The organism is Streptomyces sp. NPDC093795 (assembly GCF_044764665.1).
Classification (GTDB): Bacteria; Actinomycetota; Actinomycetes; order Streptomycetales; family Streptomycetaceae; genus Streptomyces.
In genome coordinates, this window is the sequence record NZ_JBIWIO010000008.1 from 343,821 (window position 1) to 400,221 (window position 56,401).

Annotated in this window: 51 protein-coding genes and 1 pseudogene (2 of these 52 only partly in view); 25 read left to right on the plus strand and 27 right to left on the minus strand. The window is 72.5% G+C overall.

What is annotated here, in order from left to right:
* The 3 genes from ACIRB7_RS23030 to ACIRB7_RS23040 all read left to right on the plus strand — a co-directional run.
* A protein-coding gene (locus tag ACIRB7_RS23030) for a copper amine oxidase (protein WP_403601679.1) crosses the window boundary here: on the plus strand, positions 1-249 show its final stretch. It extends 1,101 nt beyond the left edge of the window; 249 of the gene's 1,350 nt are visible here — the last part of the coding sequence; its start codon lies beyond the left edge, outside the window; it ends in the stop codon at positions 247-249.
* Between the two features lie 110 nt (positions 250-359).
* Positions 360-1,643 (plus strand): SAV2148 family HEPN domain-containing protein, encoded by a 1,284-nt coding sequence (locus ACIRB7_RS23035; RefSeq protein WP_403601681.1) that lies wholly within the window; start codon positions 360-362, stop codon positions 1,641-1,643.
* A gap of 87 nt (positions 1,644-1,730) precedes the next feature.
* On the plus strand, positions 1,731-2,456 hold the full coding sequence (locus tag ACIRB7_RS23040) for a 3'-5' exonuclease (protein WP_403601684.1): 726 nt from the start codon (positions 1,731-1,733) through the stop codon (positions 2,454-2,456).
* 10 nt (positions 2,457-2,466) lie between these two features.
* Here the strand turns inward: ACIRB7_RS23040 and ACIRB7_RS23045 are convergent, their stop codons facing one another.
* A complete protein-coding gene (locus tag ACIRB7_RS23045) occupies positions 2,467-3,324 on the minus strand; it encodes a phosphotransferase enzyme family protein (RefSeq protein ID WP_403601687.1) in 858 nt (285 codons plus the stop codon).
* 145 nt (positions 3,325-3,469) lie between these two features.
* Here ACIRB7_RS23045 and ACIRB7_RS23050 point away from each other — a divergent pair, with 145 nt between their 5' ends.
* The 4 genes from ACIRB7_RS23050 to ACIRB7_RS23065 all read left to right on the plus strand — a co-directional run bounded on the left by ACIRB7_RS23050 (position 3,470) and on the right by ACIRB7_RS23065 (position 7,238).
* The gene (locus ACIRB7_RS23050; protein ID WP_403601689.1) at positions 3,470-4,414 is read left to right on the plus strand and encodes a carbohydrate ABC transporter permease; all 945 of its coding nucleotides are present in this window, start codon (positions 3,470-3,472) and stop codon (positions 4,412-4,414) included.
* Complete coding sequence (locus tag ACIRB7_RS23055; protein WP_403601692.1) at positions 4,411-5,253, plus strand: carbohydrate ABC transporter permease; 843 nt, start codon at positions 4,411-4,413, stop codon at positions 5,251-5,253. The genes ACIRB7_RS23050 and ACIRB7_RS23055 overlap by 4 nt, the downstream gene beginning before the upstream one ends.
* A complete protein-coding gene (locus tag ACIRB7_RS23060; RefSeq protein ID WP_403601694.1) occupies positions 5,250-6,542 on the plus strand; it encodes an ABC transporter substrate-binding protein in 1,293 nt (430 codons plus the stop codon). The genes ACIRB7_RS23055 and ACIRB7_RS23060 overlap by 4 nt, the downstream gene beginning before the upstream one ends.
* 141 nt (positions 6,543-6,683) lie before the next feature.
* On the plus strand, positions 6,684-7,238 hold the full coding sequence (locus ACIRB7_RS23065) for a DUF1697 domain-containing protein (RefSeq protein WP_403601697.1): 555 nt from the start codon (positions 6,684-6,686) through the stop codon (positions 7,236-7,238).
* A 48-nt stretch (positions 7,239-7,286) separates the two neighbouring features.
* On the opposite strand, the gene ACIRB7_RS23070 is transcribed toward ACIRB7_RS23065, so the two are convergent.
* The 16 genes from ACIRB7_RS23070 to ACIRB7_RS23145 form a co-directional block, all read right to left on the minus strand.
* A complete protein-coding gene (locus tag ACIRB7_RS23070) occupies positions 7,287-7,982 on the minus strand; it encodes a hypothetical protein (RefSeq protein ID WP_403601700.1) in 696 nt (231 codons plus the stop codon).
* A 14-nt stretch (positions 7,983-7,996) separates the two neighbouring features.
* The gene (locus ACIRB7_RS23075; RefSeq protein WP_403601703.1) at positions 7,997-12,574 is read right to left on the minus strand and encodes a CHAT domain-containing protein; all 4,578 of its coding nucleotides are present in this window, start codon (positions 12,572-12,574) and stop codon (positions 7,997-7,999) included.
* Positions 12,575-12,671: 97 nt separating this feature from the next.
* Positions 12,672-13,412, minus strand: a complete 741-nt coding sequence (locus ACIRB7_RS23080; RefSeq protein WP_403601706.1) for a sirohydrochlorin chelatase — start codon at positions 13,410-13,412, stop codon at positions 12,672-12,674.
* A gap of 7 nt (positions 13,413-13,419) precedes the next feature.
* A complete protein-coding gene (locus tag ACIRB7_RS23085) occupies positions 13,420-14,322 on the minus strand; it encodes an ABC transporter permease (protein WP_403601709.1) in 903 nt (300 codons plus the stop codon).
* On the minus strand, positions 14,309-15,103 hold the full coding sequence (locus ACIRB7_RS23090) for an ABC transporter ATP-binding protein (RefSeq protein ID WP_403601711.1): 795 nt from the start codon (positions 15,101-15,103) through the stop codon (positions 14,309-14,311). The genes ACIRB7_RS23085 and ACIRB7_RS23090 overlap by 14 nt, the downstream gene beginning before the upstream one ends.
* Before the next feature lie 33 nt (positions 15,104-15,136).
* Complete coding sequence (locus ACIRB7_RS23095) at positions 15,137-16,246, minus strand: ABC transporter substrate-binding protein (RefSeq protein WP_403601713.1); 1,110 nt, start codon at positions 16,244-16,246, stop codon at positions 15,137-15,139.
* Between the two features lie 203 nt (positions 16,247-16,449).
* Positions 16,450-17,790 carry a sulfate adenylyltransferase subunit 1 gene (locus ACIRB7_RS23100; protein WP_403601716.1) on the minus strand — a complete coding sequence of 447 codons (1,341 nt, stop codon included), beginning with the start codon at positions 17,788-17,790 and terminating at the stop codon, positions 16,450-16,452.
* A gap of 2 nt (positions 17,791-17,792) precedes the next feature.
* Positions 17,793-18,728, minus strand: coding sequence for a sulfate adenylyltransferase subunit CysD (gene cysD, locus ACIRB7_RS23105; protein ID WP_403601718.1), 936 nt, complete (start codon positions 18,726-18,728; stop codon positions 17,793-17,795).
* Complete coding sequence (cysC, locus tag ACIRB7_RS23110) at positions 18,725-19,333, minus strand: adenylyl-sulfate kinase (RefSeq protein WP_403601721.1); 609 nt, start codon at positions 19,331-19,333, stop codon at positions 18,725-18,727. The genes cysD and cysC overlap by 4 nt, the downstream gene beginning before the upstream one ends.
* A complete protein-coding gene (locus ACIRB7_RS23115; RefSeq protein ID WP_403601724.1) occupies positions 19,330-20,037 on the minus strand; it encodes a phosphoadenylyl-sulfate reductase in 708 nt (235 codons plus the stop codon). Before ACIRB7_RS23115 ends, cysC begins: the two co-directional genes overlap by 4 nt.
* The gene (locus ACIRB7_RS23120; RefSeq protein WP_403601726.1) at positions 20,034-20,213 is read right to left on the minus strand and encodes a hypothetical protein; all 180 of its coding nucleotides are present in this window, start codon (positions 20,211-20,213) and stop codon (positions 20,034-20,036) included. Before ACIRB7_RS23120 ends, ACIRB7_RS23115 begins: the two co-directional genes overlap by 4 nt.
* A complete protein-coding gene (locus tag ACIRB7_RS23125; protein WP_403601728.1) occupies positions 20,210-21,907 on the minus strand; it encodes a nitrite/sulfite reductase in 1,698 nt (565 codons plus the stop codon). The genes ACIRB7_RS23120 and ACIRB7_RS23125 overlap by 4 nt, the downstream gene beginning before the upstream one ends.
* Before the next feature lie 135 nt (positions 21,908-22,042).
* Entirely contained in the window at positions 22,043-22,126 is an 84-nt protein-coding gene (locus ACIRB7_RS23130) for a putative leader peptide (RefSeq protein ID WP_310591794.1), read from the minus strand.
* Between the two features lie 143 nt (positions 22,127-22,269).
* Positions 22,270-22,839 (minus strand): GNAT family N-acetyltransferase, encoded by a 570-nt coding sequence (locus ACIRB7_RS23135; protein WP_403601731.1) that lies wholly within the window; start codon positions 22,837-22,839, stop codon positions 22,270-22,272.
* Between the two features lie 131 nt (positions 22,840-22,970).
* The gene (locus ACIRB7_RS23140; protein WP_403601733.1) at positions 22,971-24,263 is read right to left on the minus strand and encodes a GAF domain-containing protein; all 1,293 of its coding nucleotides are present in this window, start codon (positions 24,261-24,263) and stop codon (positions 22,971-22,973) included.
* A gap of 379 nt (positions 24,264-24,642) precedes the next feature.
* On the minus strand, positions 24,643-26,280 hold the full coding sequence (locus ACIRB7_RS23145; RefSeq protein WP_403601734.1) for an acyl-CoA dehydrogenase family protein: 1,638 nt from the start codon (positions 26,278-26,280) through the stop codon (positions 24,643-24,645).
* A gap of 17 nt (positions 26,281-26,297) precedes the next feature.
* On the opposite strand from ACIRB7_RS23145, the gene ACIRB7_RS23150 reads away from it, so the two are divergent.
* Together ACIRB7_RS23150 and ACIRB7_RS23155 are read left to right on the plus strand one after the other, a co-directional pair.
* A complete protein-coding gene (locus tag ACIRB7_RS23150) occupies positions 26,298-27,422 on the plus strand; it encodes a YihY/virulence factor BrkB family protein (RefSeq protein WP_403601737.1) in 1,125 nt (374 codons plus the stop codon).
* A 27-nt stretch (positions 27,423-27,449) separates the two neighbouring features.
* On the plus strand, positions 27,450-28,196 hold the full coding sequence (locus ACIRB7_RS23155) for a DUF6597 domain-containing transcriptional factor (RefSeq protein ID WP_403601740.1): 747 nt from the start codon (positions 27,450-27,452) through the stop codon (positions 28,194-28,196).
* On the opposite strand, the gene ACIRB7_RS23160 is transcribed toward ACIRB7_RS23155, so the two are convergent.
* Both ACIRB7_RS23160 and ACIRB7_RS23165 read right to left on the minus strand, forming a co-directional pair.
* Positions 28,124-28,546, minus strand: a complete 423-nt coding sequence (locus ACIRB7_RS23160; protein WP_403601742.1) for a VOC family protein — start codon at positions 28,544-28,546, stop codon at positions 28,124-28,126. The two genes, ACIRB7_RS23155 and ACIRB7_RS23160, sit on opposite strands and share 73 nt — an antisense overlap.
* 101 nt (positions 28,547-28,647) lie before the next feature.
* Complete coding sequence (locus ACIRB7_RS23165; RefSeq protein WP_403601745.1) at positions 28,648-29,103, minus strand: SHOCT domain-containing protein; 456 nt, start codon at positions 29,101-29,103, stop codon at positions 28,648-28,650.
* 242 nt (positions 29,104-29,345) lie between these two features.
* Here ACIRB7_RS23165 and ACIRB7_RS23170 point away from each other — a divergent pair, with 242 nt between their 5' ends.
* The 7 genes from ACIRB7_RS23170 to ACIRB7_RS23200 all read left to right on the plus strand — a co-directional run bounded on the left by ACIRB7_RS23170 (position 29,346) and on the right by ACIRB7_RS23200 (position 34,282).
* Positions 29,346-30,065, plus strand: a complete 720-nt coding sequence (locus ACIRB7_RS23170; RefSeq protein WP_403601747.1) for a trehalase-like domain-containing protein — start codon at positions 29,346-29,348, stop codon at positions 30,063-30,065.
* 20 nt (positions 30,066-30,085) lie between these two features.
* On the plus strand, positions 30,086-30,463 hold the full coding sequence (locus ACIRB7_RS23175; RefSeq protein ID WP_403601750.1) for an amphi-Trp domain-containing protein: 378 nt from the start codon (positions 30,086-30,088) through the stop codon (positions 30,461-30,463).
* A gap of 131 nt (positions 30,464-30,594) precedes the next feature.
* Positions 30,595-31,047, plus strand: a complete 453-nt coding sequence (locus tag ACIRB7_RS23180) for a DUF6325 family protein (RefSeq protein WP_403601753.1) — start codon at positions 30,595-30,597, stop codon at positions 31,045-31,047.
* A 29-nt stretch (positions 31,048-31,076) separates the two neighbouring features.
* Positions 31,077-31,352: an SHOCT domain-containing protein gene (locus ACIRB7_RS23185; RefSeq protein ID WP_403601756.1), complete on the plus strand. Its 276-nt coding sequence runs from the start codon at positions 31,077-31,079 to the stop codon at positions 31,350-31,352.
* A 70-nt stretch (positions 31,353-31,422) separates the two neighbouring features.
* Positions 31,423-32,682 (plus strand): DUF2254 family protein, encoded by a 1,260-nt coding sequence (locus tag ACIRB7_RS23190; RefSeq protein ID WP_403601759.1) that lies wholly within the window; start codon positions 31,423-31,425, stop codon positions 32,680-32,682.
* Between the two features lie 94 nt (positions 32,683-32,776).
* On the plus strand, positions 32,777-33,610 hold the full coding sequence (locus tag ACIRB7_RS23195; protein WP_403601762.1) for a class II glutamine amidotransferase: 834 nt from the start codon (positions 32,777-32,779) through the stop codon (positions 33,608-33,610).
* 9 nt (positions 33,611-33,619) lie between these two features.
* A complete protein-coding gene (locus tag ACIRB7_RS23200; protein WP_403601765.1) occupies positions 33,620-34,282 on the plus strand; it encodes a GAP family protein in 663 nt (220 codons plus the stop codon).
* Here the strand turns inward: ACIRB7_RS23200 and ACIRB7_RS23205 are convergent, their stop codons facing one another.
* Positions 34,283-35,632: a chloride channel protein gene (locus ACIRB7_RS23205; protein ID WP_403601854.1), complete on the minus strand. Its 1,350-nt coding sequence runs from the start codon at positions 35,630-35,632 to the stop codon at positions 34,283-34,285.
* A 349-nt stretch (positions 35,633-35,981) separates the two neighbouring features.
* On the opposite strand from ACIRB7_RS23205, the gene rsgA reads away from it, so the two are divergent.
* Together rsgA and ACIRB7_RS23215 are read left to right on the plus strand one after the other, a co-directional pair.
* Positions 35,982-37,094, plus strand: a complete 1,113-nt coding sequence (gene rsgA / locus ACIRB7_RS23210) for a ribosome small subunit-dependent GTPase A (RefSeq protein ID WP_403601768.1) — start codon at positions 35,982-35,984, stop codon at positions 37,092-37,094.
* A 95-nt stretch (positions 37,095-37,189) separates the two neighbouring features.
* Positions 37,190-38,616, plus strand: a pseudogene (locus ACIRB7_RS23215) (DNA-3-methyladenine glycosylase 2 family protein); the annotation flags it as partial.
* On the opposite strand, the gene ACIRB7_RS23220 reads toward ACIRB7_RS23215, so the two are convergent.
* Entirely contained in the window at positions 38,547-39,029 is a 483-nt protein-coding gene (locus tag ACIRB7_RS23220; RefSeq protein WP_403601771.1) for a DUF456 domain-containing protein, read from the minus strand. The pseudogene ACIRB7_RS23215 and the gene ACIRB7_RS23220 overlap by 70 nt on opposite strands.
* 103 nt (positions 39,030-39,132) lie before the next feature.
* On the minus strand, positions 39,133-40,116 hold the full coding sequence (locus tag ACIRB7_RS23225) for a helix-turn-helix domain-containing protein (RefSeq protein ID WP_351220221.1): 984 nt from the start codon (positions 40,114-40,116) through the stop codon (positions 39,133-39,135).
* Positions 40,117-40,348: 232 nt separating this feature from the next.
* Here ACIRB7_RS23225 and ACIRB7_RS23230 point away from each other — a divergent pair, with 232 nt between their 5' ends.
* The 4 genes from ACIRB7_RS23230 to ACIRB7_RS23245 all read left to right on the plus strand — a co-directional run bounded on the left by ACIRB7_RS23230 (position 40,349) and on the right by ACIRB7_RS23245 (position 48,061).
* Entirely contained in the window at positions 40,349-44,110 is a 3,762-nt protein-coding gene (locus tag ACIRB7_RS23230) for a S8 family peptidase (RefSeq protein WP_403601774.1), read from the plus strand.
* 123 nt (positions 44,111-44,233) lie between these two features.
* A complete protein-coding gene (locus ACIRB7_RS23235; protein ID WP_403601776.1) occupies positions 44,234-45,787 on the plus strand; it encodes a protein phosphatase 2C domain-containing protein in 1,554 nt (517 codons plus the stop codon).
* A 55-nt stretch (positions 45,788-45,842) separates the two neighbouring features.
* Entirely contained in the window at positions 45,843-47,585 is a 1,743-nt protein-coding gene (locus ACIRB7_RS23240) for a pyruvate dehydrogenase (RefSeq protein ID WP_403601779.1), read from the plus strand.
* A 71-nt stretch (positions 47,586-47,656) separates the two neighbouring features.
* A complete protein-coding gene (locus ACIRB7_RS23245) occupies positions 47,657-48,061 on the plus strand; it encodes an ATP-binding protein (RefSeq protein ID WP_403601856.1) in 405 nt (134 codons plus the stop codon).
* 57 nt (positions 48,062-48,118) lie between these two features.
* On the opposite strand, the gene ACIRB7_RS23250 is transcribed toward ACIRB7_RS23245, so the two are convergent.
* Positions 48,119-49,249 (minus strand): DUF2637 domain-containing protein, encoded by a 1,131-nt coding sequence (locus tag ACIRB7_RS23250; RefSeq protein WP_403601782.1) that lies wholly within the window; start codon positions 49,247-49,249, stop codon positions 48,119-48,121.
* A gap of 204 nt (positions 49,250-49,453) precedes the next feature.
* Entirely contained in the window at positions 49,454-50,320 is an 867-nt protein-coding gene (locus ACIRB7_RS23255; protein WP_403601785.1) for a (2Fe-2S)-binding protein, read from the minus strand.
* Positions 50,321-50,514: 194 nt separating this feature from the next.
* On the opposite strand from ACIRB7_RS23255, the gene ACIRB7_RS23260 reads away from it, so the two are divergent.
* Complete coding sequence (locus ACIRB7_RS23260) at positions 50,515-51,468, plus strand: FCD domain-containing protein (protein ID WP_403601788.1); 954 nt, start codon at positions 50,515-50,517, stop codon at positions 51,466-51,468.
* A 24-nt stretch (positions 51,469-51,492) separates the two neighbouring features.
* Here ACIRB7_RS23260 and ACIRB7_RS23265 read toward each other — a convergent pair whose 3' ends face one another.
* Entirely contained in the window at positions 51,493-52,500 is a 1,008-nt protein-coding gene (locus tag ACIRB7_RS23265; RefSeq protein ID WP_403601791.1) for an ArsR family transcriptional regulator, read from the minus strand.
* A gap of 144 nt (positions 52,501-52,644) precedes the next feature.
* On the opposite strand from ACIRB7_RS23265, the gene ACIRB7_RS23270 reads away from it, so the two are divergent.
* Together ACIRB7_RS23270 and ACIRB7_RS23275 are read left to right on the plus strand one after the other, a co-directional pair.
* A complete protein-coding gene (locus tag ACIRB7_RS23270; protein ID WP_403601794.1) occupies positions 52,645-53,058 on the plus strand; it encodes a hypothetical protein in 414 nt (137 codons plus the stop codon).
* A gap of 289 nt (positions 53,059-53,347) precedes the next feature.
* Positions 53,348-55,015 (plus strand): WD40 repeat domain-containing protein, encoded by a 1,668-nt coding sequence (locus ACIRB7_RS23275; RefSeq protein WP_403601797.1) that lies wholly within the window; start codon positions 53,348-53,350, stop codon positions 55,013-55,015.
* A 33-nt stretch (positions 55,016-55,048) separates the two neighbouring features.
* Here the strand turns inward: ACIRB7_RS23275 and ACIRB7_RS23280 are convergent, their stop codons facing one another.
* Together ACIRB7_RS23280 and ACIRB7_RS23285 are read right to left on the minus strand one after the other, a co-directional pair.
* Complete coding sequence (locus tag ACIRB7_RS23280; protein ID WP_403601800.1) at positions 55,049-55,837, minus strand: hypothetical protein; 789 nt, start codon at positions 55,835-55,837, stop codon at positions 55,049-55,051.
* A gap of 311 nt (positions 55,838-56,148) precedes the next feature.
* Positions 56,149-56,401 carry the 3' end of a PucR family transcriptional regulator gene (locus ACIRB7_RS23285; protein WP_403601803.1) on the minus strand. 1,445 nt of this gene lie beyond the right edge of the window, so only the last 253 of its 1,698 coding nucleotides appear in the window; its start codon lies off the right edge, out of view; its stop codon occupies positions 56,149-56,151.

A 56,401-nucleotide genomic window follows, 5' to 3' on the forward strand; every position in this document is an offset into this window, starting at 1 on the left:
AACAACATCGGCAACTGCGCGCCGGGCGCGGGCGACAGTGTCGACAAGTGGGTCAACGGAGAGACGCTGACCAAGCCTTCCGTGTGGGTCAACATCGGGTTCCACCACATCGCCCGGGACGAGGACCAGCAGCCGATGCCGGTCCACTGGCAGGGCTTCCAGCTCGCACCCAGGGACGTAACCGCTATGAATCCGCTCACTCCGGCCGATCTCGCCTCCCAGAACGGGCAGCCCGATCTGGGGAGTTGAGCAAGCAGCCTGACGATCCTGCTGCACCGCCTCCCGCTCGCGGAGTACCCTTCCTTGATCGTTGTCGGACCGGTCGACACGGGCGTCCAGGAGCAGAAGGCGGTGCGCGGGTGAGCTCGGGAGGTCTTGAGCTGCCCCCAGGTGACGCGGGTCACGAGGGGGGCCCGGCCGACCCCGCTGAGGCGTCGCCCGGCGCGGTCGCGCCGCCGGGAGCCGTGCCGCCCGGCACGGTCACCGTCGCCCGGCCGGTGGAGATCGGGGCGGAGCTCGACTGGGGCGCCGAGGCGTGGAGCGAGGTACGCACCCGCGCCCAGCGCGCCGGGCGGGCGTACATCTGGCTGAATCTCGTCGAGCAGCGGCTCCGTGCCGTGGTCGCCGCCGTCCTGCGACCCGTGTACGAGCCGGTGCACGGCGAGGATTGGGTGGTGGCCGCGGCGGGCCCGGCGGGCCAGGAGTGGGTGCAGCGGGCCGTCGCCGTGCGCGAGGTGTCGCGGCGCAAGGGCTACCTCCTCGACCCGGCCGACGACAACGTGCTGAGCTTCCTCACGCTCCCGCAGCTACGGGAGCTGATGGTCCAGCACTGGCCCTGCTTCGAGCCCTACTTCGACGACCGGCGCGAGGTCGAACTCGCCCTCGACGAGCTGGAGGTCACGCGCAACGTGGTCTCCCGCAACCGGGCCCTCTCGCTGACCGTGCTCGCCCAGTCCGAGCGGGCCTCCGCCCGCATCCTGGAGATCCTCGGCAGCGGCGCCGGGGTGCCGTCCGCCGACCGGCTGCCCGTGGACGCGGTCGAGGACCTCGTCGGCGACCGGTACGCGGACGTGGTCTCCGTCCACCCCGACCGGGTGCGGCTCCAGCGGCAGCTGCCGGCCGAGGACCTCTTCGGCGGGGCCCGCCGCCTCGACGCGACCGGCATAGGTCTCAATCTGCTCGTGCAGAACTTCTCCGGCCGCCGCATGGTCCGGCTCGCCGAGTCCGGCTGCCGGACCCGGCTCCTCTTCCTCAACCCCGCGAGCAGCGCGGTCAAGCGGCGTGAGCGGGAACTCGGCCTCAAGAAGGGCGAGCTGAGCCGCTCCGTCGAGATGAACATCCTGCACATGCGCCGGGTCCGCTCCAAGCTCCGCGACCCGGGCGCCTTCCAGATCCACGTCTTCGACGAGACCCCCCGCTTCACCGCCTACCTGGTGGACGGCGACGGCCCGGACGGCGTCGGCGTCGTGCAGTCCTACCTCCGCCGGGCCCGGGGCATGGAGGCGCCGGTCCTCGTCCTGCGCGGCGGCGGGCGGAACGTGGTGCGCCACGGCCAGGGATTCCGTGACGGCGATCACGGACTTTTCGAGACATATCGGGAGGAGTTCGAGTCGGTCTGGCTCGACTCACGGCCCGTCTCCTGACACCCCGCCGGGGGACCCCGGGGGCGTTGTCAGTGGTGCGTGCGAGGGTGGTCAGCACCACGGGGGAGATCACGTAAGGAGGACCCGATGGCTTGGCATGGGGAACCGCTGGTCGGCTTCGACCTGGAGACGACCGGCACCGATCCACTGGAGGCCCGTATCGTCACGGCCTCGATCGTCGGCTACTACGGCGGACGGGTCAGCCGGCAGCGCGACTGGCTCGCCGACCCCGGCATCCGCATCCCCGAACAGGCCTCCGCGATCCACGGCATCAGCAGCGAGCGGGCCGCCGCCGAGGGCCGGCCGGTGCGCGAGGTCGCCCACGAGATCGCGGAGACCCTGACCGGGTACTGGAACCAGGGCGTGCCGATCGTCGCGTACAACGCCTCCTTCGACCTGACGCTCCTCTCCGCGGAGCTGCGCCGCCACGGACTGCCCTCGCTGAGCGAGCGCCTCGGCGGCACCGGCATCGGGCCCGTCATCGACCCGTACACCATCGACCGGGCCGTCGACCGCTACCGGCGCGGCAAACGGACCCTGGAAGCCGTCTGCGGGGAGTACGGCGTGGTGCTCGAAGCCGCCCACCAGGCCGCCGCCGACGCGCTCGCCGCCGTCCGGGTCGCCGTCGCGATAGCCGAGCGGCACCCCGAGGTCGCCGCGCTGAACCCGGCCGAACTGCACGAGCGGCAGATCGGCTGGTACCGCCTCTGGGCCGAGAACTTCCAGGCCTTCCTGCGCCGCAAGGGCGACACGGACGCGGTCGTCGACCCCACCTGGCCCCTGCGCGAGGCGGTCACGGCGGTCTCGTACTAGCGCCTCGACGTCAGAACGGGTACCAGCGCACCTCCGGGTCGCCGTCCCGCAGCGAGGCCACCCGCCGCTCGAACTCGGCAAGGGCCGCAGGGTTCGTCGGCGCGTGCTGCGCCACCCACGCGCAGCTCGCCGTCTCCCGCGCCCCCCGCAGCACCGCGCACCCCTCCCACTCCCGGACGTCCCAGCCGTACGCCTCCGTGAACGCCTCGTACGCCGCCGGATCGAGGCCGTACCGGTCCCGGGAGAGCGCGAGCACCACGAGGTCGTGCTCGCGCAGGTCGGAGGAGAAGGTCTCCAGGTCCATCAGGACCGGTCCTTCGGGGCCGACCAGCACGTTCCGGGGCAGGGCGTCACCGTGGATCGGACCAGGCGTCAGACGCGGGGTCAGGGCCGCGGCCGCCGGCGCGAAGGCGTCGCGCCGCTCCCGCAGGAAGGCCGCGTCCGCCGGGTCGATCGCGTCCCCCGCGAGCCGCAGCCACCGCTCCACCCCGCCGAGCAGATCGCGGCGCGGCAGCGTGAAGCCCACCGGCTCCGGCAGGGCGTGGACGGCCCGCAGCAGCGGCGCCAGATCACGGGGCTCCGCGGGCCGCACCGCCTCGGGCAGCCGATGCCACAAGGTCACCGGGTGCCCGTCGACCAGGAGCGGCTTCTCCTCGGCGGCCCGCGCCGCCGGGATCCCCGCCCCGGCGAGCCAGCCGGCGAGCGCCACCTCACGCTCGGCCCGCTCGAACACCTCCGCGTCCCGGCCCACCTTCACGGCGAGAGCGCCCACGGCGAAGACCGCGTTCTCACCGAGGGCGATGAGCCGCGCCTCCGCCACCGGCAGCCCCGCCGCCGCCAGGATCTCCCGCGCCCGCGCCTCGTCCATCGACCTCTCCCTCACCTGTGCGATTGCGCCAAAGTCTCGCATCCACGCAGCTCATCACGTAGATCGCCTTGACGGGCCCACGGTCCGTCAGGACCATGGCGGGGTTCCCACGGCGGCGAAAGCAGGCGGACGGGGGGTCCGATCGGTGAGCTCGGAGACCGCGACGAAGCGGCCGGGCGCGACGCGCACACCGCGCGCCGCCCACGGGACACGCCCGCGCGGACCCGACTTCGGCGCCTGGTTCCTGGTGCTCCCCGCGCTCCTGCCCATCCTGGTCCTCAGCGTCGGCCCGCTGCTCTACGGCATCGCGCTCGCCTTCACCGACGCGCAGTCCGGCCGCACCCAGGCCACCCGGTGGGTGGGCACCCTCAACTTCCAGGACCTGCTGCACGACACCCTCTTCTGGGACTCGTTCCGCATCGGCGTGATCTGGGCGGTCGGCGTCACCGTCCCGCAGTTCCTGCTCGCCCTCGGCCTCGCCCTCCTCCTCAACCAGAACCTCCGCTTCCGGTGGCTGGCACGGGCCCTCGCGATCGTCCCGTGGGCGATGCCGGAGGTCGTCGTCGGCATCATGTGGCGGCTCGTCTACAACCCCGATGCCGGCATCCTCAACGAGACCCTCCGCGGCCTCGGCCTCGGCGAGGGCCACGACTGGCTCTCCGGGCTCGCGACCGCCCTGCCCGCCGTCATCGTCGTCGGCGTCTGGGCGGGCATGCCGCAGACCACCGTCGCCCTCCTCGCCGGACTCCAGAACACCCCGCGCGAGCTCCACGAGGCCGCCGCCCTCGACGGCGCCGGAGCCTGGCGCCGCTTCCGCGCCGTCACCTGGCCCGCGCTGAGACCCGTCGCCCTCGCCATCACCGCCCTCAACCTCATCTGGAACTTCAACTCGTTCGCCCTGGTCTACGTCCTGACCAACGGCGGACCCGGCGGCCGGACCCGGCTCCCCATGCTCTTCGCCTACGAGGAGGCCTTCCGCTACGGACAGTTCGGCTACGCCGCCGCGATGGGCTGCGTGATGATCGCTGCCGTCTCGGTCCTCATCGCCCTCTCCCTCGTACGCCGGCTGAAAGGGGACCAGGACCGGTGAGCGCACTCCGGACGAGCAGACCCGCGCGGATCGGCCAGTACCTCGCCCTCCTCGCGTACCTGGTCTTCCTCGCCTTCCCCTTCCTCTGGCTGGTCTCCACCGCCTTCAAGCCCGCCCCCGAGCTGGCCTCGCTCCACCCCACCTGGATCCCCGAGGAGCCCACGCTCGCCAACTTCCGGCAGGCGTTCGACGAGCAGCCGCTGCTCAGGGCCGCCGCGAACAGCCTGCTCGCCGCCGTCTCGGCCGCCGTGATCGCGGTGGCCGTCGCGACCCCGCTCGCCTATGTGACGGCCCGCCACAAGGGCAGACTCGCCTCCGCCGCCACCGGCTGGGTGGTGATCAGCCAGGCCTTCCCGTTCGTCCTGGTGATCATCCCGCTCTTCCTGATCCTCAAGAACCTGCACCTCGTCAACAGCGTGTTCGGCCTCGTCCTGGTCTACGTGGTCTGGTCGCTGCCCTTCGCCCTCTGGATGCTGATGGGATACGTCAGGGCCGTCCCCGCCGAACTGGAGGAGGCCGCCGCAGTCGACGGCGCCGGGCGGCTCCGTACCCTCGTCTCCGTCACCGCCCCGCTGCTCGTCCCCGGCATCGTCGCCACCGCCCTGTTCGCCTTCGTCACCGCGTGGAACGAGTTCTTCTTCGCGCTCGTCCTGCTCAAGACCCCGGAGAAGCAGACCCTGCCGGTCGTCCTCACCCACTTCCTCGGCGCCGAGGGCGTCGCCGACCTCGGCCCGCTGGCCGCCGCGGCCTTCCTCGCGACACTGCCGTCCCTGGTCGTCTTCGCCGTCCTCCAACGACGGCTCACCGGCGGGATGCTGGCAGGGGCGGTGAAGTCATGAGACGGATCCTGACGGCCGCCGCCGCGCTCGCCCTGCTCCTCACCGGCTGCACGGCGGGGGACGAGGGCTCCGACGACGGAGTCGTACGGCTCCGCTTCCAGTCCCTCGCCTGGCAGAAGGAGTCCGTCGACGCCAACCGGCAGCTGGTGAAGGAGTGGAACGCCGCCCACCCCGACGTCCAGATCGACTACGTCCAGGGCAGCTGGGACTCCGTCCACGACCAGCTCCTCACCTCCTTCGAGGGCGGCGAGGCGCCCGACATCATCCACGACGCCTCCGACGACCTGGCCGACTTCGCCTACGGCGGCCACCTCGCCGACCTGCGCACCCTGCTGCCCGAACGGCTCCGCGCCGACATCCCCGCCCGCAGCTGGGAGACCACCACCTTCGGCGAAGGGATCTACGGCGTGCCGTTCCTCCAGGAACCGCGCGTCATCATCGCCAACCGCAAGATCCTGGAATCCTCGGGCGTCCGCGTCCCCACCCCCGAGAAGCCGTGGACCTGGGCCGAGTTCCGGCAGATCGCCCAGGACCTCACCCGGGAGATGGGCCCCGGCAGGTACGCCGTCGCCTGGCCGCTCAAGGAGCCGGTCTCCGTCAGCCTCAACCTCGGGCTCTCCGCGGGCGGCCGGCTCTTCCACCGGGAGCCCGACGGACGGGTCACCGTCCGCTTCACCGAGGCCGACGCCGTCGTCCCCGGCACCCTCCACGACCAGGTCGTCACCGACCGCTCCGCCCCGCGCACCACACTCGGCAGCGGCGGCTCCGACACCCTCCCCGGCTTCTTCGCCGGCAAGTACGCCATGGTCCCGCTCGGCTTCGCCTACCGGCAGCAGATCGCCCAGCAGGCCCCCGAGGGCTTCGAATGGACGGTGCTGCCCGCCCCCGCCGGAAGCGCCGGGCTCACCCAGGGCGTCTCCCCGCAGACCCTGTCGATCGCCGAGGACAGCCCGTACAAGAAGGAGGCGGTGGAGTTCCTCGACTTCTTCCTGCGGCCGGCGAACATGGTGCGGCTCGCGCGCGGCGACTGGATGCTGCCCACCGGCACGGCCGCGCTCGCCGACCCCTCCCTGCACACCCCCGAGGACGGCTGGGCGATCGGCGCGGCGGTGGCCCGGCACCTGCGGCCCGCGCCCGCGCAGTCGGTGCGCGGCTATCCGGAGTGGAAGGACAAGGTGGCGACCCCGGCCTTCCAGGAGTACTACAGCGGGGCCATCGACGAGGCCGAACTGCGCGCACGGCTGGTCGAGGACGGCAACCGGGTCCTCGCCCGCTATCAGCGCAAATGATGGATTCGTCATTACGAAACCTTGTTGAATAAGTCACAGATGGGTGACGGGTCTTCTCGCCGATCGCCTCCATCGGCGAGTGTTCGAACCGGCCACCGTGCCGCCCCCCACGAGGCGCGGTGGCCGACCTAAGGTGAACGCATGGCGAAGACATACGCGGCCCTGCTCCGCGGCATCAATGTGAGCGGACACCGCAAGGTACCGATGCCGGAGCTCCGGTCCGTCCTCGAAGGCCTCGGCCACCGGAACGTCCGCACGTACCTCCAGAGCGGGAACGCCGTCTTCACCACCGACTCGCCCGCCGGCGAGGACGAACTCACCACCCAGGTCGAGGACGCGATCGAACGCCACTTCGGCTTCCGCGTCGACTGCCTCGTCCGCGACGGCGACTATCTCGCGGCCGTCGCCGACGCCTGCCCCTTCCCCGCCGCCGACCTCGAGGGCAAACAGCTCCACGCCTTCTACTTCTCCGGCCCCGCCGACCCGGAGCGCTTCGCCGCCATCGACCAGCAGGCCCACCACCCCCAGGCGTTCGCCCTCGGCGACCGGGTCCTCTACCTCTACGCCCCCGAAGGCCTGGGCAGATCCACCCTCGCCGAGGCCGTCAACAGGCCGTCCGTCGTCAAGGGCCTCGTGGTCACCGCCCGCAACTGGAACACCGTGGTCAAACTCGTGGAGATGACACGGGAGGAGTGACGGGGAAGCCGCCCGGCCCGAGAGCCGCCGAACGGACCAGCCGCCCCCTCACACGAGGCGACAACTGCCGTCGAGCCCCGCGAGCTTGCCCGACAGGCGCAGGAAACGGCCGAGCCCCCTGGGCCGGACGCGGGTGCGCAGGGTCACGACCGCGTCGACGGGGCGATCCGCCGGGGCCCGGACGAGGAGCCGCAGTTCCTCGTTGACATGCAGGAACTCCCGGTCGGACGCCCTGAAGTCCCAGTAGGCCGTGGAGAATCCGACGCCGGACGACGTGATGCGCGGGCAGTAGACGGTCCGACGCCTCAGGACCTCGGGGCCCGCCTCCACACCGAGCGGCGTCCCCGCCACGCTGAACGTGAGACTGGCCCCCAGCGTGGTCTCGATCTCCTGCGGGGTGTCCCCCTCCACCAGGGTGGGCGACATGGCCGCGACAGTGGCCCCGGGGGTCGGGGAGAGATCGAGGACCAGACGAGACCAGACGACCGTGGACTCGGGATGCGTCTGGACCACCAGGATCAGAGGGATGTCGTACCCCTGGACCCCGGCCTCGCCGGCGTCCACCGGTGTGACATCACCCCGGGCGAGTCCGATCCTCGTCTCGCGCCGCAGGATCCGTACCGTCGTCTCGTCGACCGTACTGAAGGCCCTGTCGGTCTCTTCCTCCTCCACGGTCGGCTCGACCAGCCCCACCAGCCGGAAGCCGTCCGGGAGCCGGGGCGAGAGGTCCAAGGTGTCCGTCATGACTGCTCCATCCGCTAGAGGATCTCGGGGGGTGTGGCGGTCCTGCCGCCGGTGTCCCGGTCCGCCCGCCACTCCCCGAGCAGGCAGAACGCGGCCCAGCGGTCGAGACGGTCCCCGCCGGGCCGGTCGCGGGAGGCGAGAACCGCCGCACGCAGCGCGTGCGCCGGAGTCGCGCCCGCCAGGGTCAGGTCGTGGAACGACCCCATGATGTCGGCGGTCGAACGGTCCGGAACCCGCCACAGGCTCATGACGAGGGACCGCACTCCGGAGAAGAGGAGGGACCGGCTCAGCCCCAGCACCTCGTCGGACCGGTCGGCACCTCCGAGGCCGGTCTCGCATGCCGAGAGAACGGCCAGCCGCACGCCGTGCCAGTCCTCCCGCAGGATGTCCCGTCCGGTGAGCGGACCGTCCGCGAGCGCCAGACCCGAGGACAGCGGGTCGTCCGCCCTGAAGGTCGCGTGGCAGGCGGCGTGGAGGATCTCGGCACCGCGCATCGCGTCGAGCACCCGCCGCCGTGTCGCGTCGGCGCCCAGGAGCGGCTCGGTGCCCAGGCGCGCGGCGAGCAGGCGCGCCTCCTCACGCGCGTACGGCAGGTCGCCCCCGGGATCACCGAGCACCACGGCTCCCCGCCCGATCCGCGACTCGCGGTGGGTGAGGGTGCGCAGCAGCGAGACGCTCGGCAGGTACGCGACCGGGTTCCGCTCGATCAGCGACGCCGGTCCGTCGGGACACAGCGCGTGGAAGGGGACGTTGTGCAGGGGGCCGGTCGGGCAGATCACCACGGTGTCCTCCGGCCGGGTCAGGGCCGCCAGCGGGGCGACGAGCGGTGAGAGCACCTGCTGGAAGAGGCCGGGCATGTCGATGGCCATCTCCCTGACCTGCCCGGCACTTCCGAGGTTGTCCTCCACGAATCGCGCCAGGCGCGCACCGTCCGCGTCGATCGGTGTGACGGTGAGTCCGGAGGGCGCGTCGAGCGCGAAGAGCACGATCCGGCCGTCGTCGAGCCGGGCGTACGAGGCCACAACGACCTGCTCCCCGCGCAGTTGAGCGAGGGCCGAACCGGCCGTGACGGCCGCCGCGGAGCGCACCTCGGCGTACTCCGCGCCCGACACGTGGAGCGCCGCCATCTCCGACCAGAGGGCGTGCAGCTCCCGTTGCACGGTCTGGAGCCTCGCCCAGTTCGTGCGCGGTGCCTGTTCCAGCGCCGTGCGTTCGCGCAGAAGCGCGGACTCGCGGCCGATCAGATCGGCCGGAACGCCGTCCGGCGGTCTGAGGTCCGCGGTGCCCAGCGTCTCGAGGAGCGTACGGGAACGCAGCCGTTCCGTGGCGGTGAAGGCGGCTTTGAACCGGTCGACGTCCCCGGACGCGGCGGCGCTGTCCAGGCGGTACTGGACGAGCAGCTCGTACACCTCGGCGCGTGCCTCCTGGAGGCGCCGCCGCAGGGCGGGATCGGGCTGAGCGGACCGTACGAGATCGGAGAGTTCGACGCCCAGCTCGAGGACGCGGATCGCGGTCTCCGGCTCGTCGGCCGCCCAGGCGGCCCGGGCCATGGGCGCGACGACCTGCCAGGCCCGCTCGGCGTTCTCGATGCGTACCGGCGCGCCGGGACCGCGGCGCGGGCGCCACACCAGGGGAGAGTCGCTGTCCGCGGCCACCCCGGACAGCTGGAGCACGTGCTCGTACGCCTCCAGGGGGTCTCCGAGCTCGGGGCGGGTGCCGAGGATCTCGGCGGTGAGCACCCAGTCGGACGCGAGCCGGTCCGCGTTCCCCGAGTTGTGCCGGCGGGCCAGGGCCGCGTGTCTCAGCGCCGTGCGCTGCGGCCCGAGGATGCGCAGGGCCTGCGCGCGGGTGTGGTGGACCAGGGCGAGCGCGTGCTCGACGGGACTCTGCCCCGCCTCGCGCACGGCGAGCGGCAGCGCGGTGTCGAGCAGGCGGAAGCACGCGTCCGGTTCCCCGTCCACGAGCGCGACGAGGGCCTGCGCGCACAGCGTCGCGATCCGGGTGTGGTCGGAGGGCGGTGCTTCCTCGCGCCACCGGTCCGCGAGCAGGTCGTACCGCTCGGCGGCCTCGGCGTCCCCGCAGCGCTCGGCCGCCGCGGCGAGCTTCGCGTACAGGTCGGCGCGGGGGTTCTCCCGATGGACGAAGGGGCCCACGAGGCCGGTCAGCGGCCTGCCGATCAGCTCGCGCTCCTCCCGGTCCCGCTCCAGCCAGGCCTCGGCGTCTCTCAGCACGGCGAGCGCTTCGGCGTAGCGCCCGAAGTCGGTGAGGAACTCCGCCTTCATTCCCAGGCCGTGGGAGACGAGCAGGGCGCGACCGGGGAATTCAGGGGTGTCCTGTGACCACTGGGACGGCAGGTCGGTCGCGAGCTGTACCTGGCGTTCCGCCATGAGCAGCGCGCGCCCTGTCTCCCCGGCCTTCGCGTTCCACTGCCAGGAGAGCGTCCTGAGGGTGAGGAACGCGGAATCGAGGCGATCGGGCAGCCATCGGTCCTGCCACCGTGCGAACGCGTCGTCGTCCGTCAGCGCGTCGAGGAGCTCCGCCGTCCAGGGCTCGCGCTCGCGGAGTGTGACTTCGATCAGCGCGGGCATGCGGTGGCGCACACCGGCGGCAGACAGCGCGTCGTACTCCTCCTCCACCACGGCGGAGCCCGGCCCGTCGGTCCGGCCGGCACCGTCGGTCCGGCCGGGCGCCTGAGGCGCAGCCGGACGCCGTAACCTGCGCCAGGCGCGCCGCGCCCGCGACATCTTCGGCGGAGCCGCTGCCGGTTCCTCCGGGGAAGCGGGCTCCGTGCCGTCCCGGCGGGGGTCGTCCGCCCCGCCGTCGGACTCCGTCGCCGGGGGGAGGGACGCGAGTGCCTGCCGGGCGCCCCCGTACCCGGGGTCGAGCGCGAGGGCCCGCTCGTAGCAGGCGCGGACCTCCGCGGTGTCGGCGGACGTCTTCCGTAGCGCGTCACCGAGGAAACGCCAGGCCATCGGGGTCTCCTCGACGGCGAGCGACTCCTCGAAATAGGCACGGGCCACCGCGAACCGGTCCTGGACGAAATACACGTCGCCGAGGAACAGGAGGGCCTGCACATGATCGGGACAAAGCCGCAGAGCGCCGTCGTAACACGTGACTGCCCGGTCGAACTCGCGTTGGGCGAAGTGGGCTTCGGCACGGCGGAAGAGCTCGTCCGCCTCGGACGGCGGCGCTTCGGGTGAGCGCGCCCCCGGTGGGATGCCGAGGAGGTCCGCCACCTGCGCCGCGGTGTCGGGCGCTTCGGCGGCGAGCGTGCGGAACAGCTCCTCCCCGTCGGGGCCGCCGACGATCATCGCCGCGGCGATGTGGGCCTGGATCTCTCCTGGCGCCAGGGCCGCGGCGGCCGACGGATCGATGGTCAGCGTGCCGTCGGCGTAGTGGGCGGCGAGGGGAGCGGACCGTGGAGCATGCGAGAGCTCCGCGCGCGCGGCGCTCGGGAGCAGCGCGGCGGTCTCCTCCGCCACGGTGAGACGGGCCAGATGATCGGCCCACCGGGGCGCGTCGGGGGAACCCGCTTCCGCGAGGAGGACGGCCAGATGGTGGGTGAGGCGCTCCTCGCCGGGCACGGGCGGCTCCGACACGAGCGTACGGAGAACGGCCGCGCCCTCCTCGGGAGCACCCACCTGCCGGTACGTCTCCGCCAGCCGGAGGGCGAGGTCCATGTCGTCGGGGCGCGCGGCGTTCCAAGGCTTCAGAACCGCCAGCAGGGCCTGCGGCCGACCGCTGTTCTGGTAGAAGAGCGCCAGCACGTCCTGGAACAGGGTCGTGCCGTGGTGGGCGGCGAACGCCGCGTCGAGCAGCCGCGCCCGTGCGGCAGCGGTCTCCGGAGTGTCGGCGTCCGCGATCATCCGCCGTGCGGTCACCCATCTCAACTCGGCTGCCTCGTCGGGATCGTGGTCCCGCAGCCACTCCGCCAACAGCGCCGCGGCCTCCGGGTCTCCGAGCCCCCAGGCACGCGCCGCCGTCTCACGGGCGGACAGGCGGACGTCCAGGGAGCGGAGCACGGCTTCCCTCGGTTCCCCCGAGCCCCGACCGGTGAGCGTCGTCAGCTCCGTCGCCACCGCGGATCGCAAGGCGGCCGCGTCCGGGCCGTCGGAGGCGGCCACGAGCCGGCCGATCGTCGCGAGGGTCCGGGCGAGGGGGGCCTCCCCCGCCGACAGCGCGTGGAGCGCGTGGGCGAACTGCCGCAGCGCCTCCTCGTCCTCGCCGTGCCGCAGGGCAGCGGCTCCCCGCAGCACGTGGGACTCGCGCCGCAGCTCTTCCGACAGGACGCTGTCGTCGGTGACCAGTCGGACGCCGAGCGAGGCCATGGCCAGGACGTCCCCGAGAGCGGCGGCCGCCGGATCGTCCCGCCACGACGTCCCCGCCCCCTCCGCCATCTGGACCAGGTCGCTCAGCAGGTACGCCAACGCGTCGCCGGGAAGGGTGGCGATCACGGGCTGCACCACCTTGGCCGACTGGGAGCCCAGCTGCAGGATGCGGTCGGTGGCGGCCCGAGGGCCGTCCGGAGCACGCGCGGTGGAGAGCTCCTCGCGCTCGGCCGCCCACAGCCGGATCACCGCGCAACCGAACACGCCGCACCCCCTTGCGTCATGTCTGACCCGCGTGCCGCGGTGGGCACATCCGTAAGGGAGAACGCAGGAACGCCCGGCGCGGTTCCGCCGGAGGGCGTCAGCCGGCGACGGCCACGCGGGCGTCCGTCCGAGCCGCCTCGTCGTAACGCTCCACGAGCAGTGCCGCCAGTTCGGGGGACGGGCCGAGGACGTCCGCCAGGGTGTCCGCGTCGGCCGCGCCCGCCGCGATTCGATCCGGGAGGCGGCCCGGTGCGATCACGTACGGGGCGACCGCCACCCGGCGTACGCCGTCGGCGCGCAGGGCGCGGACCGCGTCCTCGGTCCTCGGTAGAGATGCGGAGGCGAACGCGGGCCGCACGGAGCACCAACCGGTGCGCCGCAGCTCCCGCGCCGTTTCTGCGATCGCCGCGATCGCCTCCGGGTCGGTGGAGCCCGCCGAGGCCAGGACGACCCCGGTCGTGCTCTTGTCGGCGGGGGTGAGCCCCGCCTCGTGCAGACGCCGTTCCAGCGCCGCGATCAGCAGCGGCGAGGGGCCGAGGACCTCCGCCTGCCGGATGCGCAGGGACGGCGGCGCCTGGCGCAGTACGGCGGGGATGTCGGCCTTCGCGTGGAAGGCCCGGGTCAGCAGCAGCGGCAGCGCCACCACGTCCCGTACCCCCTCGGCGGCGAGCCGGTCGAGCACCCCCGTCACCGAGGGCAGGTTGAAGTCCAGGAACGCCGTCTCCACCCGCAGCCCCGGCCGCAGCGCACCGGCCCGGCGCACGAGCGCCTGGACGGTCGCCGCGTGCCGCGGGTCGCGGCTGCCGTGGGCGATGACGAGGAGGACAGGGCGGTTCATGGAGGGCTCAGCCCTTCGTGAGCAGGCCGCGGCGGCGCAGCACCGCACGCTCCAGCGGGCTGAAGATCAGCAGGTCGATGGCGATGCCGACGACCAGGATCAGGATGATCGCCAGGAAGATGCCGGCCATGTCGATGTTGTTGCGGCCGTTCTCCAGGAGCTGGCCGAGGCCGAGGCCCAGGTCGGGGGAGGACGCGATGATCTCCGCGGCCATCAGTGAACGCCACGAGAACGCCCAGCCCTGCTTCAGCCCCGCGAGATAGCCCGGCAGCGCGGCCGGCATGACGATGAACCAGGCGCCCTTGAGACCGTTCGCGCCCAGCGTCTGCCCGGCCCGCAGGAAGAGCGGCGGGACCTGGTCGACACCGGCGACCAGGCCGTTGGCGATCGACGGGACGGCGCCGAGCAGGATCACCGCGTACATCATGCTGTCGTTCAGGCCGAGCCACAGGACGGCGGGCGCCACCCAGGCCACCGACGGCAGCGACTGGAGCCCGGCGAGGATCGGGCCGATCGCCGCGCGCACGAACTTCACCCGGGAGACGAGGAGGCCGAGCGGGGTGCCGATGGCGAGGGCCAGGAGGAAGCCGAACAGGGCCCGGGACATGCTGGTCCACAGGACGTCGAGGAGCGTGCCCTCCAGCCACATCGTGGTCAGGCTGTCCCACACCGCGGACGGGGCGGGCAGCTTGTACTCGTCGGTGACCTCGAACGTGACGAGCAGCTGCCACACCACGAGGACGAGCGCGACGGCGACGACCGGCGGCAGCACCTTCTTGAGCAGCACCTCACGGACCGGGGTCCGCCGGATCTGCACGCTGTCGAGGGCGTCCAGACCGGCCTCCAGGCCGGCGAGGTCGTCGGCCTTCTGCGCCTTGTGCGCCTTCGGGCTCGTTTCAGTGCTGGCCATGACGGCGGATCTCCCCACGCAGGTGCTCGGTGATCTCGAGGGACAGCTCCGCGACGTCGGAGTCCTCGATGCGGCGCGGCTGAGGGATGTCGATCGTCCACTCGTGCGCGATCCGGCCCGGCCGGGACGAGAGGAGGACGACACGCTCGGCAAGGCGTACGGCCTCGCGCACGTTGTGGGTGACGAAGAGCACCGACAGCTTCGTCTCCCGCCAGATCCGGGTCAGCTCGTCGTGCAGCACGTCCCGGGTGATGGCGTCGAGCGCCGCGAACGGCTCGTCCATCAGGAGGAGGTCGCTGTCCTGGGCGAGCGCCCGGGCCAGCGCGACCCGCTGACGCATGCCGCCGGACAGTTCGTGGACCCGCTTGCCGTACGAGCCGCCGAGCCGGACCAGGTCGAGCAGCCGCTCGGCCTCGGGCCGCCGCTCGGCCTTGGGCACCCCGCGCAGCCGCAGGGCCAGTTCGATGTTCTTGCCCGCGGTGAGCCACGGGAACAGGGCGTGCTCCTGGAACATCAGGGCCGGCCGGCCGCCGGGGGTCTCGATGGACCCCGCGGACGGCCGGTCGAGCCCGGCGACCAGGTTGAGCAGCGTGGACTTGCCGCAGCCCGAGGCGCCCAGGAGGGTGACGAACTCGCCCGGGGCGACATCGAGCGAGATGTCGTCGAGGACGAGCTGCCCGCCGGCGGGTCCGCCGAAGGACTTGGAGACATGCTCGATACGGGCGGCATGGGTCACCGCCGCACGGTCCTCGGCCTTGGCGAGCGTCGCGGTCGTGGCCATGGTCGTCACCTCCTGGGAATCAGCTGCGGACTGTTACTTCGCGCCGAGACCGGCGTCGGAGACCTCGGGCTTGCCCGCGGTCTTCAGGACCTTGTTGAGCGGCTTCAGGTCGTAGATGCCGGACAGCTCGGGCTTCTCCAGGAGGCCCGCCTTCACCGCGTGCTCGGCCTGCGCCTGGAGCGTGGTGGCCAGCGGGTCGTCGGTGAACCGGATGGACGGCCACGCGGCGTCGATCACCTTCGCGCCCAGCGCCTTGCCGGAGAGGTTCTCCAGCTTGGCGTTGGCGGAGGCCTTCGCCTTGTCCGGGTTGGCGTTGATCCACTCGTTGGTCTTCACCGTGCCGCGCAGGAACGCCTCGACGACGTCCGGGTGTTCCTTCAGGAACTTCTGCGACACGATGATGTTCGTGATGACGAACTTCTTGTCGGGCCACAGGTCGGACTCGTCGAGCAGCACCTTCGCCCCGTCGCTGACCAGCTTCGACGCGGTCGGCTCGGGCACCCAGGCACCGTCGACGGCGCCGGAGAGGTAGGCGTTCGGGGTGACCTTGTTGTCCGTGCGGACCACGGAGACGTCGCCCTTGCCGCTCTGGGCGTCGACCTTCCAGCCCTTCTCGGAGATCCAGTTGAGGAAGGCCACGTCCTGCGTGTTGCCGAGCTGAGGGGTGGCGATCCGCTTGCCCTTGAGGTCGTCCAGGGTCTTGATCTTCGCCGGGTTCACGACGAGCTTCACGCCGCCGGAGGCGGAGCCGCCGATGATCCGCAGGTTGGAGCCCTTGGTCTTGACGTAGCCGTTGATGGCCGGCGAGGGGCCGATGAAGCCGATGTCGATCGAGTCGGCGTTGAGCGCCTCGATCTCGGAAGGACCGGCGTTGAAGGTGGTGGGCACGAGCGTCGTGCCACCCAGCTCCTTCTGGAGGATGCCCTCCTGGTCGCCCACGAGGGCGGTGGCGTGCGTGAGGTTGGGGAAGTACCCGAGCCGAACGGTGTCGGCGGAGAGCTTCTTGCCCTCGGCCGCCACCTTCTTCTCGTCGTTCTTGGCCTCGGAGCCGTAGCCGCAGGAGGCGAGCGCGCCGATCAGCAGCGGCAGAGCGGCGGCGGCGGCGAGGCCGCGGCGCAGGGTGGTACGGGTGGTGGCAGGCACGGGAGGTGTTCCCCTCGATTCAGCGTTTTCGAAGTCTGCGTCTATGTCGTTCGGGGTGGAGCGGGTGGAGCGGGGTCGCGCCGTGCATGCGGCGCGTCGAGGTCAGCACGCACATCGCGCCACACCTCCCCGGCCCGCGCCGAGGGCGCCGGAGCCCACCCGGCCGCCCTCCTTCGCGAAGGTGGCGTACACGTTCTGCATCATCAGAAGTCCCACCCTTCCTCGTCCTCGACGACCGCGACGGCCTTGGTGGTGGCGAAGGACTCGCCCGCCATGCCGGCCGCGAGCGTGGTGCCGTCCGCCGGGTCGATCAGCAGGAACGACCCGGTACGGCGCGAGTCCGCGTACGCGTCGAGCGCGAGCGGCTCTGCGGTGCGCACCACGACCCGGCCGATGTCGTTGGCGACCAGCTGACCCGGGTTCGGGTGCTGCGAGAGGTCGTCCAGGGTCAGCCGCGAGGGGATCTCCTTGACGATCGCCTTGACCGTGCGGGTGGTGTGCTTGAGCAGCACCCGCTGGCCGACGGCGAGCGACTGGTCCGCCACGTGGCAGACGGTCGCCTCGATGTCCTGCGTGGTCGCCGGGGCGTCACCGCTCGGGGCGAGCAGGTCGCCGCGCGAGATGTCGATGTCGTCGGCGAGCCGGATCGTGACCGACTGCGGGGCCCAGGCGATGTCCACGGACTCGCCGAGCGCGTCGATCCCGGTGATCGTCGAGGTCTTCCCCGACGGCAGGACGGTGATCTCCTCGCCGACCCGGAACGCGCCGGCCGCGATCTGACCCGCGTAACCCCGGTAGTCGGGGTGCTCGGCGGTCTGCGGGCGGATCACGTACTGCACGGGGAACCGTGCGTGACAGGCCGTCAGGTCATGGCTGACGGGGACGGTCTCCAGGTGCTCGAGGACCGTCGGGCCGCCGTACCAGTCCATGTTCGCGGACGGCTCCACGACGTTGTCGCCGGCCAGCGCCGAGATCGGGATCGCGGTGATCTCCGGGACGCCGAGCTCGGAGGCGTACGTCGTGAACTCCGCGGCGATCGCGGCGAAGACGGGCTCCTGGTAGTCGACGAGGTCCATCTTGTTCACGGCCAGGACCACGTGCGGGACGCGGAGCAGCGCGGCGACGGCGGCGTGCCGGCGGGTCTGCTCGACGACGCCGTTACGGGCGTCGACCAGGACCACGGCCAGCTCGGCGGTGGAGGCGCCGGTCACCATGTTCCGGGTGTACTGCACGTGCCCCGGGGTGTCGGCGAGGATGAAGCGGCGGCGGGGCGTCGCGAAGTAGCGGTAGGCCACGTCGATGGTGATGCCCTGCTCGCGCTCGGCCCGCAGACCGTCGGTGAGCAGCGCCAGGTCGGGCGCCTCCTGACCGCGCTTGAGGGACGCCGCCTCGACGGCCTCCAGCTGGTCGGTGAGGACCGACTTGGAGTCGTGCAGGAGGCGGCCCACCAGGGTGGACTTCCCGTCGTCGACGGACCCGGCGGTGGCGAAGCGCAGCAGGGTGGTGGCCGCCACGTCGGCGAACTGCTCGGTGGTGCTCGTCATGGCTAGAAGTACCCTTCGCGCTTGCGGTCTTCCATCGCGGCCTCGGACATCTTGTCGTCGGCGCGGGTGGCGCCCCGCTCGGTGAGCCGGGAGGCGGCGATCTCGGCGATGACGGCGTCCAGCGTGGTGGCGTCGGAGTCGACGGCGCCGGTGCAGGACATGTCGCCGACGGTGCGGTAGCGGATCAGCCGCGTCTCGGTCGTCTCGGACTCCTTCGGACCGCCCCACTCGCCGGCCGTCAGCCACATGCCGCTGCGGGCGAACACCTCGCGCTCGTGCGCGAAGTAGATGTCCGGGAGCTCGATCTTCTCGCGCTGGATGTACTGCCAGACGTCCAGCTCGGTCCAGTTGGACAGCGGGAACACGCGGACGTGCTCGCCGGGGGCGTGCCGGCCGTTGTAGAGCTGCCACAGCTCGGGGCGCTGGCGGCGCGGGTCCCACTGCGAGAACTCGTCGCGCAGCGAGAACACCCGCTCCTTGGCGCGGGCCTTCTCCTCGTCGCGGCGGCCGCCGCCGAAGACGGCGTCGAAGCGGTGCTGCTGGATCGCCTCCGTCAGCGGGACGGTCTGCAGCGGGTTACGGGTGCCGTCGGGGCGCTCGCGCAGCTTGCCCGCGTCGATGTACTCCTGCACGGAGGCGACGTGCAGCCGCAGCCCGTGCTGGGCGACGACCCGGTCGCGGTACTCCAGGACCTCGGGGAAGTTGTGCCCGGTGTCGACGTGCAACAGCGTGAAGGGGACCGGCGCGGGGGCGAAGGCCTTCAGCGCCAGGTGCAGCATGACGATGGAGTCCTTGCCGCCGGAGAAGAGAATCACCGGCCGCTCGAACTCGCCCGCCACCTCGCGGAAGATGTGGACGGCCTCGGACTCGAGGGAGTCCAGGTGCGACAGCGCGAACGGGCTGCCGGTCGCGTCGTGGACATGAGCGACAGTGGTCACAGCACACCCCTCTCGGTGAGCAGCGCGTGGAGCTGCGCCGCGGACTCCTGCACGGTCTGGTTCTGCGACTCGATCCGCAGATCGGGCGTTTCGGGTGCCTCGTACGGGTCGTCGACGCCGGTGAGGCCGCTGATCTCGCCCGCGGCCTGCTTGGCGTAGAGGCCCTTCACGTCGCGGACGGAGCAGACCTCGACGGGGGTCGCCACGTGCACCTCGACGAAGGCGGTGCCCTCGGCGGCGTGACGCTTGCGGACCGCCTCGCGGCTGTCGGCGTACGGGGCGATGACGGGCACCAGGACCTGCACGCCCTGCGAGGCGAGGAGTTCGGCGACGAAGCCGATCCGCTGCACGTTGGTGTGCCGGTCCTCGCGGCTGAAGCCGAGGCCCGCGGAGAGGAACTCGCGGATCTCGTCGCCGTCGAGCACCTCGACGCGGTGGCCCTCGCCGCGGAGCCGGCCTGCCAGCTCGTACGCGATGGTGGTCTTGCCGGCGCTGGGCAGGCCGGTGAGCCAGATGGTGGCGCCGGTCACGTGATTCTCCTGGGTTTCCTGTGAGTCCTGTGTGCCCTGGTCCTGAGCGTCCTGAGCGTCCTGAGTGGCCGTCATCCGTGCAGCCCGCATTCGGTCTTGCCGCGTCCGGCCCAGCGGCCGGCCCTGGCGTCCTCGCCCTCCAGGACCCGGCGGGTGCAGGGGGCGCAGCCGACGGAGGCGTACCCGTCCATGAGGAGCGGGTTGGTGAGGACGCCGTGCTCCGCGACGTACGCGTCGACGTCGTCCTGCGTCCAGCGGGCGATGGGGGACACCTTGACCTTCCGCCGCTTCTCGTCCCAGCCGACCACCGGGGTGTTCGCCCGGGTCGGGGACTCGTCGCGGCGCAGGCCCGTCGCCCACGCGCTGTACCGGGTCAGGCCCTCTTCGAGGGGCTTGACCTTGCGCAGCGCGCAGCACAGGTCGGGGTCGCGGTCGTGCAGCTTCGGGCCGTACTCGGCGTCCTGCTCGGCCACGGTCTGACGCGGGGTCAGCGTGATGACGTTGACGTCCATGACGGCGTCCACGGCGTCGCGGGTGCCGATGGTCTCCTCGAAGTGGTAGCCGGTGTCGAGGAAGACGACGTCCACGCCGGGCCGGACCCGGGAGGCGAGGTGGGCGACGACCGCGTCCTCCATGGAGGAGGTGACGCAGAAGGTGTCGCCGAAGGTGTCGACCGCCCACCGGAGGATGTCCAGCGCCGAGGCGTCCTCCAGATCGCGGCCGGCCTGCTCGGCGAGTGCCTTGAGGTCGGCCGTGGTCGTGTCCTGAGCGGTCGTCATATGTCTTCCCTTCCAGGGGTGTTGCCCGAAGTTCCGGGGGCGAGCAGCCCCAGGAACTTCAACTGGAAGGCTCGGCTGCACGCTGCGCATTCCCAGGCGCCGTGACCCTGCTCGTTCGGACGCAGGTCCTCGTCGCCGCAGTAGGGGCAGTGGAACGGTGCGGCGCGCTCGCTCATGACAGTGCCTCTTCCGAGGCGCGGGCCGCCCAGGTCGCGAAGCGCTCGCCGGTCTCGCGCTCCGACTGGTAGCGCGTGAGGACCCGCTCGACGTAGTCCGGGAGCTCGGCCGCGGTGACCTTGAGGCCGCGGACCTTGCGGCCGAAGCCGGCCTCGAGGCCGAGGGCGCCGCCCAGGTGCACCTGGTAGCCCTCGACGCGGTTGCCGTCGTCGTCCAGGACCAGCTGGCCCTTGAGACCGATGTCCGCGACCTGGATACGGGCGCAGGCGTTCGGGCAGCCGTTGATGTTGATCGTCAGCGGCTCGTCGAACTCCGGGATCCGGCGCTCCAGTTCGTCGATGAGCGAGGCGCCGCGCGCCTTGGTCTCGACGATCGCGAGCTTGCAGAACTCGATGCCGGTGCAGGCCATCGTGCCGCGCCGGAACGGGGTCGGGTTCACCCGCAGGTCGAGCGCCTCGAGGGCGGCGACCGCCGAGTCGACCTGCGCCTCCTCGACGTCGAGCAGGATCATCTTCTGGTCCGCGGTGGTCCGCAGCCGGCCGGAGCCGTGCTGCTCGGCCAGGCCGGCGATCTTGGTCAGGGTGGCGCCGTCGACCCGGCCCACGCGCGGGGCGAAGCCGATGTAGAAGCGGCCGTCCGTCTGGCGGTGGACGCCCATGTGGTCGCGCCACTGGCCGGCGGGCTGCTCGGGGGCGGGCCCGTCCGTCAGCTTGCGCTTCAGGTACTCGTCCTCCAGGACCTGGCGGAACTTCTCCGGGCCCCAGTCGGCGACGAGGAACTTCAGCCGGGCGCGGTTGCGCAGCCGGCGGTAGCCGTAGTCGCGGAAGATCGAGATGACGCCCGTGTAGACGTCCGGGACCTCGTCGAGGGAGACCCAGGTGCCGAGCCGGACGCCGAGCTTGGGGTTGGTGGAGAGACCGCCGCCGACCCAGACGTCGAAGCCGGGGCCGTGCTCCGGGTGGTGCACGCCGACGAAGGCGATGTCGTTGATCTCGTGCGCCACGTCGAGCTGCGGCGAGCCGGAGACCGCGGACTTGAACTTGCGGGGCAGGTTGGAGAAGTCCTTGTTGCCGACGATCCGCCGGTAGATCTCGTCGATGGCGGGGGTGCCGTCGATGATCTCGTCGGCGGCGATGCCGGCCACGGGGGAGCCGAGGATGACACGCGGGGTGTCGCCGCAGGCCTCCGTGGTGGACAGGCCGACCGCCTCCAGGCGGTTCCAGATCTCGGGGACGTCCTCGATGCGGATCCAGTGGTACTGGACGTTCTGCCGGTCCGTGATGTCGGCCGTACCCCGGGCGAACTCCTCGGAGATCTCGCCGATCACCCGCAGCTGTTCGGTGGTCAGCCGGCCGCCGTCGATGCGGACGCGGAGCATGAAGTACTCGTCGTCCAGCTCCTCCGGCTCCAGGACGCCCGTCTTGGTGCCGTCCAGACCCTGCTTGCGCTGGGTGTAGAGGCCCCACCAGCGCATACGGCCGCGCAGGTCGTTGGGGTCGATGGAGTCGAATCCGCGCTTCGAGTAGACCGTCTCAATACGTGTCCGTACGTTGAGACCGTCGTCGTCCTTCTTGAACTGCTCATTGCCGTTCAGAGGGGTGAAGTGCCCCACGGCCCACTGACCCTCGCCACGGTGGCGCCCGGGCTTGCGGCGGGCGGCGGCGGGAGTGGGGTTTTCCGGGGTGGCGGCCATGGCGTCTTGTCCTTCGGGACTGCGAGAGGGCGGCTCTGACCTGCACACTGGCGCTCAGGTCGGAGGGTGGCGCGTCAGTGCGCAGCAGGGTGGGGCAGAGTCGGGCGGAGAGAGATCGCGGCGGTGCTGGTTCTCTCAGCGCGCCGGACAGATGGCGCTGGACATGCGGCCTAGGTCGACGTGCCGCCGACTCACCAAGGCAATTCCAGTTCCAGACATGACGGAAGCGTGTCACGGGACTTTGGACTCAGTCCAGCATCGTCCAGAATGCGGACATAGTCGTCTCGCTTGCCGAGATGGTGTGGTGTGGGTCACGCGAAAGGGGCCCTGATCAGGGCCCCTTCGCACCTCTTCGGCCGGTCTCAGCCGTGAGCGCCGGGCCACGGGCCGGGGGTCTCGCTCTCCTCGACCTCCTCCACCTTGGTGTCGAAGAGCCGGAAGCCGCGCCGCTCGTAGTTGGCCATCGCGTGCGGACCGTCCAGGGAGCAGGTGTGCAGCCACACGCGCTTCGTCGCCTCCCGCTCCGGCCAGCGCTCGGCCAGGTCCCAGGCGCGGGCCACCCCGTACGAGAGGAGGTGACCGCCGATCCGGCGCCCCCGGAAGGCCGGGATCAGACCGAAGTAGGCGATCTCCACCACACCGTCGTCCTGCGGGTCCAGCTCCACGTACCCGGCCGGTGTCCCCTTGTAGTACGCCACCCAGATCTCGGCGCCCGGCTTCTCCACGATCTCCTGCCACTGCTTGTAGGTCAGTGACAGCCGGTCGGCCCAGCGGATGTCACCGCCGACCGCCGTGTAGAGGAAGCGGCTGTACTCCGCCGAGGGCACCTCGGCGCGCCGGACCGTCACGTCGTCGCCCTCCGGCGGGGCGGCGGGGCGCAGGTCGGACGGGGAGGTCTGTTCGAGGGACCAGGTGGTGAGAGTGATGCTCATAGGGTCATCGCATCATGCGGAGCGCCGGATTCCCAGAGCGGTCCGCCCCCGGGGGCCGCCGGGGCCCGCCCCTCATGCGCCCGCCCCCCGGGGCCCGCCCCTCATGCGCCCGCCCCCCCGGGGCCCGCCTCTCATGCGCCCGCCCCCGCCCGCACCGCCGGCGCCAGCGAATGGGGCAGCAGGTCCGCCGGGCGCTCCGGGCGCAGGACCTCCACCGCGACCTCCTCGCGGAAGCGGTACGGGCGGTGCGCCAGGACCCCCGCCAGGTTCCGGCGTACCCGGGACATCTCCGCCCGTACCGTCACCGTGCGCGTACGGTCCCCGAACACGTCGTCCGCGAGCTCCGCCGCCGTCCGCCCGTCCCGGTGCACCGCCAGTACATAGAGGAGCTCCGCGTGCCGGGGGCTGAGCTCCTGCTGCCAGCTGCCCGCAGCCCCCGAGACGGACACCGTCCAGCGGCGCGGCCGGCTCAGATCGAGGACCACCCGGCTCGCCGCCTCCGCGCCCGGGTCCTGCGCCGCCGTCTCCTCCTCGACCCGCAGCAGCCAGCCGCCGGGCAGCGGCTCCACCGCGCACACGCCGAGCGAGGGCAGCCACAGCCGGCCGGACCGGAACGACTTCGGCAGCGGGATCCGGTCCACCGGCGCGAGCCCGGTCACCGCCGCCGTCCAGCCGTGCGGGTCCACCGCGACGGCCCGGCCGCCCACCCGGCACAGGATCGGCGCCGCCACCGCCCGCAGCCGCTCGACCGACCGCCGGTGCCGCTCCCGCATCTCGGCCTCGGCGAGCTGGGCCACCGAGTCGACCAGGGCCAGCATCGCCGGATGGAAGGTGGACGCCGGGCCGCTCACGTCCAGGATGCCGAGCAGCCGCCGGTCGCGGGGGTCGTGCACCGGCGCGGCGGCGCAGGTCCAGTTGTGGAGGGTGTGCACGTAGTGCTCGGCGGAGTGCACCTGCACCGCCCGGCCCATGGCGAGGGCCGTGCCGACGGCGTTGGTGCCGGTGGTGTGCTCGGTCCAGGCCGCGCCCTCCTCCAGACAGATCCCGTTCGCCTGCCGCATCACCGCCAGGTTCCCCTGGCGCCACAGCACCCGGCCGTGCTCGTCGGTGACCACCATGATCTGGAGCGAGGTGTCGGCGATGCCCGCGAGTCCGCCGCTCAGCGTCTGCATCACCTCCGAGAGGAGCGTGGACCTGCGCCGCTCCTCCAGCTCGTCCCGCTGGAGCAGCACGCTGCTCGTGCCCTGGTCGGGGTCGAGCCCAAGCCGGGCCATCCGCTGCCAGGAGGCGTCGATCACCGGGCGGGGCGCTATCGGAGGCGTACGGCCGGCCAGGGTCTCCTCGCGCACCCGGTGGAGCAGCCGGCTGGCCTGGGCGGCGTCCATGGCGGCGAGGCGCTTCATGTCGAGCTGCGTGTTCTTCATCGGTCTCTCCCAGCCACCCGGGGTGCTGAATCGGTTCTGCACGGGGCAGATGTCCGGAGTGTCGGTCCCCATCGTGCCGTTCGTGACCGCCCGGCGAGGCCCGGTTCGGGTAATCCTGCAACCCTTTGCAACTCTGGCCGCCGGCCGGGCCCCTGGGCGAAGCTGATGCGAGCGGTGGGTGGTGCCGTGTCGGCGCAGCACCACCCCCGCTTTTCCGCGCGTATCGGCCTCTCGCGGGCCCACCCCTGGTACGCGCGGCACAGCTTCCGGCGGCAGGGCGGCTCGGCCACCCGCCCCCGTACCACCGGCGCCTCCGGAGCCCAGGCGGCCCGTACCACAGGCGCCTCCAGAGCCCCCGCGCCCGCGCTTCCGACGCCCCTCAGACCTCCACCCGCGCCCGCTCCACCACCGCCCGCAGGTCCAGGGTGTGCGGCAGCGTGCCGAAGGCCGAGCCGCCGTCCTCGCCCAGCCGCCCCGCGCAGAACGCGTCCGCGACCTCCGGGGGCGCCCAGCGCACGAGCAGCGCGCCCTGGAGCACCAGCGCGAGCCGTTCCGTGAGCCGACGCGCCCGCGCCTCGATCCCGTCCAGGTCCGCCAGTTCGACGAGAACGCCCCGGATCGCCCGGTCGAGCCGGTGGTCCGCTCCCCGCGCCGCCCCCACCTCCCGCAGGAACGCGTCGAGGGCGGCGGGCTCGGTCCGCAGCACCCGGACCACGTCGAGCGCCTGTACGTTCCCCGAGCCCTCCCACACCGAGTTGAGCGGCGACTCCCGCAGCAGCCGGGGCATCCCCGACTCCTCCACGTACCCGTTGCCGCCCAGGCACTCCAGCGCCTCCGCCACCATCGGCGTACACCGCTTCGTCACCCAGTACTTCGCCGCCGGAACCGCGATCCGCGACAGCGCCCGTTCCTCCGGGGTGTCGGCGTCGTAGGCCGCCGCGAGACGCATGCCCAGCACCGTCGCCGCCTCCGATTCGAGCGCCAGGTCGGCCAGTACGTTCCGCATCAGCGGCTTGTCGATCAGCAGCCCGCCGAACGCGCTGCGGTACGCGCAGTGGTGCACGGCCTGCGCCACCGCCTGCCGCATCAGCGCCGCCGAGCCGAGGACACAGTCGAGCCGGGTCGCCGCCACCATGCCCATGATCGAGCGCAGACCCCGCCCCTCCTCGCCGACCCGGCGCGCCCAGGTCGTCCCGTCGAACTCCACCTCGGCCGAGGCGTTCGAACGGTTGCCCAGCTTGTCCTTGAGCCGCTGGAGCGCGAAGGCGTTGCGCGAGCCGTCCGCGAGCACCCGCGGCACGAGGAAGCACGTCAGCCCCGCCGGGGCCTGCGCCAGGACCAGGAAGGCGTCCGACATCGGCGCCGAACAGAACCACTTGTGCCCCGTCAGGACGTACTCACCGTCGGCCGCCAGCGGGCGCGCCTCCGTCGTGTTCGCCCGGACGTCGCTGCCGCCCTGCTTCTCCGTCATGCCCATCCCGAGCAGCGCACCGGCCTTCTCCGCGACCGGAGTGAGCCCCCACTCGTACACGTGCGAGGTGGCGGCGGGCTCCCAGACCTCCGCGACCTCCGGCTCGGCGCGCAGCGCGGGCACCGCGGCGTGCGTCATCGACAGCGGGCAGCCGTGCCCGGCCTCCACCTGCGACACCACCAGGAACCCGGCGGCCCGCCGGACATGACCACCCGGACGGCCCCACGCGTCGGTGAGTCCGGCCCCCACCGACTTGCCGAGGAGCCGATGCCAGGCCGGATCGAACACGACCTCGTCGATCCGGTGGCCGTACCGGTCGTGGGTGAGCAGCCGCGGTGGGTTCTCGTTCGCCCGCTCACCCCACATCCGCATCTGCGCCGAACCGGCCGCCTTGCCCAGTACGCCGAGGTCGCCGCGGGCCTCGTCGAGGAGCTCAGGCGCGAGGTGCCGCTCGACCGCTTCCGCCAGCGCCCGATCGCTGCTGAAGACGTCATGTCCCACCAGGGGCGGAGCCTGGTTGGTCACGGTGTGGGTGGTCGCTGTCATGCCGATACGGTAAGCAGGTGCAGGCAGCAAGCGAAACACCCGACCGGCCCGAGCGGCGGCCCTGGAGCAGGCTCCACCGCGCGCGCGTCCTCTACCGCAACGTCTCGAAGCGGAAGATGGTCTGGCTGCTCCTCAAGGACACCGTCAACTCGTGCATCGAGTACCGGATCCTCGGCCTCGCCGCCGAGGCCGCGTTCTTCACCCTGCTGTCGCTGCCGCCACTGCTCCTCGGCCTGATCGCCCTCCTCGGCTACGCCGACGACTGGACCAACACGGACACCGTCGCGAGCATCCAGGAGAACATCCTCCGCGCCGCCGGAACGGTCCTGTCCGACCGGGGCGTCGAGGACATCGCCAAACCGATCCTGGACGACGTGACCCAGGGCAAACGGGCCGACCTGATCTCGCTCGGCTTCGCCATCGCCCTCTGGTCAGGCTCGCGCGCCGTGAACGTCTTCATCGACACCATCACCGTGATGTACGGGCTCGACGGCCACCGCGGCATCGTGAAGACCCGGCTCCTGGCCTTCCTGCTCTACCTGGTGGCGCTGGTCATCGGAGCCGTCGTGCTGCCGCTCGCGGTCGTCGGCCCCGACCGGGTCGTCGAACTCGTCCCCTTCGGCACCGAGGTCGTCGCCGTCCTGTACTGGCCGGCCGTCATCCTGCTCTCCATCGCCTTCCTCACCACGCTCTACCACGTGTCCGTGCCCGTCAGATCGCCGTGGATCGAGGACATCCCCGGCTCCCTCGTCGCGCTCGGGATGTGGGTCCTCGGCAGCTTCCTGCTGCGCATCTACCTCACCAGCCAGGTCGAGGGCCCCACGATCTACGGCTCCCTCGCGGCCCCCATCGCCGTCCTCCTCTGGATCGGCATCTCGGCCTTCGCCGTCCTCGTCGGCGCCGCCGTGAACGCCGCCATCGACCGCGTCTGGCCGTCCGTCGCCACGGCCGCGGCCCGCGAGGCCAACGAGCGGGCCCGCGCCTTCCAGGCGGCGGAACTCGTCGCCCGGGTCCGGGCCGAGGCGGAGGACGTCGACGAGGACGACCCCGACATGCCCTCCGAGTTCCCCGAACGCTGGTCCAGGTTCCTCCCCCCGGACGACGTCAAGGCCCGCCTCCACTCGGGCTGGGAGAAGGACTGACCGGTCGGCGGGGGTTATCTTCGGAAGGTGTACGAGGAGCGCCCCGCCCTGCTCGACGGAGCCGTCCTGTGGACCCGGACCGCCGCCCCCACCACGGAGGCCCCCCGGCCGGTCCTGCCCGACGGCTGCATGGACCTGATCTGGGCCGACGGACACCTCCTCGTCGCGGGACCCGACACACGCGCGTACGTACCGGCGGAGACCGCCGCACGGTACGCGGGAATCCGCTTCGCGCCCGGAGACGCGCCCGCCTTCTTCGGCGTACCGGCCCATGAACTCCGCGACCGGCGGCTCGCCCTCGGCGCATTGTGGGGCGAGGCGGAGGCGCGGAGGCTCGGGGAGCGGATCGCGGAGGCCCCCGACCCGGCGGCGGCCCTGGACGTGCTGGTACGACGCCGGGCCGCCTGCGCACCCCCGCCCGATCCGCTGCTCCGGGCCGTCGCCGCACGTCTCGCCGAGGGCCGGCCGGTCGCCGAGACGGCCGAGGCGGTCGGGCTCGGCGCCCGGCAGCTGCACCGGCGGTCCCTGGACGCCTTCGGCTACGGCCCCAAGACCCTGGCCCGTGTCCTCCGGCTCCAGCGCGCCCTCGCCCTGGTCCTGGCCGGTGTGCCGTACGCGCAGGCCGCCCTGCGCGCGGGCTGCGCCGACCAGGCCCATCTCGCCCGCGAGACCCGGGCGCTCGCCGGCACGACGCTCGGGGCCTACGTGGCGTCCGTGGCGGCGTCGGCGAACAGCGACACGCCGGAACCGTCCGGGTCCAGGACCACCGCGTAACGCTGTCCCCAGAAGGCGTCCCAGGGCTTCAGATGCCCCTCGTACCCGGCGGCGACCAGCTCCTCGTACACCGCGTCGACGGCCCCCGGCGAACCGCACCGGAAGGCGAGCTCGACCCGGTTCCCGCCTTCGGGCCGCCTCCATCCGGGGTCGAAGGAACGCACGACCTCCTCCGTGTCCCAGGCGATCCGCAGCCCCCCGGGCAGCGCCGCCTCCACGTGCGGGGCGGACTCTGCCCCCTCGGGTACGTCCAGACCGAGACGGCGGTAGAAGGCGAGCGAGGCGGCCATGTCCGAGACGACGAGACCGACGAGGTCGAGGCGGGGAGTGATGTCAGGTGCTGTGTCCATGACGCCACGGTAGGCAGGGTGCCTGGGGCCGGTCTTGTACGAATCGGACGGGCCCCGTCGGTCCACGTCGAGCGGTGTCGTCGCGCCGCCGGCGGGCGCGGTCAGCGCTCGGCGCCGGGGGGAGCGGTGGGCGTGGCGCCGGCGGCCGGCGAGGTGTCGGTCAGGATCTGCGCTTTCGCCTTGCGGAACTCCTCGTCCGTGATGTCTCCACGGGAGCGGAGTTCGGACAGCCGCGCCAGTTCGTCGACGCTGCTGGACCGGCCGTCGCCGGAGGCGGTCTTGCGGATGTAGGCGTCGAACTCGCTCTGCTGGGCTCGGGCCTGGGCGATCTCCCGACGGCCCATGTCCTTGCCGCGGACGATCACGTAGACGAGAACGCCGAGGAAGGGCAGCAGGACGACGAACGTCAGCCAGCCGGCCTTGGCCCAACCGCTCATGTCGTCGCGGAAGATGTCGGAGACGATCCGGAAGAGCAGCACGAACCACAGGATCCAGAGGAAGAACCAGAACATGGTCCAGAACATGCTGAGCAGCGGAAAGTCATAGGCCAGATACATGTCGTCTCCGTTCTCGCAAGCAGATGACGGGTCATGGCAGTTCCATGCTCTGCCGGTACGCCGTCCCGCGCGCGGCCGGCCTCCTCCGGCACTGGTCCGTAAATCCCCAGAGTGCGGCCGCGACCGCCGCGGCGCACGCTGGAAGCGAAGCGCGGCCGCCCCCCACGACAGGAGACGGAGGGCGCTCTGGTCACTCGCTCATAGCCGGGCCCACTGGCCGCTCGGAACGTGGGAGGTCGTGCATGAACGCCTATCCGCCCATCGCCGAACACGGAATGATCGGCGATCTGCAGACCGCCGCTCTGGTGTCCTCCGACGCGACGATCGACTGGTGGTGCGCGCCCCGCTTCGATTCCCCCAGCCTCTTCGCCTCCCTCCTGGACCACCGGCGCGGCGGCTGCTGCCGACTCGCCGCGGAGCTCCCCGACGGGCAGAAGGCAGCGGTCCGACAGCTCTACCTCCCGGACACGGCCATCCTGGTGACCCGCTTCATGGGACCCGGGGGAGTGGGCGAGGTCGCCGACCTCATGACCCCGCTGGACAGCACACGCATGAACAGGCACCGCCTCATCAGAGTGGTGCGCGTCGTGCGCGGCACCATGGACTTCCAGCTCCTGTGCAGCCCCCGCTTCGACTACGGGCGCGCTCCGCACACCCTGGAACGCCTCGACGACGCCTCCGTCGTGTTCCACGGACCCGGCGCGGCCGCGGTCGTGCTGACCAGCGACGTCGACGGCGAGGCCCCGCCCCCACCGCCGCCGACGGCCCACGGGATCGCCGCCGAGGTCGGAACAGCCGTCGCGGGCACCCTTCTCGTCGCCGGCCTCACCACTCAGGCCTACGGCGCCGCCATGATCACACTGGCGGTCCTCGGGCTGTCCGGCCTGGCCGCGGCGGCACTCCTGCCGCGGCTCCCGCCCTCCCGCGACCTCGCCCCCGATCCATCGACCGAGCATCAGTGAGAACGGAACCGGAGACAGACATGAAAGACCTCGAATTCGAGCAGAAGCGCTCCGTATCTCGCCTCGAAGCCGCCGAACAGCTCATGGCGCTCGCGACAGCCTTGAAAGACGGCGGACAGATCGAATGGGACGTGGGTCACGGCAAGCTGAGTCTGCGCGTTCCCGACGAACTCCACAGCGGGATCGAGGTCGAGATGGGGGAGGGGAAGATCGAGCTGGAGATCGAACTGGAGTGGCCGACCACGCGCCTTCGCTCGACGCCGTCGAAGAACCCGACGGAAAAGGACGACAAGGCGGGGCAGCGGGAGAACACCCCGCCGCCGGACCGCAAGCCGAAGCGCACCGCCGCCGGCACCCGCAAGACCACACCCACGAAACGCCCCACCTCGCGGACCTGAGCCGACCCGTACCAGGACCCTGATGCGGACACGTCCCCTCGGTGTTGGAATGGAAGGCGATGCGATTACCGATCCGGCACGACAGGGTCGTCACACATCGATGGTGGGAGACCACCTGACGAGGAGCCGCCATGAGCGTCGACGACATTTCCGAGATGGGGCCCGTCGATTACCTGGTGCTGGAATTCCCCGGCAACCGCACGACCGGGGAGGGAATGTCACGTCTTCTGGACCTGGTCGACCAGCGCATCATCCGCATCCTCGATCTGTCCTTCATCCGCAAGGACGCGGCCGGTTCCGTCAGCGGTCTGGAGATCGCCGATCTCGACGGCGACGGAGAGCTCGACCTCGCCGTCTTCGACGGCGCGTCCTCCGGTCTGCTCGACGAGAGCGACCTGCGGGAGGCCGCCGCCGCCCTCGAACCGGACAACTCGGCATGCGTCCTCGTGTACGAGAACCTCTGGGCCGCGCCTCTGGCAACGGCGCTGCGGCGCAGCGGCGCACGACTGGTCGCCGGCGGGAGGATCCCCGTACAGGACCTTCTGGCGACGCTGGAGGCACTCGAAACCGAATCCGCCGCCTAGGGCGCTTCCCGACGACAAGGACCCCTGCCATGCCCGGACTCCTGCGCGGCGTCGCCCGCACCGCGGTCATCTCCGGTACCGCCACCGCCGTGTCCAACCGTGTCTCACGCCGTCAGGCTGGGCGTTGGGCACAGCAGGAAGAACAACACACCACCCAGCAGGCCCCCAGTGCGCCGCCGCCTCCGGCCGCCGCGCCGATGGACGCCAAGATCTCCCAACTGCAGCAGCTCGGTCAGCTGAGGGACCAAGGAGTCCTCACCGGGGAGGAGTTCGAGGCGCAGAAGCGTCGCATCCTCGAATTCTGAACCGAACGGAGGGACACGCACCGCCGATCGTCGACGACGGGCAGGCCGCAGCGCCCCCGGAGGAGGCCGGATGCCCGATCAGGACGACCGCCCGGCCCCCACCGAGACGCTGCGACGGCGTCCGCGGGGCGGACCCCTCCGACGGGCGCCGCGCGCCGTCCGCAGGGACCTGGCCCAACTGCTGTGCGCGGTCGTCGGGCTGGGGCTCGGGCTCACCCTGCCCCTCGTCACAGCAGGTCCTCAGACGGATGCGGGCCGGGTCGTCTCGGTCCTGTTCACGCTGGGCTTCGGTGTCGTCAGCCTGGTGAGCATCATCTACTCGGTGCTCTTCCTCGTCGTGCAGTTCTCCGCGAACACGTTCACCCCCCGCCTCGGCCTGTTCCGTGACGAACCGATCGTCTGGCGGACGTTCGCCCTGACCATCGGGGTCTTCGTCTACTGCATCACCTCGGGTCTGGCCATCGGCTCCCGGAGGAACGTCTCCGTCTTCGTCCCGGGCACGGCCCTCCTCCTGGCCCTCGTCGCGCTCGGCCTGATGCGTACGCTGCAGATGAAGGCGTTCGACTCGATCCAGCTCGCTCACTCGCTCACCGCGATCGCAGACCGTGCGCATCGCCTGTACGACACCTTGTACGCCCGCTCGTACGTCTCCGCCGAGCTTGCCGAGCCCGCCGCTCCGACGCCCACGGTCACCGACACGGGAACGGAGGTCCGTTGGACGGGACCACCGGCCGTGCTGCAGACCATCGACGTGCCCGCCCTCCTGGGTACCGCCCAGGAGGGCGGCTTCTCGGTCGTCTTCGCCGTCGCTCCCGGTGCGACCCTGTGGGAGGGCGTGGTGATCGCCCGGGTGACCGCAGGCGGCGCTGCGCAGGAGGCGACCGTACGCGGGGCCCTGTCGACAGGGGTCGAGCGAGTCTTCGACCAGGACCCGGAACTGCCGTTCAGGCTGCTCGCCGACATCGCTCTGCGCGCCCTGTCACCCGCCGTCAACGATCCCGCGACAGCGGTCGAAGCCCTGGACCGCCTGGAGGGCCTGTTGAACCGTCTCGCCGACCGTGACCTGGACATCGGCCGGTTCCACGACCCCGGCGGACAGCTGCGGGTCAGCATCCCGGTCCCCGGCTGGGACCGGTACGTCCGGACGGCTGTCGACGATGTCATCGTCGCCGCGTCGCGGACTCCGATGGCACTGCGCCGAACGCGTGACCTCCTGCGCGGGCTTTCGGAGCGGGCCCCCGCCGGCCGGTGCGCCCTCGTGCGCGAGCGACTCGCGTGGGTCGAGCGGACCGGCGGCGAGACATACCCGCACGTCTGGACGGAGACCTGAGCCGGGAGACGCACACGTGGCGCTCCCAGACGGGGCGACCGAGAATGAGAAGGCCGGACGTGACCCTTCCGGTCAGAGACCCAGGTGATGACGTATGTGCCGATGGCTCGCGTATTCGGGTACTCCCATCCTGCTCGACACCATTCTCTACAAACCGGCTCACTCGCTGATCGACCAGAGCCTGCATTCGAAGCTGGGTGTGGAGACCACCAACGGTGACGGGTTCGGTGTCGGCTGGTATTCGGAAGCCGGCGGCTCCCCGGCACTCTTCAGGGACATCGGACCCGCCTGGAACAACCGCAACCTCCGGGAACTGGCCGACCACGTCCGCTCACCGCTCTTCTTCGCCCACATCCGGGCGTCGACCGGGACAGCGGTGCAGCAGTCGAACTGCCACCCGTTCCGGCACGGCCGCTGGATGTTCATGCACAACGGCGCGATCGCCGGATTCCACCTCATGCGCCGCGAACTCACCCTGCTCGTGGACCCGGAGCTGTACGGGGACCTGGAGGGAACCACGGACTCCGAGGTGATGTTCTACCTGGCTCTCACCTTCGGCCTCGACGAGGACCCGCCCGCCGCCGTCGCCCGGATGGCAGGAGTGGTGGAGCGGGTCGGCCGCGAACACGGTGTGGAGTTCCCCCTCCAGATGACGCTCGCCATCACCGACGGCGAACGCACATGGGGCTTCCGCTACTCCAGCGGGCACACCTCCCGGTCCCTGTTCTACAGCAGCCGCGTGGAGACTCTGCGCAGACTGCATCCGGACGTCACGTTCCTGCGGGACATCTCGGAGGAGACGCGCCTCATCGTGTCCGAGCCGCTCGGCGACCTGCCGGGGGCGTGGAACGAAGTGCCGGAGAGCACGTACGGCGTCGTCCAGCCGGGCGCCGACACACTCCACCCCTTCGCGCCGGCAGCGGCGTGACACGCTGCCGTGGCGCTCGACCTGCTCCTCATCGGCCTGGCGGTCACGCTGTTCCCGCTGCCCGTCATGGCCTTCGCGCTCGTACTGGCCTCTCCTCGTGGAGCGCGCAAAGGCGTGGCGTTCATCCTCGCCTGGCTGGCGTGTCTCGTGGCCGTGACGGCGACCGTCGTCTTCCTCACCGGTGGGCAGCCGCCCCCGCCCCGCTCCGCCCCGTCCATCGCGGCCCTCGTGGCCACGCTGGTCATCGGGGTCGGCCTGGTGGTCTACGGCGAGCACCGGCGTCGCCGTGGCCGCCACGACGCCGCAGCGCCGGTGCCCGCCCCAACGGCGTCCTCCGCGCCGTCCACAGGCGCCCCCACCGCCTGGTCCGCCGCGGCCCTCGCCGCACTCCTGCAGCCCTGGGGGATGGTCGGCGCGGCGGCGGCCACCGTCGTCCAGGCCGACCTGTCCGACGGCGCGTCCTTCCTGGTGCTCGCCGCCTTCTGCCTGCTCGCCACCTCTACCCTGCTCGCCATGGAGTCGTACGTGGTCCTTTCGCCCGAGACGGCCCGGCGCAATCTGCTGCGCCTGCGCGAGCGACTGCTGCGCCACAAGGAGGCCGCCGTCGTCGTTCTCTGCCTGCTGCTGGGACTGTGGCTCGTCGGCAGAAGCCTCTACCGGCTCGTCGGCTGATCACCGAGCCGGAAGGCGGGAGGCGGGGCGCGGCCGAGGCCAGGGCGGAAGCAGCTCGGCGGTGACGAAGGACGTCACGGCGGCCAGGATCACCACCGGGATCATCTCGGTGTTCCCGAGGACCAGGACCACCAGAAGCACGCTGCTGACCGGAAGCCGCAACGCGGCCGCCGTTGCCGCCGCCATCCCCGCGGCGACAGCGGGAATCACCCCGAGGCCGGGCAGCGGCGCGAGCAGCACACCCGCGGCCGCGCCCATGAAGAGCACGGGGAACACCAGTCCGCCGCGCAGGCTGCCCATGCAGAGGATGTACGCGCCGCTCTTGAACAGCAGGACGGCCAGGAGAGCGCCCACGCTCCAGGAGTGCGGATCGGCGGTGAGACCGGCGAGCGTGGCCTGGCCCGACGAGGCGACCTCGAAGGGGGTGCGGCCCGTGAGGAGCGCGTAGAGGGCGGCGCAGCCGCCCGCGGCGGTCGAGCACATCACCGTTCGCCTCAGGGGAGACACCGCGACGAGATCGGCGGTCAGCCGACCACCGGCGATCACCAGGTGCACCAGCGCGCCCACAGCCGCCGCCAGCACGATCGACCACCCCACGTCCCCGATGTCCAGACGTGGGGGAGCGGTGGGGAAGCGGAAGGCGAGGATGCCCGTCTCGAGACCGGTCCAGCGTCCGAAGCCCGTGAACACCACGGCTCCGACGCCGCTCGACAACAGGGCCGGGAGCATGACGACGAACAGCTGTGGACCGCCCACGCCCGCCACCTCGAGGAGGAGCACGGCGGCGATGAGCGGATTGCCGAAGATGGCGGAGACGGCTGCCGCCGCGCCCGCCGCACCCAGCAGCGCGGTGCTCTGCGGGGTGGCGGGAGCCCGCACGAGATGCCGGAAGAGCAGAGCCAGGCCGCCGCCGAGCGCGATCAGGGGAGCCTCCGGGCCGAGGACGGCGCCGAGCGGCAGGCTCGCCGCCGCCGCGACGACCACCCCGGGCAGGGCGGCCGGCGGGGTCCCTCCCGGGTGCAGACCGTAGGCGGGAACATGACCGCCCGCGCCCGGCAGCCGGGTCACCACCAGCCCCACGCCGACCCCGGCGACGGCGAGCAGCGGCAGCGGCCACCAGGCCGGCGGGGCGTCCCAGCCGAGTGACTTCGGCACGTCGGACCAGAGCACGTGCTCCAACCGGTGCAGGCCGGCGAGGAACCAGAAGGCCGCCAGAGAGACGGGGATGCCGATCAGCGCACTGAAGACCAGGGCCCTGAGGTACGCGGGAGTTCGCAGCAGGTCCCGCAGTCGATCGCCCTCTTCGGACTCCACGAGCCGGTCCCCCTCCCCCTCCCGCTCCGCTCGCATGCTCATGAGGACCTCGGTTCGCGTCGGAACACTCCGCGGGCGCCCGCGGAGCGGCGGAGCACCCGCCGCGAGTCCAGCAAAGGTGCTTCTCGCGGATCTCGCGACCGCAGCCGTTAATCGGTGGCGCGCTCCCGGAGGCGGGGCTAAGGTTCTGCTCATCCGTTCCCGAGGGGACGGGAGTTGGTTCGTTGAGGAGAAGCAGGAGGTGAGGACATTGATGACTGTCACGGTGACGGGCTCTGCCCGCATTCAGGAGTTCATCGTTCCCACCCCTGTGGCCTCCGGCTGACATCCACTCGACTTCCGCGCGCCGAGCGCGCTGCCGGGGCCGCCCTTCGAAGGGTCCCCCTTGTCTCTCCCGCTTTCCCACCTCACCTCCGCCACCTCGCTGCTCGACGCCCACGGCTGGGACTCCGGCTGGGCCGCCGCCTTCGCGCCCTACGCCGCCCAGGGTCTCGTCCCGGGGCGGGTCATCCGCGTGGACCGTGGCCAGTGCGACGTAGCCACCGACGAGGGGGTCGTCCGCGCCGACACGGCGTTCGTGACCCCGCACGACCCGCTCCGGGTCGTGTGCACCGGCGACTGGGCGGCCGTCGACCCGGCGGGCGTCCGTGACCCCCGGTACGTACGGGCCTGCCTGCCGCGCCGTACGGCCTTCGCGCGTTCCACCTCCTCCAAGCGGTCCGAGGGACAGATCCTCGCCGCCAACGTCGACCACGCCGTCATCACCGTCTCGCTCGCCGTCGAGCTCGACCTCGGCCGGATCGAACGCTTCCTCGCCCTGGCCTGGGAGTCCGGCGCCCAGCCGACCGTCGTCCTCAGCAAGGCCGACCTCGTGCCCGACCCGGTCGGACTCTCCTACCTCGTCGACGACGTGGAGACGGTCGCGCCCGGCGTGCAGGTGCTGCCGCTCAGTTCCACCACGGGCGAAGGCCTCGACGTGCTCGCCGCGACCGTCGCGGGCGGCACGACCGTGCTGCTCGGCGTCTCCGGCGCCGGGAAGTCGACCCTGGCCAACGTCCTCGTCGGCGAGGACGTCATGGACGTCCAGGCAGCCCGGGACATCGACGGCAAGGGCCGCCACACCACGACCACCCGCAATCTCTTCGTGCTGCCCGGCGGGGGAGTCCTCATCGACACCCCAGGACTGCGCGGCGTCGGACTCTGGGACGCCGAGGCCGGCGTCGGCCAGGTCTTCGCGGAGATCGAGGAACTGGCCGGGAACTGCCGTTTCCACGACTGCGGCCACGAGTCGGAGCCGGGCTGCGCGGTCGCGGCGGCGATCGAGGACGGCACGCTCTCGGTACGCCGTCTGGAGAGCTACCGCAAGCTGCTCCGCGAGAACCGGCGGCTCGTCGCCAAGACGGACGCCCGGCTGCGCACCGAGATGCTCAAGGACTGGAAGCGTCGGCACGCGGCGGGCCGGAAGGCCCTGGAGATGAAGCGCGGGCACGGGCGTTAGCGAGCCCGCCGGAGGGGACGGCGTGCTCGTCCCCTCCGAGCGTCGCGTCCGAAAACCGCGAGCCCGGTGCCGTCGGAGGTCACACACTGGGAGCCATGAGGGACGACGACACCCGCTACGAGGCGGTCAGCAGCAGGGACGCCCGGTTCGACGGAGAGTTCTTCTTCGCCGTCCGGACCACCGGCATCTACTGCCGCCCCAGCTGCCCCGCCGTCACCCCCAAACGGCAGAACGTCGCGTTCTTCCCGACGGCCGCCGCCGCCCAGGGCCACGGCTTCCGCGCCTGCCGCCGCTGCCGGCCGGACGCCGTGCCCGGCTCCGCCGAGTGGAACGTACGGGCCGATGTCGTCGGGCGCGCCATGCGGATGATCGGCGACGGCGTCGTCGACCGCGAGGGCGTCCCAGGCCTCGCCGGACGCCTCGGCTACAGCACCCGGCAGGTGCAGCGCCAGCTCACCGCCGAGCTGGGCGCCGGGCCCGTCGCGCTCGCCCGCGCCCAGCGGGCGCACACCGCGCGGCTGCTGCTCCAGACCACCGGACTCCCCGTCACCGAGATCGCCTTCGCGGCCGGCTTCGCCAGCGTCCGCCAGTTCAACGAGACGATCCGCGCCGTCTACGCCAGGACCCCCACCTCCCTGCGCGCCGAGGCGGGCAGCGGCGCCGGAGCCCGTACCGCGCTCGCCGCCGGGGTCCCGCTGCGGCTCGCCCACCGGGGACCGTACGCGGCGGGGGAGGTCTTCGACCTGCTCGCGGCCGAGGCCGTACCCCGCGTGGAGGAGGTCGTCGGCGCCCCCGGCGCCCGCACCTACCGGCGTACGCTCCGCCTGCCGTACGGCACCGGCGTCGTCTCCGTCGACGAGCGCTCCGCCGGGCGCTGGCTGGACGCCCGCATCCACCTCACCGAGCTGCGCGACCTCACCACCGCCGTGCACCGGCTGCGCCGCCTCCTCGACCTGGACGCCGACCCGTACGCGGTGGCCGAGCGCCTCGGGGCGGCACCCGGGCTGGCCGCCGAGGTGGCGGCCCGGCCGGGCGTGCGCTCCCCGGGCACGGCCGACCCCGAGGAGTTCGCGCTGCGGACGGTCCTCGGCGCCGAGGAGTCGGCCCGGCTCGTCGAGCGGTACGGCACCCCGCTCGCCACGGCCTGCGGCACCCTCACCCACGTCTTCCCCGAACCGGCCGCCCTGACCGGCCACCCCGTCGCAGGACCGCTGGCCCGCGCCCTCGCCGGCGGAGCCGTACGCCTCGACCCCGGCGCCGACCGCGACGAGGCCGAGCGGGCCCTGCTCGCCGTCCCCGGGGTTACGGCGGAGGCGGCGGCCCTGATCCGCATGCGGTCCCTCGGCGACCCGGACGTGCCACCGGCGGCGGGGCCTGACGCGGAGGAGTGGCGGCCGTGGCGCTCGTACGCGGCGCGCTACCTCGCCCCGGCCCGCTGAAGCTCGCGGCGGCTCAGCCCCAGAGGACCGCGCCCGCCCACGCCCCGACGACCAGCAGGCAGGCGAAGAGTTCGACGAGCACGCTCCTGCCGGCCGCCCGCATCACGGTCCGGGTCGCCGCCCGCGCCTGCCCGTGACCGCCGAGGCGAAGTCGCTCGGAGAGGTAGATCCCGCCGACGAAGCCGGGAATCGCGCCGACCACCGGGACCAGGACGAAACCCAGGAGCGCGCCCGCCCCGGCGTACGTCACCATCCGCCGGGTGATGCCGACGCCCCGGAACCGGCGCGGGGGCAGCTGCCACACGACGACCTGCGTGAGGAGCAGCAGACCTGTCGTGGAGGCCAGCAGGATCCAGGCGAGGTCCGTCCGCTCGTGCAGAGACCACCACAGCATCGCCGCCCACACGAGCCACGTCCCCGGCACGCCGGGGGCCAGCACCCCGAACACGCCGAGCAGCATCACCGTCGCGACCATCAGGAGCTGCCACACACCCACGCTGACCAGCGTCCCCCACATTCCGCGAACGCGCAGGTCGCGGCCGCCATCCGGGGCGTGCCTACCCGCGCCCGCGAGCGACGGACCTCCAGCGGCGGCCCCCTCAGCCGCGCGCCACCCAGCCCTTCTCGTACGCGTGCCAGCCCAGCTGCAGCCGGGTCGTCACCCCGGTCAGCTCCATGAGCCCCTTCACCCGTCTCTGTACGGTCCGCAGCCCCAGGTCCAGCTGCTTGGCCACGCTCGCGTCCGTCATCCCGGCGAGCAGCAGTGACAGGATCTCCAGGTCCATGACGTCCGGGCCCGGCGCCTCGTCCTCGGTGATCTGCGCGCCCGCCCCGAGCCGCAGCGGCAGCGCGTCGCGCCACACCGACTCGAACAGGCCCATCAGCGATTCGAGAAGTCCGCTCGCGTGCACGACGATCGCCGCGGGCTCCGCGCCCCGCCCGGTCAGCGGCACCATCGCCAGGTTCCGGTCGGCGACCACCAGCTTCGTCGGGACCCGGTCGGCGACCCTGATCCGCTCCTCACGGCCGAGCGCCGCCGAGAGTTCGAGGAGCCCGGACGGGAGCGTGAGCACCTCGCGCTCGATCACCACCCGGTAGCGCACCCCCCGCCCCGCGGCCTGCTCCTCCGCGTCGTTCTCCATGCCGGAGACCGCGATCGGCTTGCCCGTCACCAGGGCGCAGACCTCCTCCTGCGCGCCCAGCTGGAGCTGGAGGAAGCGGTGGGTGACGGCGCTCGCCCCGGTCACCACCTCCACCAGGTCGTGCACGGCGGCCTCCGCGGCCTCCGCCCGGTACTCCTCCGCGAGCAGCTTCGCCGTCAGCTCCGCCTGCTCCAGCTCGTGGCGCTGCTGGGTCAGCAGCGCGCCGAGCGCCACCCCCGGCGGCGCCGCCACCCACCGCCCGATCCCGGCCGAGGACTGGGCCGCGAGCCCCTGCGACTCAAGACGGCGCAACGCCCGCTCGGTGTCCCGCTCGGGCAGCGCGAGCCGGTGCGCGAGGTCCGTCACCTCGGCCGCGCCCAGGGCGACCAGCGCCCGGTACGCGGACTCCTGGCGCTCGTCGAGTCCTATCGCTCCCAGCATGGATGCCCCACCCCTCGCCCCACCGCCGGCGAGCGTCCCCGATCTTCCCGGGACGTTCACCGGAGGCATTCGTTCCGTTGGTGACCTGGCGGGAAACGGCCACGGCGTATTCCCGCCTTCCCCATCATCCCTGCACCGCCCTCACCTCTGCCAATGTGGCGCCACCGCAGCATCAACAGCCACCGGAGACGGGTGTTCTGTGCCCGATTTCCGGAATCAGATGGGGAGAGCGATGCGCCCGATTTCGCGTACGGCCCTGGGGGCGGCGACCGCCGTCGTCCTTGCCGTCACCGCGGTCGCGCCGTCCGTGGCGAACGAGCCGCAGGACGACACGGCCGGCAAGCGACCGCTGGTGGGCGGCGAGGCCCCCGCCCGCGCCGGGGACCGGCCCGCGACCGTGACCCTGGTGACCGGAGACCGCGTCGTGGTCACCCACGACGCCGACGGCAACCCCGCCGCCACCACCCTGCCCCGCGAGGACGGCACCGTCCCCCTGGTCCAGACCCGCCGCTCCGGCCAGGACCTGTACGTCTATCCCGAGGACGCCACCGCCGCGCTCGCCGCCGGACGCGTCGACGAGCAGCTCTTCAACGTCACCGGACTCGTCCGCCAGGGCTACGACGACGCCGCCACCACCACGCTGCCCCTCATCGCCGTCTACGGCACCGACCTCGCCCGCTCCGTCCCCGCCGCCCCGCGCGGCGCCCGGCGCGGCCAGGTCCTCAGGACCATCGACGGCGTCGCGCTCACGGCGGAGAAGAAGCAGGCCGCCACCTTCTGGGCCGAGCTGAACGCCCCCGCGGCCCGCTCCGCCTCGGGCATCACGAAGCTCTGGCTCGACCGCAAGGTCCAGGCCACCCTGGAACGCTCGACGAAGCAGGTCCACGCCCCCGAGGCCTGGGCCGCCGGTTACGACGGGACGGGCACCGAGGTCGCCGTCCTCGACACCGGAGCCGACGCCGAGCACCCCGACCTCAAGGGCCGCGTCACCGCCTCGGAGAACTTCACCGACTCCGAGACCGCCGGCGACCGCCAGGGCCACGGCACCCACACCCTCTCCACCGTCGGCGGCTCGGGAGCCGCGAGCGGCGGCAAGCAGAAGGGCGTGGCGCCCGGCGCCGCCCTCCTCAACGGCAAGGTCCTCAACGACTCGGGCTCCGGCGCCGCCTCCTGGATCATCGCGGGCATGGAGTGGGCCGTCGCCCAGGGCGCCGACGTCGTCTCGATGAGCCTCGGCAGCCCCGTACCCACCGACTGCACCGACCCGATGAGCGTCGCGGCCGAGGAACTCGCCCGGAACGAGGGCACGTTGTTCGTCGTCGCCGCGGGCAACTCGGGCCCGACGCACAACACGGTCTCCTCGCCCGGCTGCGCCCCCAGCGTCCTCACCGTCGGCGCCACCGACCGCGACGACTCCACCGCGTACTTCTCCAGCCGGGGCCCGACGATCGTCCAGCACACCCTCAAGCCCGAGATAGCCGCCCCCGGCGTCGGCATCTCCGCCGCCGCGGCAGGCGGCCGTGGCGTCTACGCCTACCAGGCCATGTCCGGTACGTCGATGGCCACCCCGCACGTCGCGGGCGCCGCCGCCATCGTCAAGCAGCGCCACCCCGACTGGACCGGTCAGCAGGTCAAGGCCGCGCTCGTCGCCTCCGCCGAGAGCTCCGTCCCCGGCGACGTCCGCGAGGTCGGCGGCGGCCGCCTCGACGTCAAGGCCGCGATCGACCAGACGGTCCTCGGCTCGCCCGCCGTCCAGGGCGGCACCTACAACTGGCCGCAGGACAAGACCGACCGCACCACGGTCTCCGTCCCGTACACCAACACCTCCGGCGCCCCGGTCACCCTGAACCTCGCCGTCGAGAAGGTCACCGGCAACGACGGCTCCCGCGTACGGAGTTCGGTCGCGCGCCTCGACCGGCGCACCGTCACCGTCCCGGCCGGCGCCACCGTCCAGGTCCCGCTGGCCCTCGACCCCACCGCCCACCTGGACCGCGCCCAGTACGGCGACGTCACCGGCCGCGTGATCGCCACCGGCAAGGGCGGCGTCCACGTCTCCACCCCGTTCTCGCTGTACGTCGAGCCCGAGACCGTCACCCTCCGCGTCAAGCTGATCGACCGCCAAGGCAAGCCGGCCACCGGCGCCTCCTCCCTCGACATCATCGGCACCGACGACGCCAGCGGTGAGCGCCGCTTCAACGAGGGCGCAGCCGACCAGGTCTACCGCCTGCGCCCCGGCAGCTACTTCCTCTCCTCCTTCGTCACCACCCCCGACGCGGGCGAGGGCGCCACGCTGAACGACTCCCTCAGCTACCTCGGCCGCCCGCAGCTGGAGCTGCGGAAGGACACCACCGTCGCCCTCGACGCCCGCGAGGCCCACAAGTTGTCGGTGAAGACCGACAAGGCCACCGAACTCCGCGGTGTCACCCTCGCGTTCGCCCGCTCCTGGGACGACACCTGGCTGCACGCCGGCACCGCGGCGGGCCCGCGCTCGATCCGCTCCTACTACGCCTCGGTCGAAGGCGCCGCCGACGAGGGCGACTTCGAGTTCGGCAGCTACTGGCGCGCCGGGGCCCCGCAGATCACCTCGCTGCGCACCACCGACGGCCTGACCCTGCACCCGCTCACCGCCTCCCTCGGCTCCGACAACCTCGACGGCACCGGCTCCGCCCGTCTCGTCGACGCCGGGACCGGGACCCCGGAGGAACTGAAGGCCGCCGGCGTCCAGGGCCGTATCGCCCTCGTCCGCCTGCCCGACGGCTCCACCGGCGCGGGAGCCCTCGCCCGTAACGCCAAGGCCGCAGGCGCCGTCGCCGTCGTCACGTACCACTCGGCCCCCGGCCGCTGGTACCCGGGCGGCTCCTTCACCGGACTCGGACTGCCGGTCCTCTCCGTCCCGTCCACGGAGGCGACCGCGCTCCTCGGCAGGCTGGCGGCGGGCGAGGTCACCCTCGCCTGGCAGGCCACCGCGAAGACCCCGTACGTCTACAACCTGGCCTTCCCCGAGACCCGCGCGATCCGGGACGACAAGAACTACACCGTCCGCGACGGCCAGTTGGGCCGTACGGACTCCACCTACGGCTCGGCCGGCATCACCACCGACTTCACCGACTTCCCGGCCGCCCACCGGCCGAACGGCGTCAGCGTCTCCTTCGGCTCCCTGGAGACCGTCCCCGCGCCCGGCACCCGCACCGAGTACCACAGCACCGGTGACACCGCCTGGAGCCAGATGGTCAACAGCAGCTTCCCGTTCGGTGAACTCATGATCGGCGCCCGCCACACGTACACGCCCGGCGAGAAGCGGACCGAGCGCTGGTACGACGGAGTCATCGCCCCCACCGCCCCACGCGACACGACCGGCGAGCCGGTCCTCGTCTCCGAGCGGCAGGGCAACCTCATCGGCTTCAAGAACGCCATGTGGGGCGACAGCACCCACCACGCCGAGCCCGGGTCCTTCGGCGACATCGGCAACCTCCGGCTCAGCCGCGACGGAGAGCTTCTCGGCGAGAACGCCTGGCCGTTCGGCGCCTTCGAGGTACCGGCCGAAGCCGGGACGTACACGCTCGAACAGAACACCATGAAGATCGGCAGCAAGGTGTGGGCCCGCTCCACATCCGTCAACTCGGTGTGGGAATTCACCTCCAAGCTTGACGAGACCGTCTATTCTCAAGGCATCCCGATTCTCTTCCCCCGGTACGACCTTCCGGAGGACGGACTCAAGACCCTCGCCGCGACCGACGGCCAGCACATCGGCCTCACCGCGACGGGTCACGCGGGCTACACCCCCGCAGCGCTCACCTCGGCGAAGCTTTCGTACTCCTATGACGGGGGTACGACCTGGACCGAAGCGCGGGTCTCCCAGCAGGGCGGTCACTGGACCGCGACCGTGAACCACACGGGCGCGGCCGGCAAGCCCGTCACCCTGAAGACCGAACTGACGGACGCCAACGGCAACTCCGTCACCCAGACCGTGGTCCGCGCCTACGACGTGCGCTGACCACGCCGGTCCGCCGGGCGTCCTTCCCGTGGGGGGTGGGGCCGCCCGGCGGACCACCCATTCGCAGCAACGGTTTTCCTGATGTCCCGTTTTCGGGCGCCGTGCGCGGTGGAAAATAGGGGCATGACTCAGCAGGGGGACAGCAACTGGTGGGACAAGCTCTACGACGAGTCGGCGCCGGACACGGCCCCGACGGCCTCGGGTGACACACTCGACGACCACTTCGCCACGGCGACCCGCGCCACGACGGGCTCGCGGGCCCCGACGCCCGCCCCGGAGCCACCTCCGCCGCCGGCCCCGACTGTCGCGCCCACCGGGCCGCCGCCGGTCCCGACCGCCGCGCCCACAGGACCGCCGCCGGTCCCGACCGCCGCGCCCACCGGGCCGCCGCCCGCGCCCACCGTGCCGCCCGTGCCCGGCCATGAACCCGCGCCCCGGGCTGTGCCGCGCGTCTCCGGCCCGGCGCCCTGGGAGGCGCCGCCCGAGGGGCCGCAGACCTTTCCCGCGCCGCCTCCGCCGCCCCCGGCCGCCCCGCCGGTCGAGGCGCCCACCGCCCAGGTGCCGGGGCCGCCGGAGCCCGAGCCCGACCCGGGGGAGGCCCAGGCGGAGGACCTGACCGGCGCCGGACACGACCTCACCGTCGAGGTCTCCGTCCCCCGTCCCCGTACCGGATTCGTCGGCAGCCGGCCGCCCACCTACGAGCCGGAGCCGACCGCCCTGCCCGTCGCCCGGCCGGGGGAGCTCGGCGAGCTGGTCGCCGACACCGTCCTCGACGGCGCCCGCTACGGCACCTGCACCGTGCGGGCCGCCTCCGTACGGGGCGACTCCGCCCGCTACCGGGGCGAGCCCCGCCGCGACGCCCTGCTCACCGCCCGCTTCGGCCACGACGAGACCGCGCTGGTCCTCGTCGCCGTCGCCGCGGGCTCCCGCGCCGCCGAGGACGCCCATCTCGCCGCCGCCGACGCCTGCCGGTGGATCGCCGAGGCCGTCTGCCGCAGCCACGCCCGGCTCTCCGAGGACATCAGGTCCGGCCGCCGCGGCGACCTCAAGTCGGGACTGCACCGGCTCACCGACCGTACGTACGGCAAGCTCAGGGCCCGCGCCGCCGACCGGGGCCTCGCCCCCGACGAGTACACCGCGACCCTCCGCTGCCTGCTGGTCCCCGCCGACCCCGCCTGCCGCACCCGGGTCTTCTTCGGCATCGGCGGCGGCGGTCTCTTCCGGCTCCGCGACGGCGCCTGGCAGGACATCGAACCGCTCCTGCCCGGACCGGCCGCCGTCACCGGCGCCCCCGTCGTCGGCTTCGGCTCACCGCCGCCGAACCCGCCCCCGAACCCATCCCCTGAGGCCGTCGCCTCGGAGACCGAGGAGGGCGACCGGCTCACCATGGACCTCGGCATCACCACCGCCCCCGCGCCGCTCGTCGAGGAACCCGTGGCGCCGCCCGCCGAGCCGTTCCGCTTCCGTGCCTCCGTCGCCCGCCCCGGCGACACCCTGCTCCTCGCCTCGCCCGGCCTCGCCGAGCCGATGCGCGGCGAACCCGCGCTCGCCCGCGAGCTCGCCGACCGCTGGGCCGACACCGAGGCGCCCGGCCTCGCCACCTTCCTCGCCGACACCCAGCTGAGGGTGACCGGTTACGCCGACGACCGTACCGGGGTGGGCGTCTGGGAGGCGTAATCCACCGGGCGCAACCCACCGGGCGCAACCCGCCGGGCCATGTGTTGATGGAGCCATGGCCAAACAGAACGTGGCGGAACAGTTCGTCGACATCCTCGTCCGCGCGGGCGTGCGGCGCCTGTACGGCGTCGTCGGTGACAGCCTCAACCCCGTCGTCGACGCGATCCGCCGTACCCGGGGCATCGACTGGATCCATGTGCGGCACGAGGAGACCGCGGCCTTCGCCGCCGGCGCCGAGGCGCAGATCACCGGCGGTCTCGCCGCCTGCGCGGGCTCCTGCGGGCCGGGCAACCTGCACCTGATCAACGGGCTTTACGACGCCCACCGCTCGATGGCCCCCGTCCTTGCCCTCGCCTCACAGATCCCGTCCAGCGAGATCGGCCTGAGCTACTTCCAGGAGACCCACCCCGACCAGCTGTTCCGCGAGTGCAGCCACTACAGCGAACTCATCTCCAACCCCCAGCAGATGCCCCGGCTGCTCCACACGGCGATCCAGCACGCCGTCGGCCGCCGCGGCGTCAGCGTGGTCTCGCTCCCCGGCGACATCGCCTCCCAGCCGGCACCGGACAAGACGGCGGAGACGGCCCTCGTCACCACCCGGCCGACCGTCCGCCCCGGAGACACCGAGATCGACGCCCTCGTACGGATGATCGACGAGGCCGGCCGGGTGACGCTCTTCTGCGGCAGCGGCACGGCGGGCGCGCATGCCGAGGTGATGCAGTTCGCCGAGCGGATCAAGGCACCGGTCGGCCACGCCCTGCGCGGCAAGGAGTGGATCCAGTACGACAATCCTTATGACGTCGGCATGAGCGGCCTCCTCGGATACGGCGCCGCCTACGAGGCCACCCACGAGTGCGACCTGCTGATCCTGCTCGGCACCGACTTCCCGTACAACGCCTTCCTGCCCGACGACGTGAAGATCGTGCAGGTGGACGTCAGGGCCGAGCACCTCGGCCGCCGCTCCCGGCTCGACCTCGCCGTCTGGGGCGACGTCCGCGAGACCCTGCGCTGTGTGATCCCGCGCGTCCGGGCCAAGACCGACCGCCGCTTCCTCGACAAGATGCTCAAGAAGCACGCCGACGCCCTCGAAGGCGTCATCAAGGCCTACACCCGCAAGGTCGAGAAGCACGTCCCCATCCACCCCGAGTACGTCGCCTCCGTCATCGACGAACTGGCCGACGGGGATGCCGTCTTCACGGTCGACACGGGTATGAACAACGTCTGGGCGGCCCGCTACCTCAGCCCCAACGGGCGACGCCGGATCATCGGCTCCTTCAGCCACGGCTCGATGGCGAACGCCCTGCCCCAGGCCATCGGCGCACAGTTCACCGACCGGAACCGGCAGGTCGTCTCGCTCTCCGGCGACGGCGGCTTCTCCATGCTGATGGGCGACTTCCTCACCCTCGTGCAGTACGACCTGCCCGTGAAGGTGATCGTGTTCAACAACTCCTCGCTCGGCATGGTCGAACTGGAGATGCTGGTCGCCGGTCTCCCTTCGTACGGAACGACGAACAAGAACCCGGACTTCGCGGCGATCGCCCGCGCCGCCGGCGCTTACGGCGTCCGCGTCGAGAAGCCCAAACAGCTGACGAACGCACTCAAGGACGCCTTCAAGCACAAGGGCCCGGCCCTCGTGGACGTCGTCACCGACCCCAACGCGCTCTCCATCCCGCCGAAGATCAGCGCCGACATGGTGACCGGCTTCGCCCTCTCCGCCAGCAAGATCGTCCTGGACGGGGGAGTGGGCCGGATGGTCCAGATGGCCCGCTCCAACCTGCGCAACGTGCCCCGGCCCTGAGGGAATGCGGGCGTTTTGGCGGGGCATGCATCCCCGTGAGCCTGTTCGACGCGATCTGTGTGTGGGGGGATATGGCCGGGGAGGCACGACAGCCGACTCAACTGCTCAGGAAGGTGGGATGCGCTGATCTCACCGCGGTGCCGGAGGTGCGACGTGCCCTGCGTGAACTGCTGCGGAGATGGGGCGGCCCTGGGGCCTCCGACGTGGCGGAACTGCTCACCAGTGAACTGGTGACCAACGCCCTGATCCACACCGAGCACGGAGCCGTCGTCACCGCGACGGTCGTGCCCGAGCAGCTGAGGGTCGAGGTCCGTGACTTCGTCCCGGGACTCGCCCCACCGCACGTACCGCGCGCCGACGACGGTACGCACGGCCGGGGGCTCGTCCTCGTCGAGGCCCTGGCCGACTCCTGGGGGGTCGAGGACCAGGAGGTGGGCAAGGTGGTGTGGTTCGAACTGAACGGCGGGGCCGCCTGAGAGGCGGCCCCGCCGAGGCGTGCGGTGGACGGTGTGTCCGGCGGACGGTGAGGTGCGTCAGCCGAACTGCTGCTCCAGATCCTTGAGCTTGCGCTCCAGGGAGTCGAGACGGGGCAGCGTCTGGGTGTCGTCCTCCGCGGTGAGGTCCACCGTCCGGGAGTCGCCCGACTGGATGTCACGACCCCTGACGGCTTGGAGGGATGGCCGGGGGCGAAGCGGCAGCTGTCCAGGGTCCGCTATGGCGGGTTCCGCGACGGCGGCCTGCACGGACGCCGAAGCGGAACCGGAACCCGAACCCGAGCCGTTGCCGGGCCCCGGACCCGGGCCCGTTCCGGCCCCGGGTGGGGCGCCCAGCGCCGCCATCTCGACCTGGCGCCCGCCGCCCCTGCCGAGCCCGAAGGCCCGGTGCTGGCGGTTGATCGCCTTGAGCCGCGCCCGGTCGAGCTTGACCTGGTCGCGCCGGCGGATGCGGTTCTGCTCCTTCTCCCGCCGGTCCTCACGTACCTCGTCGACAGCCTCGTCCAGGGTCCGTACGCCCTCCAGAAGCATCAGCGACCAGGCGGCGAAGGTCTCCCGGGGCGCCCTCAGCCACCGGACGATCCGGATCTGCGGCAGCGGGCGGGGCACCAGGCCCTGCTCGCGCAGCGCGGCCCTGCGGGTCTGCTTGAGGGCCCGGTCGAACAGGACCGCCGCCGAGAGGGACATGCCCGCGAAGAACTGCGGGGCCCCGTCGTGGCCGAGGCCGCGCGGTGCGTGCACCCAGTTGAACCAGGCGGCCGCCCCCGCGAACAGCCAGACGAGGAGGCGCGAACCGAGCGCCGCGTCGCCGTGGCTGGCCTCGCGGACCGCGAGCACCGAGCAGAACATGGCGGCGCCGTCGAGGCCGAAGGGGACCAGGTACTCCCAGCCTCCGGTGAGGTTGAGGTTCTGCCGGCCGAAGCCGACCAGTCCATGGAAGGAGAGCGCCGCGGCGACCGCGGCACAGCAGAAGAGGAGGACGTAGGAAGCGGTGCCGTAAACGGCCTCCTTGCGTCTGCGGCGCTCCTCGTTGCGTTCCCAGGAGTCCTCGGCCGCGGCCTGGTCACCGGCGCGCTTCCCGCGCGCGAGCACCGCCACCGCCGTCAGGACTCCGGCCACCATCACGCCACCCGGAAGCAGCCAGTCCAGCGATATGTCGGTCAGTCTCATGCGGTGTCCCTTGCATCGCAGTAGGGCGTTTGGCGGCCCATACTGGCCGACCCCGCGGGGCGCTCAAGGGGTTTCCGGGCAAGAGCACGCCATCGGGGCGCCACGGCATACGAATAGGTGCGATCTGGTCGAACACCCATGCAGGGGAGGGGGTTTGGGTTCGATTTACGCCACCCGTTCGGGTGGCGTAATCACCCGGGAGTCTCAGGCGGCCGCGGCCAGCCTGCGGACCCGCTCGGCATCGCAGGTACGCGGGCAGGTGACACAGGTGTCGTCGGGCCGCAGCGTGTAGAAGAAGCAGCAGGTGGCCCGGTCGCGGGTGGCGCGAGGCTCCCCGTCCGGCCCCTCGGAACCGGCCAGCTCGCGGAAGCCGGCGGCACCCGCGTACGGCTTGTACGGCTTGGCCGTGCCCGGCATGAGGAGTTCGAGCTCGTCCATCGCCCGCCGCTCCTCGCCGAGCAGCGTCCCGACGTACCAGAGGCCCTCGACGATCTCGTCCGTGGCCATCCCCCACAGGGCGCGGCGGCCGCGCCGCATCCGGGAGCCGAAGCCGTCGAGGATCGCCTCGAAGTGCTCGGCGAGCGAGGCGCGCACCTCGGCCCGCAGCGCGTCCTCGTCGGCGACGACCCGGGCGCCGGGCAGCGCGGCGGCGGGGTCGCCCGGCAGACAGGCGAACTCCTCGACCCGGACCGACAGTCGGCCGAGCGCACGCTGGAAGGAGACGTTCCGGGCGGGGAGGCGGGGGGCCCTGCGGTCCAGGAACCAGGGGACCGTGACGAGGAGACAGGCGGGCCAGGCGTACCGGTGCAGTCCGAAACTGGCGACGACGTCGGGGCGGGCCTGGGTGCCGTAGTCGCGCAGCACCTGCGCGTTGTCCCAGGCGAGGAAGGCGTCGAGGTCGGGGCCGCCGGCCGCCAGGTCCTCCGCGCCGACCCAGCCGGCGCCGCGCGGCAGCCGCTCACCCGGGGAGGCTTCCTCTATCCGCAGATGGGGGAAGACCTCGGCGAGGCGCGCGTAGGCGGCCGCGACGGGCGAGGTCGGAGGGGCGGGCAACAGGGCGGGGACGGTCATGCGGACCACCGAATCGCGAGCGTTGGCAGGTTAGCCTTACCTTACCCGATTCGGGGTCACCTCTCACCACCGGCCCACCGCCCCCCACCAGCGGGGCGGCCCCCACGGCCCTGATGTCGGTCCGTTCGCCTATGGTGCACAGAGGACCCCGGCAACGCGAGCCGGGCCCGGCACGAGGCCGCAGGAGGACCCGGGTGGAGCAGGGCGCAGCGCGCGAGCGGGCGACGGGGAGACAGTCCCCGCCGCCCTTCGGCGACGCGGCGGGCGCGGGACGGGTAGCTGCTGGACGCGCGGAAGGGGCGGTCGCGGACGCCGGACGCGCGGACGCGGCGGTCGCGGGTGACGCCCGCGTCCCCGAGCCCGCCCGCGTGCCCGAGCCCGCCCGCGTGCCCGAGCCCGCCCGCGTGCCCGAGCCCGGCCCCGAGCCCGCCCGCGTCCCCGAACAGGGCCGGCGTGCCGAGTGCGCCCGGGGTGAGCACACCCACGGCGAGCCGACGGCCCCCGTTCAGGCCTCCGTCCCCGCCCGCGTCGTGCGGCACTCCGTCCGTGGGCAGATCCTCGACGCACTCCGCGCCGCCCTCGTCGACGGCGAGCTCGTCCCCGGCGAGGTGTACTCCGCTCCCGCCCTCGGTGAGCGCTTCGGCGTCTCCGCCACCCCCGTCCGCGAGGCCATGCAGCGCCTCGCCGTCGAGGGCGCCGTCGAAGTCGTGCCGAACCGCGGCTTCCGCGTCGTCGAACGCACCCCGCGCGAGCTCGCGGAACTCGCCGAGGTCCGCGCGCTCATCGAGGTCCCCGTCATGCTGCGGCTCGCCCGCACGGTCCCGGCGGCCCGCTGGGCCGCGCTCCGCCCGCTCGCCGAGGCCACCTCGGCCGCCGCCGCCCGGGGCGACCGCGCCCACTACGCGGAGGCCGACCGGGCCTTCCACCGCGCCGTCCTCTCCCTCGCGGGGAACGAGCAGCTGCTCGCCGTCGCCGACGACCTCCACCGCCGCTCCCAGTGGCCCCTGCTCAGCGCCCCCGCCCTCCGCCACGGCGTGCTCGTCGCCGACGCCGCCGAGCACTCGGCTCTCCTGGACGCCCTGATCGCCCAGGACCTGACCGTCGTACAGACCCTGGTACGGGAGCACTTCACCGGCTCGGAGGGCTAGGGCCGATCCGTGCGGCCCGCCCCGCTACAGGCCTTCGTCGTTCGAGGACGCGCGGAGGAGCGACGCGCCGACGGGGGTGAGGGTGTGCAGCACGGTCGTGCCGTGCCGACTGCTGGTGACGAGCCCCGCGTCACGCAGCGCGGTCGCGTGCCGGCTGGCGGAGGCCGCCGAGACCCCGGCCGCGCGGGCCATCTCGCCCGTCGTCGCCCCCGCGGCGGCCGCGTGCAGGACCGTCGCCCTGCTCCGCCCGAGGAGCGTCGACAGAGGGACGGACGGATCGTCGGCGAGCCGGCGGTCCGGGGGCGCGGCGGCGGCGCCCCGGAGCACCGGGTAACACAGGACGGGCGGGAGTCCGGGATCGGCGAGGCTGGTCGGGGTCCGCCAGAGGAAGTACGTGGGGAGGAGCGTCAGCCCGCGTCCGTTCAGTTGGAGACCGCGGTGCGAAGGCGGGCCCTGGACGTGCAGTGACGGCCGTTGCCACCGGATCATGGGGCCTCCGCCGCCGAGGAGGCCGTCGACGCCGTCGTCCATGAACCCGCGGCTGCGCGCGGCCCGTTCGGCGTCGAAGCGGGACCGGATCTCCTCGGCGTACGGGGCGATGGCGACATCGTGGTACGCGCGCAGCACGCGTACGAGCTCCCTGCGGTCCTCCAGTCCGGTGAGCCGCGCCGCCCATAAGGGCGCCCCGACGGTGCGGGCGAGGATGCCCAGCTCCTCCGACACCCGCTGGGGGGAGGTCGCCAGGATCGCGTCGAGCCCCGCGGCGAGACCGTCGACGCCCCGCCCCGGCGTCAGGAAGTCCGGGAAGTAGGCGGCCCGGGGGAAGAGGGGCAGGAGAATCGTGCGAAGGGCCCGGTCGAGACCCTTCTCTCGCAACCGGATCTGGACGGTCCGGTGCCAGCCCGCGTAGGCCCAACGGCCGTCCCGGGTCTGGAAGCGGTGCAGACTGGCGGCGATCTCCCAGAGCGGATTCGGTGCGGCGGCGACCCGGACGGCGCCCAGGTCGGCATCTCCGAAGTGGATGCGGAGCATCTTGTTCCCCCTTGTGAGCTCGGCGTTTACGGCAAGCCGAAACATCATGGCCGGGGTCGCCCGAGACCGGTCATGGTTACTCAACAGCGCAGGACTGTGGGCGTGTCAGCGCCGCCGGAATCCATGACGCAAGAGGAGAAGCACATGCGAACTCTCAAGAGCCGTACGGCGATCGGTGTCGGAGTGATGGCTCTCACCGGAATCCTGGGAACGGCCGGGACGGCCGCCGCGGCACCGGCCGCCGCTCCCGTCCAGCAGGCGGAGAGGGTCACCGAGGCCGGCCAGGTCCAGCCGCTCGCCCTGTACAGCCGCAACGTCTGGAAGACGGTCAACCACCGGACCGGACCGGCCGGGACCTTCACGCTGATAGGCAAGCTCTACGCGAACAACGCCTACACGGTGAGCTGCTGGAGGCTCGGCGAGGTGGTGACCGCCGAGGGCACCACCAACAACGTGTGGATCTACGCCAGGAACAGCGCCGGCCGCTGGGGCTACGCCAGCGCGATCTACTTCTCGGGGGACAAGTACGCGAACCTGCCGTCGAGTGCGAGGTGCTGACCGACCTGACTCCCGTCGCCACCCGGGTCCTGGAGGGCCGTGACCCGGGTCGGAGATTCGTCTGAACGGGGACCGACAGGTCGCCGAGGGCGTCCGGAGCCCCGCACCCGCTCGACAGCGTGGGTGCGGGGCTCCGGTGCGGGAGCACGTCGACCGGCTCGGAGGGACAGCGGGCGTCCCACCGGGGCCACCCCCGATCCGGCCTGATCGGCAAGGTCCCTCCCGGCGCTTCGGACCACTAAGGTCGTTGACGTCAGCCGTCCGCGCCGCGTCGCCCGTGAGGTGCCCCATGCCGTCCGCGACCCCGTCCCCGGCATGGGACGGACGACCCGCCACCGGCACGGAAGCCGGGGCCACGGCCCTGCTCGGCTGGCTCACCGATCCCGAGGCGCCCCGGCTCTGCCTCGTCACCGGCGCCCCCGGCAGCGGCAAGACGGCCCTGCTCGGCTGGCTCGCCGCGTACGGCCCGCGGGCCGGCCGGCCGCGCCGCCGCGCGGCACGGGTGCTCGTCCCGCTCGCGGGCCAGAGCGCCCTCGGCGCGACCTGGACGATCGCCGACCGCCTCGGGGTGGTGGCCAGGTCGCCCGGCGACCTCGTGCACGCCCTCGCCACCAGCGAGGCCCGGCCCGCCGGCCGTACCGTCCTCCTCCTCACCGATCTGCACGACGCCGCCGAACCCGCCGCGCTCACCGAGCTGATCGCCGAACTCGCCGGTGTCGGCCGGATCCGTCTCGTCGTCGAGGCCCGCAGCGACACCCCCGCCCCCGCCGCCCTGCGCTCCGACCGCAGGGTGACCGTCGTGGACCTCGAAGGGGACGCCGACCTCGCCGACGACACCGCCCCGCGGCGGGAACGGCCTGTGCCGGACCTCTCCGACCCGGTGGCCGTCTGTACGGCGGACCCGCTGCTCGTCACCACGGCGTACGTCACCGGTTCCGCCGCCGCCGGACTTCCGGGCACCCTCGACGGCCCGGAGCCGCCCGCCCGTCCCGGCGAGAACGCCGCCGAGGACCACGGCGGGCTGCGGGCCGCCTGGATGCGGGCCGGACAGTCACTCTGCCGTGAACAGGCCCCGGCCGACCGGGCGTTGGTGCTGCTCGCCGCCCTCGGTGACGGAGCCGATCCCCGACTGCGCCCCACCCTCGCCGAGTTGGCGGCGGCCGCTCCCTGGCGGCTCCGCTGGGCACGTCACCGCGGCGACCTGACCCCGCCGTGGCCGGGCCCCGTCACCGTCCTCGGCGCGGCCGGCGGCCCCCTGGAGGGAACCCTGCTCGTCGGCGACCACACCGGCACCGTACGCCTCCTCCACGAGGTCGACGCCAGCCCCTCGGGCCGCCTTGCCCACACCGTGCCCGGCCGGATCACCGCGCTCGCGCCCGCGCCCGACGGCACGGTGCTGCTTCTGGACGACCGGGGCAGGCTGCACACCGTACGGGGGGCGGCGCCCCGCGCCCCGTACCTGGAGCGCCTCACGGAGGCGGTCTCCGCGACCCTGGCCCGGCATCCGGGGACGGCCCTCGCGGCCATCGCGGGCTCGGTGGTGGTGGGGGACCGGCTCGGCTCCGTGCACGCCTTCGGGCTGACGGGCCTGCATCAGGCGGCCTCGCACAGCGGCCGGGTCACGGCGGTCTCGGCGGTCGACTCCGAGACCCCGTTCGTCTGTTCCGGCGGCGCCGACGGTACGGTCCGGATCTGGACCCCGGGCCGCGATCCGCGCCCCGACCCCCTCACCGAACGCCCCTCGCCGGTGGTCTCCCTGCACGCGACCCAGACCCCGCACGGCCCGCTGGTCGCCGTGGCCTGGGCCGACGGGCTCGTCGCCCTCCACCGCCCCGAGGGGGGCCGGACGTTGTCGTTCCGTCCGGGCCCCCCGGTCCGCGCGGTCGCCGTCACCGGCTCCGGCTCGCTGCTCATCGGCACCGACGAGAGTCTGGTGTGCCTCGCTCCCAAGAGCTGAAGGCGCGTCACGAGGCTTCCCGAAAAAGCGAGTTCAGACCGCCGTCTGCGGCGTCAGCTGGCTCGCCAGCCAGGTCGGCACCCCGCCGAGGAGCCGGAAGAGACGGCGGGCCTCCGCGCGCAGCCGGCCCGCCTCCGGCTCCGTCTCCGTGGTGGCGAGGGCGGTGAGCGCCGGGGCCGTACCGACCAGGTAGCCCAGCTCCTCCCGGATGCGGAGCGACTCCGCGAAGCCGTGCCGGGCCTCCGCCAACTCGCCCTCCCGCAGGGCGAGTCCGGCGAGATGACGCCAGGTGGAGGAGAGCAGCAGCGAGTCCCCCTGCGCGACGGCCCCCGCGTGCGCCCTGCGGTACGCGGCACGGGCGGCCTGCGGGGAGTCGGAGAGGTTCTGGGCGATGAGCCCCCGCCGCAGGTCGAGCAGCGGCCTGCCCTCGGCGGACGGGGCGATCAGGGCAGCCGCCCGGCCGAGGGCCATCCGCGCCTCGTCGGCCCGGTCGCGTACGCCGAGCAGCGTGGACGCGTAGGCGAGATAGCCCCGTTCGCAGGCCGCGGCCCCGCGTTCCTCGTCGGTGCGGGCCACCGCCTCGGCCGCCCGGAGCGCCTCCTCGGCGTCGGCCCAGCCCTGTTCGGTGTAGAGGCAGCGCTCGATCAGCAGCGCGGCCCGTTCGAGTGCGGCGGCCGGTTCGGCCGCGTGCGGCGCGAGCAGCGCTGCCGCGTCCGTCCAGCATCCCCGGGAACGGAGCCGCCATATGGCGGTCTCCACGGGCGTCTCCTTGCCGTAGGCGAGGGACGGATCTTCGCCGCCACTTGATTCGGAACCAGACATGGCGGTATCCGCCACATTGCCCTCCCCGAGCACGCCATTGAGCTGTTGAGTGAGAAACGCATCTCAGCACGAAGGGGAGTACCTGGCCAAGGGGTCAGGTGAAAGATTTCACAAGAGGGCGGCGGATCGGGGTACCGCTGCCGGGACCGCGGCCGAGGGCCCGTCAGATCGCCGCGAGGCCCGTGATCAGGCCCTGGGGCGGCCTGCCGGCCGCCCCGGCCGACGGGCGTCACCGGCCAGGACGTCACTCCACCGGACTCGCCCGAAGGGGTGAATCCCGAACGGGCCTCTCAGCTCATCCGCTCATCCGTTCAGCTCATCCGCAGGGCGAGGAAGAAGTCGAGCTTGTCCTCCAGACGCGACAGATCGCGTCCGGTCAGCTGCTCGATCCGGCCCACCCGGTAGCGCAGCGTGTTCACGTGCAGGTGCAGCCGGGTCGCGCAGCGCGTCCAGGAGCCGTCGCAGTCCAGGAACGCCTCCAGGGTCGGGATCAGCTCCGCCCGGTGGCGCCGGTCGTAGTCGCGCAGCGGGTCGAGCAGCCGGGCCGTGAACGCGCGCCGGACG

Bases quoted from the DNA above. Each gene is read 5' to 3' on its own strand.
- ACIRB7_RS23100 (WP_403601716.1), bottom strand. From the start codon at position 17,790: ATGACGAGCACCACCGAGCAGTTCGCCGACGTGGCGGCCACCACCCTG.
- ACIRB7_RS23165 (WP_403601745.1), bottom strand. From the start codon at position 29,103: ATGTATCTGGCCTATGACTTTCCGCTGCTCAGCATGTTCTGGACCATG.
- ACIRB7_RS23120 (WP_403601726.1), bottom strand. From the start codon at position 20,213: ATGAGCGAGCGCGCCGCACCGTTCCACTGCCCCTACTGCGGCGACGAG.
- ACIRB7_RS23240 (WP_403601779.1), top strand. From the start codon at position 45,843: ATGGCCAAACAGAACGTGGCGGAACAGTTCGTCGACATCCTCGTCCGC.
- ACIRB7_RS23270 (WP_403601794.1), top strand. From the start codon at position 52,645: ATGCGAACTCTCAAGAGCCGTACGGCGATCGGTGTCGGAGTGATGGCT.
- ACIRB7_RS23040 (WP_403601684.1), top strand. From the start codon at position 1,731: ATGGCTTGGCATGGGGAACCGCTGGTCGGCTTCGACCTGGAGACGACC.
- ACIRB7_RS23080 (WP_403601706.1), bottom strand. From the start codon at position 13,412: ATGAACCGCCCTGTCCTCCTCGTCATCGCCCACGGCAGCCGCGACCCG.
- ACIRB7_RS23045 (WP_403601687.1), bottom strand. From the start codon at position 3,324: ATGGACGAGGCGCGGGCGCGGGAGATCCTGGCGGCGGCGGGGCTGCCG.
- ACIRB7_RS23250 (WP_403601782.1), bottom strand. From the start codon at position 49,249: ATGAGACTGACCGACATATCGCTGGACTGGCTGCTTCCGGGTGGCGTG.
- ACIRB7_RS23185 (WP_403601756.1), top strand. From the start codon at position 31,077: ATGCCCGGACTCCTGCGCGGCGTCGCCCGCACCGCGGTCATCTCCGGT.
- ACIRB7_RS23205 (WP_403601854.1), bottom strand. From the start codon at position 35,632: ATGCGAGCGGAGCGGGAGGGGGAGGGGGACCGGCTCGTGGAGTCCGAA.
- ACIRB7_RS23265 (WP_403601791.1), bottom strand. From the start codon at position 52,500: ATGCTCCGCATCCACTTCGGAGATGCCGACCTGGGCGCCGTCCGGGTC.
- ACIRB7_RS23090 (WP_403601711.1), bottom strand. From the start codon at position 15,103: ATGGCCACGACCGCGACGCTCGCCAAGGCCGAGGACCGTGCGGCGGTG.
- ACIRB7_RS23195 (WP_403601762.1), top strand. From the start codon at position 32,777: ATGTGCCGATGGCTCGCGTATTCGGGTACTCCCATCCTGCTCGACACC.
- ACIRB7_RS23125 (WP_403601728.1), bottom strand. From the start codon at position 21,907: ATGGCCGCCACCCCGGAAAACCCCACTCCCGCCGCCGCCCGCCGCAAG.
- ACIRB7_RS23280 (WP_403601800.1), bottom strand. From the start codon at position 55,837: ATGTCTGGTTCCGAATCAAGTGGCGGCGAAGATCCGTCCCTCGCCTAC.
- ACIRB7_RS23085 (WP_403601709.1), bottom strand. From the start codon at position 14,322: ATGGCCAGCACTGAAACGAGCCCGAAGGCGCACAAGGCGCAGAAGGCC.
- ACIRB7_RS23065 (WP_403601697.1), top strand. From the start codon at position 6,684: ATGGCGAAGACATACGCGGCCCTGCTCCGCGGCATCAATGTGAGCGGA.
- ACIRB7_RS23275 (WP_403601797.1), top strand. From the start codon at position 53,348: ATGCCGTCCGCGACCCCGTCCCCGGCATGGGACGGACGACCCGCCACC.
- ACIRB7_RS23135 (WP_403601731.1), bottom strand. From the start codon at position 22,839: ATGAGCATCACTCTCACCACCTGGTCCCTCGAACAGACCTCCCCGTCC.
- ACIRB7_RS23175 (WP_403601750.1), top strand. From the start codon at position 30,086: ATGAAAGACCTCGAATTCGAGCAGAAGCGCTCCGTATCTCGCCTCGAA.
- ACIRB7_RS23115 (WP_403601724.1), bottom strand. From the start codon at position 20,037: ATGACGACCGCTCAGGACACGACCACGGCCGACCTCAAGGCACTCGCC.
- ACIRB7_RS23130 (WP_310591794.1), bottom strand. From the start codon at position 22,126: ATGTCTGGAACTGGAATTGCCTTGGTGAGTCGGCGGCACGTCGACCTA.
- ACIRB7_RS23170 (WP_403601747.1), top strand. From the start codon at position 29,346: ATGAACGCCTATCCGCCCATCGCCGAACACGGAATGATCGGCGATCTG.
- ACIRB7_RS23230 (WP_403601774.1), top strand. From the start codon at position 40,349: ATGCGCCCGATTTCGCGTACGGCCCTGGGGGCGGCGACCGCCGTCGTC.
- ACIRB7_RS23070 (WP_403601700.1), bottom strand. From the start codon at position 7,982: ATGACGGACACCTTGGACCTCTCGCCCCGGCTCCCGGACGGCTTCCGG.
- ACIRB7_RS23225 (WP_351220221.1), bottom strand. From the start codon at position 40,116: ATGCTGGGAGCGATAGGACTCGACGAGCGCCAGGAGTCCGCGTACCGG.
- cysC (WP_403601721.1), bottom strand. From the start codon at position 19,333: ATGACGGCCACTCAGGACGCTCAGGACGCTCAGGACCAGGGCACACAG.
- ACIRB7_RS23235 (WP_403601776.1), top strand. From the start codon at position 44,234: ATGACTCAGCAGGGGGACAGCAACTGGTGGGACAAGCTCTACGACGAG.
- ACIRB7_RS23190 (WP_403601759.1), top strand. From the start codon at position 31,423: ATGCCCGATCAGGACGACCGCCCGGCCCCCACCGAGACGCTGCGACGG.
- ACIRB7_RS23180 (WP_403601753.1), top strand. From the start codon at position 30,595: ATGAGCGTCGACGACATTTCCGAGATGGGGCCCGTCGATTACCTGGTG.
- ACIRB7_RS23145 (WP_403601734.1), bottom strand. From the start codon at position 26,280: ATGACAGCGACCACCCACACCGTGACCAACCAGGCTCCGCCCCTGGTG.
- ACIRB7_RS23060 (WP_403601694.1), top strand. From the start codon at position 5,250: ATGAGACGGATCCTGACGGCCGCCGCCGCGCTCGCCCTGCTCCTCACC.
- ACIRB7_RS23245 (WP_403601856.1), top strand. From the start codon at position 47,657: ATGGCCGGGGAGGCACGACAGCCGACTCAACTGCTCAGGAAGGTGGGA.
- ACIRB7_RS23255 (WP_403601785.1), bottom strand. From the start codon at position 50,320: ATGACCGTCCCCGCCCTGTTGCCCGCCCCTCCGACCTCGCCCGTCGCG.
- ACIRB7_RS23160 (WP_403601742.1), bottom strand. From the start codon at position 28,546: ATGGACACAGCACCTGACATCACTCCCCGCCTCGACCTCGTCGGTCTC.
- ACIRB7_RS23140 (WP_403601733.1), bottom strand. From the start codon at position 24,263: ATGAAGAACACGCAGCTCGACATGAAGCGCCTCGCCGCCATGGACGCC.